The sequence below is a fragment of the Nostoc sp. DedQUE07 genome, assembly GCF_034530975.2.
Classification (GTDB): Bacteria; Cyanobacteriota; Cyanobacteriia; order Cyanobacteriales; family Nostocaceae; genus Nostoc.
This window is the reverse complement of record NZ_JAVRCC020000010.1, coordinates 1-57671: the sequence shown is the minus strand read 5'-3', so window position 1 is coordinate 57671 and position 57671 is coordinate 1. Positions and strand designations below refer to the sequence as shown.

42 protein-coding genes (1 of these 42 running past the window's edge) are annotated in these 57671 nt (G+C 42.0%); 27 read left to right on the top strand and 15 right to left on the bottom strand.

Going from position 1 to position 57671, the window contains the following annotated elements; translation table 11 throughout:
* The 8 genes from RMZ95_RS10865 to RMZ95_RS10830 form a co-directional block, all read left to right on the top strand.
* Positions 1-231, top strand: the end of a protein-coding gene (locus RMZ95_RS10865) for an ABC exporter membrane fusion protein (protein ID WP_322684586.1). The gene continues 978 nt to the left of window position 1, outside the view; the window shows 231 of its 1209 coding nt (coding positions 979-1209); its start codon lies beyond the left edge, outside the window; it ends in the stop codon at positions 229-231.
* 74 nt (positions 232-305) lie between these two features.
* Complete coding sequence (devC, locus tag RMZ95_RS10860; protein ID WP_322684587.1) at positions 306-1484, top strand: ABC transporter permease DevC; 1179 nt, start codon at positions 306-308, stop codon at positions 1482-1484.
* Between the two features lie 203 nt (positions 1485-1687).
* Positions 1688-2692 carry an NAD-dependent epimerase/dehydratase family protein gene (locus RMZ95_RS10855; RefSeq protein ID WP_322670398.1) on the top strand — a complete coding sequence of 335 codons (1005 nt, stop codon included), beginning with the start codon at positions 1688-1690 and terminating at the stop codon, positions 2690-2692.
* 238 nt (positions 2693-2930) lie between these two features.
* On the top strand, positions 2931-3941 hold the full coding sequence (locus tag RMZ95_RS10850) for a glycosyltransferase family 2 protein (RefSeq protein ID WP_322684588.1): 1011 nt from the start codon (positions 2931-2933) through the stop codon (positions 3939-3941).
* A 189-nt stretch (positions 3942-4130) separates the two neighbouring features.
* A complete protein-coding gene (locus tag RMZ95_RS10845; protein WP_322684589.1) occupies positions 4131-4598 on the top strand; it encodes a DUF2141 domain-containing protein in 468 nt (155 codons plus the stop codon).
* Between the two features lie 161 nt (positions 4599-4759).
* Complete coding sequence (locus RMZ95_RS10840; protein ID WP_322670395.1) at positions 4760-6019, top strand: glycosyltransferase family 2 protein; 1260 nt, start codon at positions 4760-4762, stop codon at positions 6017-6019.
* A 751-nt stretch (positions 6020-6770) separates the two neighbouring features.
* Positions 6771-8054: a glycosyltransferase gene (locus tag RMZ95_RS10835; RefSeq protein ID WP_322684590.1), complete on the top strand. Its 1284-nt coding sequence runs from the start codon at positions 6771-6773 to the stop codon at positions 8052-8054.
* A gap of 87 nt (positions 8055-8141) precedes the next feature.
* A complete protein-coding gene (locus tag RMZ95_RS10830; protein WP_322670393.1) occupies positions 8142-8408 on the top strand; it encodes a hypothetical protein in 267 nt (88 codons plus the stop codon).
* 203 nt (positions 8409-8611) lie between these two features.
* Here RMZ95_RS10830 and RMZ95_RS10825 read toward each other — a convergent pair whose 3' ends face one another.
* The 4 genes from RMZ95_RS10825 to RMZ95_RS10810 all read right to left on the bottom strand — a co-directional run bounded on the left by RMZ95_RS10825 (position 8612) and on the right by RMZ95_RS10810 (position 13548).
* Positions 8612-9133 (bottom strand): DUF2085 domain-containing protein, encoded by a 522-nt coding sequence (locus RMZ95_RS10825; RefSeq protein ID WP_322670392.1) that lies wholly within the window; start codon positions 9131-9133, stop codon positions 8612-8614.
* 66 nt (positions 9134-9199) lie between these two features.
* Positions 9200-11311, bottom strand: a complete 2112-nt coding sequence (locus tag RMZ95_RS10820) for a TIGR00300 family protein (protein WP_322684591.1) — start codon at positions 11309-11311, stop codon at positions 9200-9202.
* Between the two features lie 335 nt (positions 11312-11646).
* The gene (locus tag RMZ95_RS10815) at positions 11647-11769 is read right to left on the bottom strand and encodes a hypothetical protein (RefSeq protein ID WP_322670390.1); all 123 of its coding nucleotides are present in this window, start codon (positions 11767-11769) and stop codon (positions 11647-11649) included.
* A 159-nt stretch (positions 11770-11928) separates the two neighbouring features.
* Entirely contained in the window at positions 11929-13548 is a 1620-nt protein-coding gene (locus RMZ95_RS10810) for a DUF1565 domain-containing protein (RefSeq protein WP_322684592.1), read from the bottom strand.
* 399 nt (positions 13549-13947) lie between these two features.
* On the opposite strand from RMZ95_RS10810, the gene RMZ95_RS10805 reads away from it, so the two are divergent.
* A complete protein-coding gene (locus RMZ95_RS10805; protein WP_322684593.1) occupies positions 13948-14484 on the top strand; it encodes a GNAT family N-acetyltransferase in 537 nt (178 codons plus the stop codon).
* A gap of 763 nt (positions 14485-15247) precedes the next feature.
* Here RMZ95_RS10805 and RMZ95_RS10800 read toward each other — a convergent pair.
* The 3 genes from RMZ95_RS10800 to RMZ95_RS10790 all read right to left on the bottom strand — a co-directional run bounded on the left by RMZ95_RS10800 (position 15248) and on the right by RMZ95_RS10790 (position 19774).
* A complete protein-coding gene (locus RMZ95_RS10800) occupies positions 15248-17629 on the bottom strand; it encodes a phosphoketolase family protein (protein WP_322684594.1) in 2382 nt (793 codons plus the stop codon).
* Between the two features lie 152 nt (positions 17630-17781).
* A complete protein-coding gene (gene rimM / locus RMZ95_RS10795) occupies positions 17782-18390 on the bottom strand; it encodes a ribosome maturation factor RimM (protein ID WP_322684595.1) in 609 nt (202 codons plus the stop codon).
* Between the two features lie 100 nt (positions 18391-18490).
* Positions 18491-19774, bottom strand: a complete 1284-nt coding sequence (locus RMZ95_RS10790; RefSeq protein ID WP_322684596.1) for a valine--pyruvate transaminase — start codon at positions 19772-19774, stop codon at positions 18491-18493.
* Positions 19775-20133: 359 nt separating this feature from the next.
* On the opposite strand from RMZ95_RS10790, the gene RMZ95_RS10785 reads away from it, so the two are divergent.
* From RMZ95_RS10785 to RMZ95_RS10750, 8 genes are all read left to right on the top strand, one after another.
* The gene (locus RMZ95_RS10785) at positions 20134-21243 is read left to right on the top strand and encodes an S-(hydroxymethyl)glutathione dehydrogenase/class III alcohol dehydrogenase (RefSeq protein WP_322684597.1); all 1110 of its coding nucleotides are present in this window, start codon (positions 20134-20136) and stop codon (positions 21241-21243) included.
* Positions 21244-21672: 429 nt separating this feature from the next.
* The gene (locus tag RMZ95_RS10780) at positions 21673-23286 is read left to right on the top strand and encodes an NAD(P)H-quinone oxidoreductase subunit 4 (protein WP_322684598.1); all 1614 of its coding nucleotides are present in this window, start codon (positions 21673-21675) and stop codon (positions 23284-23286) included.
* Between the two features lie 121 nt (positions 23287-23407).
* On the top strand, positions 23408-24013 hold the full coding sequence (locus RMZ95_RS10775) for a Uma2 family endonuclease (RefSeq protein ID WP_322670378.1): 606 nt from the start codon (positions 23408-23410) through the stop codon (positions 24011-24013).
* A 26-nt stretch (positions 24014-24039) separates the two neighbouring features.
* Positions 24040-24456, top strand: a complete 417-nt coding sequence (locus RMZ95_RS10770) for a XisH family protein (protein WP_322684599.1) — start codon at positions 24040-24042, stop codon at positions 24454-24456.
* Positions 24444-24779, top strand: coding sequence for a XisI protein (locus RMZ95_RS10765; protein ID WP_322684600.1), 336 nt, complete (start codon positions 24444-24446; stop codon positions 24777-24779). The genes RMZ95_RS10770 and RMZ95_RS10765 overlap by 13 nt, the downstream gene beginning before the upstream one ends.
* Positions 24780-24868: 89 nt before the next feature.
* Positions 24869-25015, top strand: a complete 147-nt coding sequence (locus tag RMZ95_RS10760; RefSeq protein ID WP_322684601.1) for a hypothetical protein — start codon at positions 24869-24871, stop codon at positions 25013-25015.
* Between the two features lie 540 nt (positions 25016-25555).
* Positions 25556-26149 carry a DUF4360 domain-containing protein gene (locus RMZ95_RS10755; RefSeq protein WP_322670374.1) on the top strand — a complete coding sequence of 198 codons (594 nt, stop codon included), beginning with the start codon at positions 25556-25558 and terminating at the stop codon, positions 26147-26149.
* Positions 26150-26261: 112 nt separating this feature from the next.
* Positions 26262-26825 carry a hypothetical protein gene (locus RMZ95_RS10750; RefSeq protein ID WP_322684602.1) on the top strand — a complete coding sequence of 188 codons (564 nt, stop codon included), beginning with the start codon at positions 26262-26264 and terminating at the stop codon, positions 26823-26825.
* 106 nt (positions 26826-26931) lie between these two features.
* Here the strand turns inward: RMZ95_RS10750 and RMZ95_RS10745 are convergent, their stop codons facing one another.
* The 4 genes from RMZ95_RS10745 to RMZ95_RS10730 form a co-directional block, all read right to left on the bottom strand.
* Positions 26932-29979 (bottom strand): COR domain-containing protein, encoded by a 3048-nt coding sequence (locus RMZ95_RS10745; protein WP_409882384.1) that lies wholly within the window; start codon positions 29977-29979, stop codon positions 26932-26934.
* Between the two features lie 648 nt (positions 29980-30627).
* The gene (locus tag RMZ95_RS10740) at positions 30628-31251 is read right to left on the bottom strand and encodes a Uma2 family endonuclease (RefSeq protein ID WP_322684604.1); all 624 of its coding nucleotides are present in this window, start codon (positions 31249-31251) and stop codon (positions 30628-30630) included.
* 85 nt (positions 31252-31336) lie between these two features.
* Complete coding sequence (locus tag RMZ95_RS10735; RefSeq protein WP_322684605.1) at positions 31337-32155, bottom strand: type 1 glutamine amidotransferase; 819 nt, start codon at positions 32153-32155, stop codon at positions 31337-31339.
* A gap of 93 nt (positions 32156-32248) precedes the next feature.
* Positions 32249-33586 carry a Mur ligase family protein gene (locus RMZ95_RS10730; protein ID WP_322684606.1) on the bottom strand — a complete coding sequence of 446 codons (1338 nt, stop codon included), beginning with the start codon at positions 33584-33586 and terminating at the stop codon, positions 32249-32251.
* Between the two features lie 287 nt (positions 33587-33873).
* Between RMZ95_RS10730 and RMZ95_RS10725 the strand changes: the two genes are divergently transcribed.
* From RMZ95_RS10725 to RMZ95_RS10710, 4 genes are all read left to right on the top strand, one after another.
* Positions 33874-34461, top strand: a complete 588-nt coding sequence (locus tag RMZ95_RS10725) for a thylakoid membrane photosystem I accumulation factor (protein WP_322684607.1) — start codon at positions 33874-33876, stop codon at positions 34459-34461.
* Positions 34462-34638: 177 nt separating this feature from the next.
* Positions 34639-35247, top strand: coding sequence for a hypothetical protein (locus RMZ95_RS10720; protein WP_322674968.1), 609 nt, complete (start codon positions 34639-34641; stop codon positions 35245-35247).
* 109 nt (positions 35248-35356) lie between these two features.
* The gene (locus tag RMZ95_RS10715; RefSeq protein WP_409882439.1) at positions 35357-35566 is read left to right on the top strand and encodes a type II toxin-antitoxin system HicA family toxin; all 210 of its coding nucleotides are present in this window, start codon (positions 35357-35359) and stop codon (positions 35564-35566) included.
* A gap of 11 nt (positions 35567-35577) precedes the next feature.
* Positions 35578-35802, top strand: a complete 225-nt coding sequence (locus RMZ95_RS10710; RefSeq protein WP_289796608.1) for a type II toxin-antitoxin system HicB family antitoxin — start codon at positions 35578-35580, stop codon at positions 35800-35802.
* Positions 35803-35941: 139 nt separating this feature from the next.
* Here the strand turns inward: RMZ95_RS10710 and murD are convergent, their stop codons facing one another.
* Positions 35942-37501: a UDP-N-acetylmuramoyl-L-alanine--D-glutamate ligase gene (murD, locus tag RMZ95_RS10705; protein ID WP_322684608.1), complete on the bottom strand. Its 1560-nt coding sequence runs from the start codon at positions 37499-37501 to the stop codon at positions 35942-35944.
* 82 nt (positions 37502-37583) lie between these two features.
* Positions 37584-39734, bottom strand: coding sequence for a glycine--tRNA ligase subunit beta (glyS, locus tag RMZ95_RS10700; RefSeq protein WP_322684609.1), 2151 nt, complete (start codon positions 39732-39734; stop codon positions 37584-37586).
* A gap of 512 nt (positions 39735-40246) precedes the next feature.
* On the opposite strand from glyS, the gene RMZ95_RS10695 reads away from it, so the two are divergent.
* The 5 genes from RMZ95_RS10695 to RMZ95_RS10675 all read left to right on the top strand — a co-directional run bounded on the left by RMZ95_RS10695 (position 40247) and on the right by RMZ95_RS10675 (position 50581).
* Positions 40247-40831 carry a PEP-CTERM sorting domain-containing protein gene (locus tag RMZ95_RS10695; protein WP_409882381.1) on the top strand — a complete coding sequence of 195 codons (585 nt, stop codon included), beginning with the start codon at positions 40247-40249 and terminating at the stop codon, positions 40829-40831.
* A gap of 737 nt (positions 40832-41568) precedes the next feature.
* A complete protein-coding gene (locus tag RMZ95_RS10690; protein ID WP_322674964.1) occupies positions 41569-42858 on the top strand; it encodes a glycosyltransferase family 4 protein in 1290 nt (429 codons plus the stop codon).
* Positions 42859-43858: 1000 nt separating this feature from the next.
* Entirely contained in the window at positions 43859-45481 is a 1623-nt protein-coding gene (locus RMZ95_RS10685) for an efflux RND transporter periplasmic adaptor subunit (RefSeq protein WP_322684611.1), read from the top strand.
* Between the two features lie 236 nt (positions 45482-45717).
* Positions 45718-48909 carry an efflux RND transporter permease subunit gene (locus tag RMZ95_RS10680; RefSeq protein WP_322684612.1) on the top strand — a complete coding sequence of 1064 codons (3192 nt, stop codon included), beginning with the start codon at positions 45718-45720 and terminating at the stop codon, positions 48907-48909.
* Positions 48910-49198: 289 nt separating this feature from the next.
* Positions 49199-50581: a carotenoid oxygenase family protein gene (locus RMZ95_RS10675; protein WP_322684613.1), complete on the top strand. Its 1383-nt coding sequence runs from the start codon at positions 49199-49201 to the stop codon at positions 50579-50581.
* Positions 50582-50798: 217 nt separating this feature from the next.
* On the opposite strand, the gene RMZ95_RS10670 is transcribed toward RMZ95_RS10675, so the two are convergent.
* Complete coding sequence (locus tag RMZ95_RS10670) at positions 50799-51503, bottom strand: CAP domain-containing protein (protein ID WP_322674960.1); 705 nt, start codon at positions 51501-51503, stop codon at positions 50799-50801.
* 263 nt (positions 51504-51766) lie between these two features.
* Entirely contained in the window at positions 51767-52894 is a 1128-nt protein-coding gene (locus RMZ95_RS10665) for an acyltransferase family protein (protein ID WP_322684614.1), read from the bottom strand.
* Between the two features lie 517 nt (positions 52895-53411).
* Between RMZ95_RS10665 and RMZ95_RS10660 the strand changes: the two genes are divergently transcribed.
* The coding region (locus RMZ95_RS10660) for a Calx-beta domain-containing protein (protein ID WP_409882376.1) at positions 53412-57671 on the top strand (4260 nt) is incomplete at its 3' end.

The following is a 57671-nucleotide window of genomic DNA, read 5'->3' as shown; positions in this document are numbered from 1 at the left end:
CGTGTAGGACAAAAAGCCACCATTACCAGCACTGCATTTCCTGGAACAATAAAAGGAACTGTAAAAGAAATTGGTTGGCAAGTTGATAAACAAAGCATCTTTAGCCTCAACCCTGGTTCAGATACAGACCGCAGAATAGTGGAAGTAAAAATCTCCATTGATAATCCCGCCGACAGTGAAAAAGTCGCTCGTTTCACTAACTTACAAGTCGATGTCGCCATTCATATTTAGTCATAAGGCATAGGTCATTCACAAATGACAAATGACCAATGACAAATGACAAATGACAAATAATAAATAAATCCATGATTTTAAAAATTCCTTTAGCATGGCTACAGCTAGCCCAACAAAAAGTTCGTTTATTAGTAGCTGTAGCCGGGATTGGCTTTATTGTGCTGCTAATGTTTGTGCAACTTGGTTTTCAAGATGCCCTCTATTCTAGTGCAACCGCAGTCCATCAGAATCTCAAGGGAGATTTATTTTTAGTTAGTTCGCAATATAAATCTTTGACCTCAAATCAAAGCTTTTCGCGGACTCGTTTATACCAATCTTTGGGGTTTGATGGCGTAGAGTCAGTTAGCCCGATGTATTTGCAATTTGCCAAACTAAAAAATCCGGCTACTAGTGAGAAATATTCAATATATGTTATTGGTTTCGATCCAGGTAGACCGGTGATGAATCTCCCAGAAGTAGAGAAAAATTTAGATAAACTCAAAATTCCCGATGTCGTGCTTTTTGATCGGGGTTCTCGCCCAGAGTTTGGCCCAATAGCTGAAAAATTTAATGCCGGAGATACTACACAAACAGTTGAAATATTTCCCTTCAATTCATTAATTGGCTATAAAGTGAGAATAGGCGGGTTATTCACATTAGGGCCTTCTTTTGGGGTAGATGGAAATTTACTTGTTAGTGACTCCACTTTCTTGAGGATAAATCCTAATACTCGTCCAGCAGATATGATAGATATTGGCTTGATTTCCCTCAAACCTGGTACTAATGCAGAAACAGTACTGAAAAATTTACAAGCAAGTTTGCCTAATGATGTCCAAGTTTTTACCCGCCAAGGCTTCATTGATTTTGAAAAAAACTATTGGGCTGTCAGAACACCCATTGGTTTTATTCTTAACTTGATGTTGACAATGGCTGCGGTGGTTGGTGTGGTTATTGTTTATCAAATTCTTTACAGCAATATTGCTACACAATTCGTTGCTTACGCCACTTTAAAAGCCATAGGTTATGCCAACAGCTATTTATTAAATGTGGTATTTCAGCAAGCCTTGATTTTGGCAATCTTAGGTTATATCCCAGGATTTATTACTTCTGTATTGTTATATAGTTTTGCAGCAGAAGCAACTAAATTACCAATAGTTATGACCACTAATAATGCAGCGATCGTCTTAACTTCAACAGTCTTAATGTGTATAACATCAGGAGCGCTTGCTATCAATAAACTTCGCTCCGCAGATCCGGGAGATATTTTCTAGCTACTTGGTAGCAAAATAATTAAATTATTTTCCCATGATATAAACTGATATCTAAATATTAGTGCAGCCTCTCCACAAAGAAATTCTTATTATACAAAGTTTAGATTTTAGATTAAGAGTATTTACCAATATTTAAGTTTGGTATTACTTAAAGTCTTTTATCTAACAATCAAATTCACCTATTTAACAATAATTTCGATTTTATGAACCTCAAAGACAAAACTCTCCTAATTACTGGAATTAATGAATTTGTCGGTTTGCGTACAGCCGAGTTAGCCATAGTGCAAGGGATGAAGGTTCGTGGACTACAAAGTTCTACAGAACAGAACAAACAATTACAGAATTTAGGTGTAGAGGTAATTATTGGTAGTATCACCGATTCTACTATTGCTCAAAAGGCTTGTCAGGGAGTAGATATCGTTTTACATACAGAGCAAATTGCTGAAGAAGCTGGTGCAATTAAGCATTTTCGTGATGTGAATGTTGGCGGTACTGTCAATATGGCTAAAGCTGCTAAACAAGCTGGTGTCAAAACATTTGTGCATTTATCTAGTGTGATGGTTTACGGTTTTAACTATCCTGATGGTGTTACAGAATCCGGCCCACTCTCTGGCGAAAATAATCCCTACTGTCAAACGAAAATCGAAGCCGAAACAGCACTTCTAGAACTGAATAATCCGTCAGATTTTGGCATCATCATTATTCGAGCCGGAGATGTTTATGGCCCTGGAAGTATTCCCTGGATAGTCAGACCAATTCTGATGATGCGCCAAAAATTATTTGCTTGCGCTAATGATGCTAAAGGAGTAATTAATCATGTATATATAGATAACCTGATTGATGGTATCTTTTTAGCGATGGAAAAAGAAATCTACGGTGAAATATTTAATATCACTGATGGACAAGAAACTTCCTGGAAAGAGTATTTTATGCGTTTAGCAGCAATGGAAGATTTACAAGCACCCCTTTCATTATCGAAAGATGAAATCAAATTGTTTCTAAAGCTACGCGTTCAAGGACAAAAACTGTTTCGTAAAAAAGTTGATATTTTACCAGAGTCTATAGATTTTATGACTCGTCCTTACGCTTGTTCCATTGCTAAAGCCCAAAATCTGTTAAATTACAAACCAACAATTGACCTAGAATTAGGAATGCAGCAAACACATGAATGGCTGCAAAAAACAGATATTCAAAGCTTGGTGAAATAGTTCACAGATTTTTGAGAATTCAGGAGTCAGGAATCAGAATGGGCTAAACGCCCCGCTATCGCTAACAGAGTAATTGCAAAATGAAGAAGCTAGAAGACACTTGATTTACTTGAAATGATTCAGCTTGGTATCAAAGTATCCTTAATCTTGACTCCTGAATTCTGAATTCTTACGTTGCGTCTACCTAACTACGATTAAGCAGAAAATAATCCACAGATTTTCCGAATACTTGTTTTCTATGAGTAGCAATCAGCCACGATTGAGCATCGGATTACCTGTATACAATGGTGAAAAATTTCTCAAAGAAGCCATAGATTCACTCTTGGCTCAGACCTTTGAAGATTTTGAACTTATTATTTCAGATAACGCCTCGACAGATAAAACTGAGGAAATTTGTAGAGCTTATGCCGAGCAAGACCAACGTATTTGTTACTACCGCAATGACACGAATATCGGTTGTGCTGGTAACTTTAATCGCGTCTTGAAACTGTCTTCGGGTGAGTATTTTAAATGGGCAGCTCATGACGATCTACATTCTCCAGATTTTATCAAGAAGTGTGTTGAAGTGCTTGACCAAGATCCTACTATAATTTTGTGTCACTCTCAGGCATATTTCATTGATGAACAGGGGAATTTTATCCAAAATTACGATATCAAAGTCAAGGCAGATGCACTAAAACCACAGGAGCGTTTTCACGAATTGCTGACCAAGCATTTATGCAACCAATGTTACGGAGTAATTCGCGCTAGTGCTTTGAAAAAGATACCACCTATGGGTGGCTATGGTAATGCAGATGGAATTCTTTTGTTAAGACTTGGTATTCTTGGTAGGTTTTATGAAATCCCTGAATACCTGTTTTTCTTCAGAAGTCATCCGCAACAATCAATGAGTATGTTCTTTCCCAATTATTTGTTGTTAACAAATACAAACCAAAAATCATTCTTGAGTATGCTCCCCGATTTTTATGCATATACAGTATGGTTTGATTCAGCAAAGAAAGGACAAATTTTATTCCCACATTGGAGAATAATCTGGGAGTATATACTCTCTATATGGCGTAGTCCCCTGAGTTTGAATGAACGGCTATGTTGTCATAGAAGTTTACACCAGCAGTTAAAAGGAACAGAATATCTTTTACTGAAAGATTTGCTAATAGTGCTGCCAAGACTTTGGAAAGGTTGGCGAAAAGCATCAATAGACCTCTTGCAAAAATCCTTGAATCACCCCTTCCCAACCCTCCCCTTGTAAAGGGAAGGGGGCAAGATTTCAAGTTTCCCCCCAATAGATCGGGGAGCCACTGCGTTGCGGAGGTTCGCTCCGTTGTAGCAAGTGGCGTGAGATAAAGGGAGGTCTATTCGACTTATGCAAGAGGTCTAATAAAAAAACAACAAACCACACTTTTAACGAATCAAAATTACCTATTCTGGTTACAAAATTATGCTGAAACTATCTCAACTATCTCATGTTTTACTTGCTACTTTAGTGAGCATCAGCTTTGCTAAAACAGTGAACGCAGAGCCAACTGCAACACTTAATGTTGTAGTAAATGGAATACATCACAAAAAAGGTGAGATTTGCTTTCGAGTTTATGCAAATGAAAAAGGATTTCCAATGAATAGTACTAGTGAAGCTCAAAGTGGCTGCGCTAAAATTACTGGCACTTCTGTAAAAAAAGAATTCTTCGGTTTGAAGCCTGGAACTTATGCTGTCGCTGTAGTTGACGATCAAAATGGCGATCGCAAACTCAATAAAGACTTTTTCGGAATTCCTAAAGAAGGTTTTGGAATTTCCAAAAATCCAACTGTGTCCATACAAACAGGTACACCAAAGTTTCGTGATGCCAGTTTTGTTGTCAACAAAAATACAACAGTTAACATCATCATGAAATATTCGCTGGATTCGTAAAGGGAATGGGGAGTGGGGAGACAAGGGGACAAGGGGACAAGGGGGACAAGGGGGAATTTTTGAACAACTCTCTCCCTTGTCTTTCCCCTCTTCCTTGTCTACCTTATCTCTTCTCAATGCCCCATGCCCAATCCCTCATTCTGTCGGAGATTAAAAATTTAATGGAAGATTTGGCAATATTTCTGTCTAAGTCTTTGATGGGTTGGCTGGTTATTCAGGTGTGTTTTACGCTTGTCTTTATATGGTATCTGCGCTCGTCTAAAAAAAACTTATTGCCAGACGATCAGCTACCGAAAACAGCAGTAATTCTTTGCTTACGCGGAGCCGATCCGTTTTTGCCGAGATGTTTGCGATCGCTCCTAAATCAAAACTATCCACAGTATGATTTAAAATTAATCGTTGATAGTCACGAAGATCCTGCTTGGAAAATTGCTAGTGAAACCATCACAGAGCAAGAAGCAACCAACGTTCAAATCAGCCCTTTGAGAATAGTACGTAACAGTTGTAGTCTCAAATGCAGTTCTTTAATCCAAGCTGTCCGAGAGTTGGACGACTCCTACAAGGTGGTTGCTTTAGTCGATGCTGATACTATAGTTCATCTCAATTGGCTCAGAGAATTAGTCAGTCCTCTAAGCGATGCGAAAGTAGGCGCAACAACCGGCAATCGGTGGTACGTACCAACAGGCAGGTATTGGGGTTCTTTAGTGCGGTACGTCGGCAATGTCTCTACAGTAGTGCAAATGTTTATCTTCCAGATTCCTTGGGGTGGAACTTTGGCTGTGAAAACAGAAGTGCTTCGCCAAACAGAACTGCTAGATAAGTGGGGACAAGCTTTAGGCGAAGATTTTATGATGCACGACATCCTGAAAAAACATGGTTTTCAGGTAAAGTTTGTGCCTTCGCTGCTAATAGTCAATCGTGAAGAGACTGATTTATTCAACTTAATAGACTATCTTAAGCGCCTTATCCTTTTTTCTCGACTGTATCATCCCCGTTGGTTGGCTCTTGTAAGTGAAGCTGTTTCTAGCATTTTGTTTCCGACTCTATTGTTCGTGTTAGTTCTAGAGTCGTTGTTAGAGGCAAAATGGGAAGCTGCGGCTCTGTTGTTAGTCTGCTATGGAGTTTACACTGTCGGATTACTCTTGATAATGCTGGTGTTGGAATTAGAGATACAGCGAGTAGTTCGCTCTAATGACCAGGCGATCGCCAAATTATCAGCTGCTACAATCATTAAAATGTTGATTGGGATTCCGTTGACACAGTGGGTTTATGGGTTAGCGATGCTATCATCTCTGTGGACATCAACAGTCACCTGGCGCGGTGTCAGCTATCGCGTGCAAGGGCCTTGGAACGTCCGCTTAGTGGAATATCGCCCTTATCAATGGTTGGATCAACCGATTAATAGCAAGGTTTCTCTTTGAATTAAATCGCTAAATATCAACTAGGGCATGAAAGTTATTACACTAAACATTCCCTAGTCTTCAAATTATATTATCTTATATTTAGTAGAACTATATTAGCTATAACCATTGTAAACATATACGTTTTTACTTGTTGATTACCAAAACGTATTTACATTTTTTACAAGGGTTTAGACAAATATATTAAGGGGAATTTTGATTTAGCCTTTTGGATGTTTTGATAGTTTCTAACCCAGGTTTATATACGTGTTTGCAATTGAGTCTACTTAATCTCCAACCTTTTCCATACCTTTCTCTAACTCTCTCCTAAAAAGCTACGGTGTACACATATCTTGGTAATGAAGCCCAAACCCTGAATTTACCCCCCTTAATCCCCCCTTATAAAGGGGGGAGACCGGAAATTTATCTAGTTCCCTCCCCTTTATAAGGGGAGGGTTAGGGTGGGGTAAAACCCGTGTGTATACCGTAGCCTAAGAAAATAGGAAAGCGGAAAACCTTTGTTGCTGTCAGGGGAGTGCCTCAAAGCATCTCTTCTAAAAAGAGAGAGATCGGACTCTATTGCACACAAACGAGAAGCACTATAAACATCCACTTCAAAATCTAAAATTTCAGCTATTTAACAATGCGTAAATCCTTAGTCTAGTTGTATTAGTGGGAATTTCTGAGCCAAATAATCAGGATGTTCATAAAACATTTGCTGCGTAAATCCTAAGTTAAAAACCAGCAATTTTCTGAAATATTCCCTTTTATTATGACTAAGCAAAAACTTCGCATTGCACTGTTTACAGGGTTGTATGCTCCTTTTTTGACTGGTGTTTCCGTTGCAGTACACCAACGAGTTCGTTGGTTGCTAGAGCAGGGACATGAGGTTTTTTTAATCCATCCGCAAATCAACGATCGCTACCCCAAAAATGTTGGCGATCGCCCCATGCTAGGTTTAGAGGAAATTCAATCTTTCCCCAATTTTTCTGCTTACGCATTCCCTACAGAACCGCTGCTATTCTATAAGTCTCTTCCTCAACCGTTGAACTATCGACATTGGAGCGATACCAAGTTACTAGAGAAATTCAAACCCGATATTATCGTGGTTGAAGAAGCAGCCCAAATGAGAGGTTTATACTCATTTTTCTTACAAGGTTATGGTCGCCCAATCGGCACTCAATACGCAAAACGAACAGGCACGCCAATAATATCACTCTTCCATACAGATATTGTTGCGTATATCAAATATTACTTTGGAGACCGATTTTTCAATTTGGTTCGTCCCATCGTTCCCGTTTTAGTTAAGCAGTTTAGTGAGTCTTATGACTTCAATTACTTCTCTTCTAAAGAACAATTGACTAAATACGAAGAACTGAAATGCCAACGCGCTGAATACGTCGCTTATCAAGGTATCGATTGCGAAAAATTTCACCCGCGAAACATTTGTTACGACCCAATTCCTAACGATAACCGACCAACTTTGTTGTTTGTTGGACGCATTACACCCGAAAAGAATGTCAACCAATTGCTTGATATCTTTCCAGTCATAGCTGCGAAAATTCCTGATGTCCATCTGGTAATTGTTGGTAGTGGCCCGCTAGATGAAGAGATCCGCGAGCGTGCTAAAAAGTTTGGATCGGGTGTTACTGTATGGGGTGAGTCCCACGGAACGGAACTTCTAGGTTGGTTTGCTAGAGCAGATATTTTTGTCAACCCCTCTGTCACCGAGAACTTCTGCACGACAAATAACGAAGCATTAGCCTCTGGAACTCCTCTGGTTGCTGTTGTTGCACCTTCAACTTCAGAACAGGTATTTCCTGGTCGGAATGGCTTCCTCGCCCAACCTAACAATCCTACAGATTTCGCCCAAAAGGTAATTGCGATTTTGGAAAATCCCGGTTTGAAAGCAGATATGACTAGACACGCTCGCCCCTCTATACTCGAATTTGATTGGTCAGCGTGTATGCAGAAATTTGAACACAAACTTTACCAAATCGTTGAAGGAGCGCAGAAGGTGGAGGTAGGTACAACCAGTGTAAGACTACAGCAATAAGAAATATGGCGATCGCTAGTACTGTAAATACTAGCGATCGCTAAATAGTTATAGCACATTACTAGCTGATGCTTACAATATCGTGATATGCACCATAAAGAAGACAGTTCGTATTTTTATGTGCGTGTCCCTGCACGAGTTTTAGGATGTCTATGTGCTGGTGAAATTACGATTATTCTATTTCCTGGGCATGGGTTAGTGCTAACAGAACCAATCCAAACCTATCTCATTCCTGAAAACTTGAGAATGCCCAATAGTGAGTTTGATGTGTTGTTCAAACATCCTGGGCGAAAGATGATCCGAATCTTACGACACAACGAATTCTGTCCAGAAATAGATGCAAGTCATGAGTGAAGTTCAACTTATTTCAAGCATTGGAGAATCGACATCTAAAAACCAACTCTCATCAACAAATTCTATATTTTCATCATAAATAAGAACTAATTCCCCAATCTTTTGATTGTTTTAACTCACAATGCGATTGCATCGACTGACAATGCGATTGTCTCGACTTACAAAAAGTAATCCACTTTATCTATTAAGCTGTGCGATAAAACTTACAATTTGGTCAAGCTAGTTTTAGCACCATGCCACCCATGCAAAATTGGCATAGTAAACAATCCCCACGCCAAACCCGTAATCAACCCGAAAGGCGTAACCAGATAGTTATTAAAATTCCACAAACCAAAAATCTGTGCTGCTAATTCCAAAGGATAAGCCATCATTAGCACACTTGCGATCGCCACACCACTCCAGCCATATTGATTTAACCAGTAAAATCCCTTACCACCAGTTATCCCATACAACAGACGAGTAATTAGCAAACCCGTGACAGTGCCGTAGCAGCGCATACACACAGCCATAATAAACGGTGGTGCTAAATCTAACCCCATATCTGGTTGCGGACAGACATGATTACCCATGAAATAAATGATGTCCGCAATCCCAGGAAGCAAAGACACTCCAGACGCAGCCAAAAAGGGAGCAATAGGCGGGCCAAAAACCATTCCTACCAACAAGAAATCAGCTATAAAACTTACCCAATTAACCTGCAATTCACTGAAAGCTACTCTTGTCATTTTCCTTTCTTCTCCTATCGGAGACGCTACGCGAACGCGCCCTTCGCGTCTTCGCGGTTCATTTTCCTAACCTACCTTATTTACATAAGGACTTGTCAACTTATCCAACTGCTGAATCAACAGACTCAAGAATAATCCTACATCTGTCACCACACCCACTGATTCTACAGAACCGCGATCGCTTAACTTAGTCACTACAGCTGGATTAATATCGACACATACCATTTTCACTCCTGCCGGAGTCATATTACCCACACCAATGGAGTGCAGCATCGATGACAGCATTAAAATCATCTCTGCACCTTCTAGGTGTTTGGCATATTGCTCCTGTGCTTGAATCAAATCCATTACGGTATCAGGCAAAGGCCCGTCATCCCGAATCGATCCCGCAAGCACAAAAGGCACATTATTATGGACGCATTCATACATCACGCCACTTTTAATTGCTCCCGCCTCCACAGCTTTGGGAATGCTGCCATAACGACGGATACTATTAATTACCTTGAGGTGATGGCGGTGTCCTCCATGTACGGCGACACCCCGCTTCATGTCTACACCCAAGGAAGTGCCCATGATATTTTGCTCGATGTCGTGAACTGCGATCGCATTCCCACCCAGCAACGCCTGTACATATCCTTCTCGAATCAGTTGCGCCAAGTGTTCGCCGCCACCAGTGTGAATTACCACCGGCCCAGCTGTGACAACTACTTTACCACCAGCATCGCGGATTTTACGCAATTCCCAAGCCACTTGCTCAACGACTAATTCCACGCGCCGTTCGCTAGAAACTCCCGCCGACATAAAGCTGAATTCTTGAGTACTGCGGAGTTCCCGCGATTCAGTTTTGCGGATGGTGCGGATACCTAAAACATCTACAATTACCTGTTCGCCAACTTTTAAATCACGGAGTATTTTACACCGAGCTACAAAGCCATTGGCAGTTTGGGTAATGGCGATCGCACCATCCATCCGTTGATTTTCCACCTTCACCCACTGACCATTAATTCGCACTTCGGTGGGATAAATTGTACTGACGTAAAAATCATCAGGCGCAACGCCATCTTGAATTACTGGTTCTAGTTTGGCATCTCGCTCATCATGGGGTAAATCTACAGCACCCAAATCAATCAATCGGGAAATGATTTCTTCCATCACCTCATGGGATGGTGCTGATACTCTCACCTCGGCGGCTGAAGTACTTTGGCGTTGTTCTCCCAAGTTGAAATTCAGGACTTTGAAACTTCCCCCGGCATCTATAATCAAATCCAAAGCGCGGTTAATTAAGCCAGCATCTAACAAATGTCCTTCCATGCGAATGACGCGGCTTTCTACCGAGACATTGGCATGAATTTCATCTCTAACTGGTTCAGTCACCCGTAAAGTTAAGCATTTAGCCGCACCACCGGCTTTGAGAAATTCCGTAAGTGGCGTTTCCAGCACTTGGAAACCTGCATCCTGAAGGCGAGTTTTCAAAGCATCACTCGTCTTGTTCATGATGACGATGCTATCCACATTCACCGCATTACAAGCGAAGTTGACTGCATCAGCTTCTTCAATTGCGATGCGCTTTTCTGGTGCAACTCGCATTTCAATTAAGCGGTTGGAGTAAGAATCAAAAGCGCCGGGATAGTATAGCAAATAGCCATTTGCTAGAGGACAAAAACAGGTATCTAAGTGATAGAAACGTTCGTCTATTAATCGTAGGGATAGCACCTCAATATCCAGCCATTTAGCTAGATAAGGGTGAGAATCTAATTCCGAGCGGAAACCGTATCCCGCCCATAACCAGCGTCCTTCCCGATCTAGCAGTGCGTCTCCTGCTCCCTCAAAGGGCAAATCTTTGGGAAGTTCATTGACTGTATAACCATTTGCCTCAAACCATTGTTTGAAGAAAGGCTCCTCTCCCTGACGCTCTTTGTGCAAAAAGCGACTGAGGACGACATTATCGCCCAGAACTAAGCCAGCATTGGCAGTAAAAACCAAATCAGGCCAGCCTTTTTCCGGTGGTACTAAATCGACAATGGCGTGTTCTTTGAGGATTTGATGTAGTCCCTGCCACTGTTCCACGGCGCGATCGCGCGATGATTTGTGAATATTCCCTTCCATCCAAGGATTAATCACATAGTCCACGTCATAGTGGTCAGGAGGGCACATTAAAAAGCGAATCCGGGAAGTCATAAAAATCTTACAAGCGTTTTATATGCTACAAGCTTACTTTGAATACAGACTTTTGTTTTTTTTACAGGTAAAATCTGCTACTAAAGCATCTATCTTTTGATAGTTGAAGACTTTATCAAGCCTTCGCTCTCAATTCTATTACTGGAACATGGTAATAATACCAATTCAAAATTCAAAATCAAGAAAGCCTGATTTAATTTAGGTTTCCAAGAAAGTGGGGCCACTGGGGGCGTATTAGAGGGCGAAGCAACTAGATCGAATTCATCGGCATTAGCACCAAAATCTTTATCAAATGCTTTCAAATTCACAGTCTATAATATGCTAGTAACAAGCAACTAACCACTATGTTCGGCAAGTAGAGTTAAGCGAACGTTTGTTTTCCCAGCGTTCGCCTTTAACTTTTCACCAACACCCGTGACTTGAATAGCACGCTTGTTAAACTGAAGGGTAGGTAGCATAAGGATGCTCCAGAGGCAGAGGTATGCAGAGGGCATGGAGAAGAGACAAAGTAGACGAAGAAGAGAGGGGGGAGACAAGGGAGAGAGTTGTTCAATAATTCCCCCTTGTCCCCTTGTCCCCTTGTCTCCCCTGCCCCCTGCCCCCTGCCCCCTGCCCCCTCAAGCAGTCACTATATAAGACGAATCGATCGCTGCTACACGCCCAGCATCTACCAAAGCTTGATACACTATCGCCGCTACCTCACCGCGTGTAGCATCGCGGGTAGGATTGAGTTGTTTCAGGTTTGGGTAATTGACGATAATTTTCTTGTCTATAGCTTTTACTACTTCATCCTTGGCATATTCAGGAATCTTGGCTTGGTCATCGAAAACTTTGATAGTTGCCGTACCATCACTAGATAACCCCAATCCATTCACCAGAGAGACAATCACTTGCACGCGCTGGATATTTTTGTTGGGACTAAAGGTATTGTTGGGAAAACCAGAGAGAAATAAACCCTGATATGCCTGCTGAATTACCTTGGATGCCCAGAAGTCTGCTGGTACATCTTTGAATTTGATCGCCGCACGGTTTGGCGATGGGTTGAAAGCTTTTACTAGTATTGCCGCGAATTGTGCCCGTGTCATTGTCGCATCGGGTTTAAATGTGCGATCGGGAAAACCATTAACTATCCCCAATTTGACTAATTCCCTAATAAACCCACCTGCCCAATGATTCGCAATATCGGTTAATTCAATAGCAGGTGTTGGAGTTGGAGTTGGAGTTGGAGTTGGAGTTGGCGTTGGAGTTGGTGTTGGCGTTGGAGTTGGAGTTGGCGTTGGAGTTGGAGTTGGAGTTGGTGTTGGCGTTGGAGTTGGAGTTGGAGTTGGCGTTGGTGTTGGAGTTGGCGTTGGTGTTGGGGTTGGAACTGAACTATCTGCAAACTCTATGTTTCCGGTAACTTTAGACGCATCTATTTTATTTCCTAAAGAAATCAGCTTGTTGGAACTGACATTTTGCAAATCGAATTTACCGTTATTGCGTAGAGTATTGCCCCCTGGATTATTGTTACTGCCGATATCCGGTAGAGCAGTTCCAATTACTGTGATCCCATCATCAGTGTTATTTTCACAGACATTATTACGTAATACGGGACGAGCGCTACCAGAGATGACAATCCCAGAACGGTTTTCATAAATTCTGTTATCTCGAAGGATGGGTGATGCAGTATCGCTAATGGCAATGCCAAAACCCGTTTTAGAGTAGGTGTTATTTTCGATTTGACCTTTAGAATTTTTAGCGATCGCAATTCCATTAGCTGCATTCTCACTGAACACATTACCTAGAATCACTGGGTTAGCATCGCCTGTAGCAAATACTCCCTCCCGCTTATTGTTGATGAAGGTGCTATTAGCAACAGTAGGGGCAGTTGATTCAATCCAAACACCACTACCACGACTAGCCAAATTTGTTACAGTCACTCCTCGGAGTTCAGCTTTATCCAGCAGTACAAAAGTGACATTCTGACCAGCAAAAGTACGGCTTAGGTAAGTACCACTTCCTTCAATCAAAATACCATTGCCTTTATTGGTTTCATTACCCACCACTGTCACACCAGATGGAACCGTTAACGGAAAGACTTCACCGCTAGCAGCATTGTAATTACCATTTGCTAGTTGAATTTTGGTATCAACAGTAGCTACCTTAAGGGCTTTAGTAATAGTTTTGAAAGGGGCTTGTTGGCTACCTGGGTTGGCATCACTGCCTGTTACTGAATTTACGTAAAAAGTTTGAGCCATATTTATACTTTCATAAAATACATAGCTATCCTAGCGCTAACCATAAAGGTAGGTAGCAGTTGATGCATTAAGTAAGTTTAAGTACTTTTCATTACAAAGTTAAAAAATTATGTAAATGCTTTTGGGTTTCACTAGTACTCGACTAAATGAACTACCTTTAATTGGCTTCTCTACGAGACGCTCCGCGAACGCCTGAACTAGAGGTTTCTACATCCTCTAGAACAATATGAGCAAAATTACTTTGAGATTTTTGACGCGCGAATTCAATCAGTAAGATGTGAAAATTACAACGGAGATTGAGAGTGAACCTTGGGGTGAAAGGTTGTTTCAAGTCACAGACCCCAACGGTGTCGTGATTCAACTGGTCTAGTGAATCGCCGAAAACATAGGAGAAACAGTATGAATTATGCCCCGCCACCTGGGATAAGGATAAACCTCCGCCCTGCTAGCTTTGCTGATTTGGATTTATTGCGCCACTGGGATGAACAACCTCATGTGATTAACTCCGATCCTAACGATGACTGGGGCTGGGAAGTACAACTTGAACGCACTCCCGAATGGAGAGAGCAATTGATTGCTGAAATTGATGGTCGTCCCATTGGATTTATTCAGATTATCGATCCAGCACATGAGGATAGCCATTACTGGGGTGATGTTACGGCGAATCTTCGTGCCATTGATATCTGGATTGGGGAAGAAACTGATTTGGGTAAAGGCTATGGAACACAAATGATGCGGCTTGCACTTGCTCGATGTTTTGCCGATCCGCAAGTGACGGCTATACTTGTCGATCCGCTAGCCAGTAATACTCGCGCTCACCGCTTCTATGAACGCTTTGGCTTCAAATTTATCGAGTATCGACGGTTTGGTGACGATGAGTGCTTTGTTTATTGTCTGAGTCGAGCAGATTGGCATGGTGAAAGTGAAATTAGCTAAATCACCAGATGAGGAACAATTCAATAAACGACTGCCCGAATTCAATAAACGATCGCCCGAATTCAATAAACGATCGCCCGAATTCAATAAACGACCGCCCGAATTCAATAAACGACTGCCCGAATTCAATAAACGACTGCCCGAATTCAATAAACGATCGCCCGAATTCAATCAACGACTGTTTGAATTTAATATAACGTGAGTTCGACAGACCTTTCCCGGACAGCCTCCCTTTCCTAAAAAGCGAACGCGTAGCGTCTGGGTAAGGAGAGCGAGGAGAACGAGAAAAGAAAAGTTTTTGCTCCCCTCTCCTGGTAGGAGAGGGGCTGGGGGAGAGGTCAAAATAGCACTCGTCGAACTCACGTTAAAGAAAGGCTTGTCGCTTCACAAGGGGAGAGGTGATTCAAGGAGAATGGCACGCTTGTTAACGCCAAACCCATTACCTATAAGGCTTTTGGGTGTGGGGTGTGGCTGAGTGGGTGTAGTGAAGAAGGAAAATATTTATGTTCATACTCGATATTTTGTTTTCTTACTCGATATTTTGTTTTCTTAATTTTCCCCTACACCCTACACCCTACCCCCAACACCCTGCCTACACGAGCTTTCAGCTTTACAAGCTTGCCATTCGATTCAAGGATTTTTGCAAGAGGTCTACTTATTTCCTATTTAGAACTTACGCAAAACCGCACATTATAGGGGTAATTCATGAATTGCCCCTACCTGAAAATAAAGATTTCGGTTATTGTTTGCGTAAGTCCTCCGATTAATAGGGCCACTTCCAATCGCGAATTTCCGGCATATCGTCGCCGTACTTATCAATATATTGCTTGTGTTCGATCAATTTGTCTTGCAAATGTTGCTTGACATAAGCTGCCCTATATCCCAATTTTGGTACGCGCTCAATTACGTCCATCACTAAATGGAAGCGATCGAGTTCGTTAAGAACAACCATATCAAAGGGGGTGGTGGTAGTTCCTTCTTCCTTGTAGCCGCGCACATGCATCTGCTCGTGGTTAGTATGACGATAGGTTAAGCGATGAATCAACCAGGGATAGCCATGAAAGGCAAAGATAATGTGTTTATCTGTGGTGAAAATCGTGTCAAAGTCTTTTGCGCTCAAACCGTGGGGATGTTCGCTTTTTGGCTGTAGTGTCATTAAATCGACTACGTTCACCACCCGCACCTTTAAGTCAGGGAAATGCTGGCGCAGAATATCCACAGCCGCCAAGGTTTCTAAGGTAGGAATATCCCCAGCACAAGCCATTACTACATCTGGATCGCCGTCTTGGTCGTTGCTTGCCCATTCCCAAATACCGATGCCTTTGGTGCAGTGCTTGATAGCAGCATCCATATTTAGGTATTGCAATGCTGGTTGCTTTCCAGCAACGATAACGTTGACATAGTTACGGCTTCTCAGGCAGTGATCGGTTACTGATAGCAAAGTGTTGGCATCGGGGGGCAAATACACCCGAACGATCTCTGCTTTTTTGTTGATTACATGGTCAATAAAACCGGGGTCTTGGTGGGAGAAACCGTTATGGTCTTGTCGCCAAACGTGAGAAGTGAGTAGGTAATTGAGGGAAGCAATCGGTCTACGCCAGGGAATATGTCTAGTCGTTTTCAACCATTTGGCGTGCTGGTTGAACATCGAGTCAATGATGTGGATAAATGCCTCGTAGCAAGAGAAAAACCCGTGGCGTCCTGTGAGGAGGTAGCCTTCTAACCATCCTTGACAATTAGTTTCGCTGAGAATTTCCATCACCCGACCATCGGGGGAAAGGTGGTCATCTTCGGGGAGGATCTGGGCTGCCCAATCCCGGTCTGTAACTTCTAGCACAGCGCCCAAGCGATTCGATACCGTTTCATCGGGGCCGACGATGCGGAAGTTGCGGCTTTCTTGGTTAAGTTGCATGATATCCCGGAGAAATTTTCCGGCAACTTGGGTAGCTTCAGCGATCGCTTGCCCTGGTTTGAGAACATCTACGGCATAGTCTCGAAAGTCGGGCATTTTCAAGTCACACAGCAAAAGACCGCCGTTAGCGTGGGGATTGTCACCCATGCGTCGATGCCCCTTGGGAGCCAGTTCTGCTAGTTCGGGAATTAGTGTGCCGTTAGCGTCGAAGAGTTCTTCTGGTTTGTAACTCTTCATCCAATCTTCTAGGAGTTTCAGATGTTCTGGCTGTTTGGCGATGTTGCCAAAGGGGACTTGGTGCGATCGCCAAAAACCTTCAGTTTTTTTGCCATCGACTTCCTTGGGCCCTGTCCATCCTTTAGGGGTTTTCAAGACAATCATCGGCCACTGAGGACGTTCGGTGAAACCATGTACGCGGGCTTCTCTTTGGATACTTTGAATTTCGGCGATCGCTATATCTAGAGTCACCGCCATTTGCTGGTGGACATCTGCGGGATCGTCACCTTCGACAAAGTAGGGCTTGTAACCGTAGCCGACAAACAAGCTTTCTAATTCCTCACGGCTAATCCGTGCCAATACTGTTGGGTTAGCAATTTTATATCCATTCAAGTGCAGGATCGGCAGTACAGCCCCATCATGCACGGGGTTAAGAAACTTGTTGGAATGCCAGCTAGTCGCTAAAGCACCTGTTTCGGCTTCGCCATCTCCGACAACAGCAGCAACAATTAAATCAGGGTTATCAAAGGCAGCACCATAAGCGTGGACGAGGGCATAACCTAATTCCCCGCCTTCGTGGATCGAACCAGGAGTTTCCGGTGCAACGTGGCTGGGAATACCACCAGGGAAAGAGAATTGTTTGAAGAGTTTCTGGATTCCTTCAGCATCCTGGGAGATGTTGTGATAATACTTGGTGTAAGTCCCTTCTAGGTAGGTGTTGGCTACCAGTCCAGGCCCTCCATGACCGGGGCCAGCAATATATATTGTGTTGAGGTCATATTTTTTGATCGCCCGATTCAGGTGAGCATAGATAAAGTTCAACCCTGGCGTTGTTCCCCAGTGACCCAAGAGCCTGGGTTTGACGTGTTCCAGCTTTAGGGGTTCTCTCAGTAGCGGATTGTCCAGTAGATATATTTGCCCAACCGAAAGATAGTTCGCTGCACGCCAGTAGGCGTTTATCTTATGTAATTCTTCATCTGTTAAAGGCTTTGTTTGTGGAGGACTGGCTAATGTCATTTCGACACTCCATTACAAAAGGATTTTGACGGATTCACCAGTATGTAATCTTACTTATTTTCAAGATGATGGCCATCTACCCTTAATAAATTTTTCAGCCTTTATGACTATCCAGTACAGCAGAATTAGCTAGAGATAGATCGAGGAATAACCTAATTATTAATCTCCAATAATCCAGGCGGTGGCGTAATTTCAATACGACCAGATGGCAAGTCTACCACTGGTGCGATCGCTTCCACAAATGGAATCAAAACAGTCTTTTGCCTTTTGTCATTTGTTATTTGTCCTTTGTCATTTGTCATTTGTCCTTTGTCAGTGGTAAAAGATGGGTGTAATTTTACTTCTAGCAAATCATTGCCGGCAGGGATAATGTCTACCACCGTACCTACGAGTTCGCCAGATGCTTGCATAAAGACTTCTAAGCCAATCAAATCGAGGACATGATATTCATCTTCGCCTAATTGGGGGCGATCGCTTGCTGGTACCATTAATTTACAACCGCGCAACGCCTCTGCGCGATCGCAATTTTCCACGCCAGCTAATTTGATTACATACAAGTTTTTATTACTGATATAACGTCCTGTTAATAATTCGATTGGTTGCGGTTCTGTGTCACCTGAACACAACAACCAACGTTTTCCCGGTACTTCAAATCTTTCGGGAAAGTCTGATACAGGATAAACCCGTAATTCTCCAGACAATCCTTGAGGGGCAACAATCTTACCAATTTCTAACCAATTATCTAATTTGTCATTTGTCATTTGTCAGTTGTCATTTGTCATTTGTCATTGGGCATTGGAGAAAAAATTCTTATAACTCCTAACTCCTAACTCTTAACTCCTAACTCCTAACTTTCTCTAATCAGGCAGTCACAGCCGCACGCTGATAAGCTTCTTCGGCCACTTTTGCTAAACGTTGCATAGCAGTGGCTATCTCTTCATCTGTACCTGTAAGGCTGATGCGGAAACATTGGTGCTTGTGCGCCCACTCTTGGTCTAAACCGGGGAAGAAGGTACTTCCAGGGACAATAATCACACCTACTTGCTTAACTAGCTGGTAAAATTCCCAATCACTCATGGGTAAATCCTGTAACCACAACCAAGCAAAAATTGCTCCTTCACCGCGATGGAGATACCAAGGTAAATCCTTGGGCATGGCTTGTTCTAAGCTGGTTTCTAAAACGGTAAATTTATTTTGGTAAAAGGGACGAATGACAGTGTGAGAAATTTCCACTAGAGCACCAGAATTGATTGCATAAGCTGCGATCGCTTGGCCGTAACGTGAAGAATGGAGACTCATATTTGCTTGAAAACACTCCAACACTTCAATCCACTTTTCATCCCCAATAGCTATACCAATTCTTTCTCCTGGTAATCCGGCTTTCGATAAACTCATGCAGTGGAGGATGTTATCACCGAACACTGGTGTCATTTCGGTAAAGTTTAATGCTGGGAAGGGAGGCGCATAAGCTGAGTCAATTAACACGGGTAGATTGTAAGGCGCAGCTAGGGCGGCAATCTTTTTCACCTCATCATCCGTGAGGACGTTACCAGTGGGATTACAGGGGCGAGAGAAGAGAACACAACCCGTATTTTCTGTAATCGTAAGTTGGCTGAAGTCGGGGCGATATTTAAATCGATGGGCGGCTGCATCAATATCGAGAGTTGGTTTGTAGGCAGTTAAGGCTTTTGGAACTAAGCAGATACCGCCGTAACCTGTGTAATCAGGGCTGAGGGGTAAAACGATTTGTTTTAACTCGCCGCTAGGGGTGTAGCCACCGAAGGTATTAGCAGCGTAGAAGTAGAGGGTTTGACTACCGGGGGTGATGAGGATATTGCGATCGGTTAATTTTAACCCGTAGCGTTTGTTAAAGTCGTTGGCGATCGCTTCAACGAATGGTGCATACCCTTGACTTGAACCGTAGCGGCAAACTACCTCACCATATTCTGGACTAGCCAAAAGCTGTGCAGTGCAATCCCGCCATAATTGCTCTACCTCTGGCAAAATCAACGGATTACCAGCACTCAAATTAATAAACTGCTGCCCTGCACCCGCTCGTAATGTCTCGATAATATCCTTCATGATTGCTCTTACGCCAGTCAGGTTTGACATTTGAGCGCCAATTTGAGTTAGGGCAGGGTTCATAAGCTGTGACAAAATAATGTATTAATTAAGGAGTGGACAAATTATTTGGAGGTTGCTGCTGACATCAAGTTTACATCGTTGTCAAAACAGCTGTTGCCGCCTTTAACCAATCTAGCTAGAGAATGATATTTTAACAAAGTAATATTTATCGTTATAGCGGCGATCGTGCTGAGTAAATCCGATGAAGTAATACAAAAGTTTATCATGCGTTCAATGCGTGTGAGGAAACTGGGGAGTAAAGAAGAGAATAGGTTACAGGGTAAAGGGTACAGATTATTCCCTATCACCTGTCACCTCTCCCCTAATCCCAATGACAAATGACAAATGACAAATGACAAAACTATACAGGAGCGCTGACATTGCAAGTTAAAGCAGCAGTAGCTTACAGCGCAGGTAAGCCGTTGACGATTGAAACAGTTCAACTATCGGGGCCAAAAGCCGGCGAAGTGTTAGTTGAAGTGAAAGCAAGCGGGGTTTGTCATACCGACGCTTTTACCTTATCTGGTGACGATCCCGAAGGTTTGTTTCCGGCTATTTTGGGACATGAAGGTGCTGGTGTGGTAGTGGAAGTAGGCGCTGGTGTCACCAGTCTCAAACCAGGCGATCGCGTGATTCCCCTCTACACTCCCGAATGTCGCCAATGCGAATATTGTCTGAGTTTCAAAACTAATCTCTGTCAAGCCATTCGCCTAACTCAAGGACGCGGTGTGATGCCCGATGGCACCAGTCGCTTTAGTATTGATGGGCAGATGATTCATCATTATATGGGTACATCCACTTTTGCTAACTATACGGTGCTGCCAGAAATCGCCTTAGCAAAAATTCGGGAAGATGCTCCCTTTGATAAGGTTTGTTACATTGGCTGCGGTGTGACTACTGGTATTGGTGCAGTCATCAATACTGCCAAGGTGGAACCTGGAGCAAATGTTGTGGTTTTTGGTTTGGGTGGTATTGGCTTAAATGTCATCCAAGGGGCGCGGATGGTGGGGGCAAATATGATTGTCGGGGTAGATATTAATCCCAACAAACGCGCCTTGGCAGAAAAGTTTGGCATGACGCACTTTGTTAATCCCCAGGAAGTAGAAGGTGATTTAGTTCCCTATCTGGTTGATTTAACAAAAGGCGGTGCTGATTATAGTTTTGAATGTATCGGTAATGTCAAAATTATGCGTCAAGCATTAGAATGCTGCCATAAAGGTTGGGGCGTCAGCGTGATTATTGGTGTTGCTGGTGCTGGACAGGAAATCAGTACTCGTCCTTTTCAACTAGTAACTGGGCGCGTTTGGAAAGGTTCAGCATTTGGTGGCGCTAGAGGACGTACAGATGTGCCGAAAATTGTTGATTGGTATATGGAAGGTAAGATAAATATTGATGATTTAATTACTCATGTGATGCCCATTGAGCAAATTAATGATGCTTTTGAATTGATGCACAAAGGTGAATCAATTCGTAGTGTGGTGACTTTTTAGCTGTTAGAGGATGTTTTAAAAGGGTATTTTGCTCTCATAGCTAGCACATTAAAGTATCTCAGTACATAGCTAAACCTTAAATTGGCGTTGCACTTAACCCAATACAGAGGGTTAGGTTTATGACTCAACTTAGAAGCGTAGAGTAAATAGTCCTGACAATTGGGCTGAACCAAAAAATGTAACTGTATTGTAACGGTAGCTAAAGCTACCGTTTTTTGTTGACGTTGCAAAAGTTTACATTTAGAATGGAATCGTCAAAACCCGATAAGTATTTATTCTTATTTTTCCTGAAAATTTGACATTCAATGAGTATATGTTCTTATCTTTGTCAAAAATTTCATCTTCTAGAGTTAAAGAATGTTTACAAAAGTATTGATTACTTAATATAATTAAATCAAAAGTGATAAGGCAAATTGATTGTCAGAAGTAATGAATGCTATTGAATTTCCCTGGCTAACAGCCATAATCCTCTTACCCTTGGTGGCTACCTTAGCCATCCCCCTAATCCCAGACAAGGAAGGTAAAACTGTGCGGTGGTATGGTCTGGGAGTTGCGATCGCCGACTTTGCACTGATGATTTATGCCTTTTGGTATGAGTACGACTTCCAGAGTTCGAGACTCCAACTTCTAGAAAACTATCCTTGGATACCGCAGTTAGGTTTGCATTGGGCTGTGGGGGTTGATGGTTTATCGATGCCCTTACTGCTTCTGACAGGCTTAATAAATACCCTCGCAATATTCGCGGCTTGGAAAGTTAACACCAAGCCGCGATTATTTTATGGTTTGATGTTAGCGATGTACAGCGCCCAGCTTGGCGTATTTGTTGCCCAAGATTTGCTGTTGTTCTTCCTGATGTGGGAAATCGAGTTAGTGCCGGTTTACCTGCTAATTTCCATTTGGGGAGGACAAAACCGCCGTTATGCCGCTACCAAATTTATTCTTTACACCGCTGCTGCATCAATATTTATCTTGATTGCCGGTTTTGCAATGGCATTCTCTGGAGATACCGTCACTTTCGATATGGCGACTCTAGGAATGAAAGAATACCCCAAAACCTTGGAATTGTTGGTTTATGCAGGTTTCTTAATTGCCTTCGGTGTGAAAATGCCGATTTTCCCTTTACACACTTGGCTACCTGATGCCCACGGTGAAGCATCAGCACCCGGTTCAATGATTTTGGCTGGTGTGTTGTTAAAAATGGGTGGTTATGCTCTCATCCGCTTCAATGTGGAGATGTTGCCCAATGCCCATGTGACTTTTGCCCCAGTGTTAGCAGTTTTGGGTGTGGTTAACATTGTCTACGGTGCTTGCTGTGCCTTTGCTCAAACCAATCTCAAACGCCGCTTGGCTTACTCTTCAATTGCCCATATGGGGTTTGTGCTGATTGGGATTGCCTCTTACACAGAACTTGGTATCAGCGGTGCTGTATTACAGATGGTTTCCCACGGCTTGATTGCTGCTAGCTTGTTCTTCCTGTCTGGCGTGACTTACGATCGCACCCACACCTTGATGATGGATAAAATGGGCGGTATGGCTAAAGTAATGCCCAAAACCTTTGCTCTCTTTACCATTGGTTCAATGGCTTCTCTGGCTTTACCCGGAATGAGTGGTTTTGTGGGTGAGTTGATGGTGTTTCTGGGTATCGCCAGCAGTGATGTTTACAGTTCCAGCTTCAAAGTTGTAGTCGTGCTGCTGTCAGCAGTTGGCGTGATTTTGACACCGATTTATTTACTGTCGATGCTGCGTCAAGTGTTCTACGGTGAGCAAAATAAAGAGTTGCACTTGGATGCTGTAATCTCTGATGTCAAACCCCGCGAAATATTTATTACCGCTTGTTTGCTACTGCCAATCATCGGAATCGGGTTTTATCCCAAGTTAGCAACGCAGACTTATGATGTGAAAGCAGTAGAATTAGTCGCCCATGCTCGTCAAGTTCTACCAGTTGTTGCTCATCAACAACCAGCAAGTCTGTACTCGCGGATTTTCTCTGCACCAACATTGGCTACTTCTGAAGTTGAAAGTTCAATTAATATTTCTGAGTAAATTAATTTCCCATTAAGGGGTCTGCAAGTAAATTCTAAATTTGAAGGGGTGGTTTTGTAACCACCCCTAAAATTTTGCCAAGATATATCCTAAATACAGGTGAAGCCCCAAAATATTAATTATGACCATTAACTTACCTATAGCCATAGAAATTATACCAATGGTCTTGCAATTGCAACCTGCGATCGCACTAACTGACGACCAGTTTTATGAATTTTGTCAGTTAAACCCCGACTTTCGTATCGAACGTAATCCTGCTGGAGAATTAGTCATTATGCCCCCAACTGGTTCGGAAACTGATGAACGCAATTTTAACTTAGTTGGGCAGTTGTGGGTATGGACAAAGCAAGATGGTACAGGTGTAGGGTTTGGTTCCAGTGGTGGGTTTACTTTGTCTAATGGTGCAGTCCGATCGCCCGATGCAGCGTGGATAAAACGCGATCGCTGGGAAGCGATACCACCAGAACTGCGAAAAAAATTTGCACCGATTTGTCCTGAGTTTGTAATTGAATTGCGTTCTGAAACTGATAATTTGCGAATTTTGCAAGACAAGATGCAAGAGTATATTGATAATGGCACTCAACTTGGTTGGTTAATTGATAGAAAACAACGCCGAGTTTTTATTTATCGTCCTAATATTGCGGTTGAACAATTAGATAATCCAAAAACGCTTAATGGTGAACCTTTGCTAGCTGGGTTTGTTTTGGATTTAAGTCAGATTTGGTAAGGAATAAATACAAATGTTAGGAATCTATGGCAGCGAAAGACATATTCCATGATGCAGTAAGACGCGCTTTGGAGAAAGAGGGTTGGCTCATCACTAATGACCCGCTTTTCCTCCGTTTTGGTGGTTTGGATATGTACATCGACCTTGGTGCAGAGAAAGTTTTAGCAGCTGAACGAAATCAAGAAAAAATTGCGGTTGAAGTTAAAAGCTTTGTTGCTCCATCTACTACAACTGAATTTAGTACTGCTTTAGGACAGTATCTCAAATATCAATTAGCACTTGAAGAAGAACAACTTGAGAGACTTTTATATTTAGCAGTTCCTTTAGACACCTATCGTTCTTTTTTTACCTTAGAACTGCCACGCTTATTAATCCAACGTTACCAAGTTCGGCTGATTGTTTTCGATCCAGAAGAGGAGGCGATCGTGAAATGGCAAAAGTAGAAGAGTACCGTCAACTTATTCAAGAACTGTTGCTAGCTTACAGTGAAATCAAAGCCAGCAACGAAGAAGTCGAAGCAGAAGTTATTTTTGATAGAGAACGCGATCGATATCAACTTGTTCATGCGGGGTGGTCAAATAAGCGCCGTGTATATGGCTGTGTTTTGCATCTAGATATTAAAAACGAAAAAATTTGGATTCAACACGATGGTACTGAAGGAGGTATCGCCAATGAACTTATTAGTCGAGGTATACCTAAAAAAGACATAGTTTTGGCTTTTCATTCCCCCTTTAAACGACAATTTACCGAGTTTGCTGTTGGTTAATAATTCCAATCTTCATGAGTTAACCCTCATTTCACCGTAGATTGTGAAAAGATTATAGTTAAAGCAGGTGAAGTAGCCACAAAGCCATTATGACCACCAACTTACCTGTAGTCACAGAAATTATACCAATGGTTTTGCAATTGCAACCTGCGATCGCCATGACCGACGATCAATTTTACGAGTTTTGTCAGTATTTCCTCACAAGTTCCTCACATTCTCTTTCATCAGATATCTAATATAAGGAGAAACGACATATACATCTTTGTAGTTTTAATATTATTTTTATTGATATTCCAGTAAATTCCAGTCTGAATACTGGCAAAATTTAAGTTTTAATAAGCACCGTATTCCCTCACAAGTTCCTCATATTCTTTTTGTAACTTCAGGATAGAGACACTTAACTATTGCATGAATTAGCTTGAGAGTTTACACCTTCTTGTGTTGGGGTATTTCGGCAAAAGCTAGACTGCCTCTTTTCTTAGCGAAGGTATTAAAGCTTAATTCTACTTTTGCATCTATAGGAGAGTTCTCTCATGGATCTTACAGAGAAAGTGCCATTTTTTAATCTCAAGACTTTAGGCTATTACAGGTGAGTCCTATGTAGGTGATGCTATACCTACACTAAGTTAATTCTTGCCACAGTTAAAAACGATTTAGTTTCTAAATAAAGTAAACCTTCTAGAGATTTATCCTGCACTAGTTAAATAGTTGGGGGAGATGCATTTTGACTGCATTTTCCATGAAAAAACAACTTTAACAACATAGGTAGAATCAATATGAATTTTAAACAATTTGGTCTATTACTGTCTCTAACTACAATTCTTGGAATCAACGCGATCGCGACCAAGGCTTTGGCTGATGAGCCTAGTATTACTTTTGGAGATGCAATCGGGTCTGGTGGATGTAGTGTTGCCGATCAGCTTCCTGGAGATGATGGTAGAAGCTTATCGATCGTCTTGGATAACTTTAGTGCATTCAATGGTCAACGTCAAAAGTGTATTTTACGCGTTCAAACTTTTATTCCAAGTGGTTTCATCGTCCAAGATGTACAAGTACTGTACCAAGGAACTACTGATATTGATAGCAAGAGTAAAGGTACCAGCTTAAACAGAACTTATAGCTTTAGTGGTGGTGCTCTCGGTCAAGCCGTAGCTCCTCCTAAAACTAGCAAGTTTACATCTAGTAAGGCATTTGCGGAGCAAGATGAGATTACTGTTCTAGCTGCTACAGGTTTATGTAGTGGTGGTGGGCAAGGACTATTAGGTATTAATATGATTGCACAATCCTCACGAGGAAGTTCTATTTTCGTTGATACAGCCGATCTCAATGCTGGGGATGTAAGGCTTTATTTTGACCTAAGACGTTGCTAGTCCTCGCTTTTAGCGATTCTGCGCATAGATAGTGATACACCGCAGCAAATTCCAAGTTTAGTGGTCTTCAATGAGTGGTGAATCTAAATCCCCCACTCATTGAATCTACCGAATGTATTCTTCTTTAAAATTACAAATTTCTGTTGATGGAGAGGAAGTTATGTTGAGATTAAGTGATGCACGTAATTTTTTCATATTAATGTGCTTGTTTTTTTTCTGTTATAATGCCAATTCATCTAGCACCGCTGTTGCAATAGATAACCAGCCAAACTTTTTGGTTAATAAGAGATGTAATATAACTTTCAATCCGCAAATAAATCAGTTTACACTTGGCTCTAATATAACTGTAAACGCACAATCACCAAGGGCTAGATGTATCGTTAGAATTGATACCTCTAATACTCAAAAGCAATTTAGGCTCGTGCCTTTAGCTGTAAAAGGTGTAGTAAAGAAAGCACCAGCACAAGTAGCTATCACATCATTTTTACTTGGCGATAAACCAACTCCATATCAAATGATCTATGGAAGTGCTATGAATTTTGATTTGACTAATCAAATACCTCTAACTAACTATACAACTACAGGAAAAAGTGTTTTAGGCATTAATTTAGTATTAATGACGAACGGAGGAGAATTAGAGTTGACAGAGCTAAAGTTTGCACTTCAACAACAATAAAATGTGGTTTGAGTGCTAGCTCCTTCAGGAAAAAGGTGAAGAAAATTAAGATGTTGGGGTGGTGCGATCGCTTTTAATTAGTAAATCTTTCAGTGCGATCGCTATGTTAATTTATACTAGCGATCGCCGTTATGGTTGTGTTCGCATCTGAAATAGGCTTGGGTTTATCTGAATTTTCGGATGCTGGGACTCCATAAAAGAATAGAAGTAATACAAGGACAAACGCTGCAAATGCCCCTGTAGCTTTAATATTCGTTTTACTCAAAGGTATGTGTGCTTCTAAACCAAGACTACCCGTCAATAAATAACCTGATATCCCAGCAAATGTGGCTGCTAAAAATCTAATTATTGCTAGAGTGCTACCTTGCATTGCTCGTGGGTAGAGTACAAGAACAATAAAGACTATTAAGACCGCCAGAGCCATAGCAAGTGCTATTCCACGTTCAGCAGGTGAAATTTGCGAGGATGGTTTATGCACTTCTGGTTGAGAATTTGCTTCTGATTTAGATGGTTCTGTCATAAAATTATTCTCTTGCTTTGATGGCTGAATCACATTATTAATTGTTACAACGACATTTTCCCTTCTTGTTTCAGAGGGATTAGGCAGAAAATCATCACTCTTCTGCTGTTCTGCTTTCAGTAACTCCCTTCTATCCATCACATCATCAATTAAGCCCAAGACATCAACCATTTGATAGCTTTTTTGACATTGAATGCCTTGTTGCTTATCGGCTACAAACTGTCGCAATATCTCAAAAGAGTAAAAGTGTGGCTCTTGGCTATCTTTACAAGTGACACAATTACAGGGAATTAACTTGTTGTACTTCAGTCGCTTATACGAATCATGAATTTTATCGAGTTCATGTGTAACTATGGTCATAAAATCTCTTTTGTGACGACCTGAGACTCGAATTTTAATCTCTCGCTTGCCGTAATATTCAATCACCTCTGCCTTTGTCTGGTCTTTGCTAAGAACAACACCGCTTTTCCAAACACATTGTTGTTCATTTATCAACTCATGGATGGCGACGATGAACTGGCTGATGATCCCCTTGGGCATGAACTCGTAGGTGTAACGCAGAATCAGGTTGTTGGTTTTATCCCAGTTATATGAGAGTTGATTTGCAGATAGCAGTTGTGGAGCAATATACTTTCCTTGGCTTCTAGGAATTTCGTAGCACAGGTTGAAGTTGATCATCAGGCGCAAGAGTTCATCATGCATCGTGGTGTATTCGTCTTCGTACCAGATGTTTGCCAAGTCAGATCGGGTAAAACTGCCCAGGTTGCGAATCACTTTTTCATTATCCAGCACTTTGTAGACTGCATCAGTTCCCCACTTGGGTTTGAGGATAACAGTCTTGTTCAAAAGTGCGTCTTCCTGGAAGTGCAAGCATACTCCCAAATCGTGTAGATAGCCACTTAGTTGCAACTTGTCATTTCTTTGGGTGAACCCATTTTGTTGGCAGATTTTCAGGTAATCATCCAAGCTGATGTAATTGCGTGCGTCACTCTCCAAAGCTTCCCGGACTTTAACCCAGGTTTTTGGGAGGGGACTGCCAATATGGGGTAGGTTTTTAATATAATGCTTGATTTTATCTAAAACTTGTTCTAAATCTCTGTTGGTAGCAAGGTTTGTTGCTAAAGTCTCTTTTAAATTAGTAAACTGTCCCCGTAACTGGAGTTCATTAATCTCTCTGTAGCGGTTTTGCTTCTCATTTTTGATGATTAGCAGCGGACTGTTATCGCTCAAGAGTTCTACAACATTCAGCCAGTAATAAAAATCCGTGTCTTCCTTGCGGGTATCTGCCACCAAAGTATAGAGAGAACGCTTGGTGAGGAAAAATTGGTGAGTAGCATGGTAAATCTCTTGCCCCCCAAAGTCCCAAATATTGACTTGAAATTCTCGCCCATTTTCCATTGGGAAACCCCACAGGATCACCTCAATTCCCTTCGTAGAGTCTTCCTCTCGAAGTTGATAATTTTGGTCTTTAATCTTTTTCGCCAGTGTTGTCTTCCCTGCTCCTCCTTCACCAACAATTAGTAACTTTGCCTCGTACAGATAATCTGTACCTTCTACTTGTATTTGTCGAAGATAATCCTTAATGGCCTTAATACCTTTTTCAACAACTTCTGGCGGTGGCTTTTCGATAGGATTGTCCCATAAATTCAGGGTGGTGAGTTGTTGCAGACTGGCGATCGCTTCTGGCAGTGTCGTTAATTTGTTGTAGCTTAAATTCAGGGTGGTGAGTTGTTGGTGACTGACGATCGCTTCTGGCAGTGTCGTTAATTGGTTATAGCTTAAATCCAGGGTAGTGAGTTGTTGGAGACTGGCGATCGCTTCTGGCAGTGTCATTAATGGGTTGTGGCTTAAATTCAGGGTGGTGAGTTGTTGGAGACTGGCGATCGCTTCTGGTAGCGTCGTTAATTGGTTGAAGCTTAAATTCAGGGAAGTGAGTTGTTGCAGGCGGGCGATCGCTTCTGGCAGTGTCCTTAATCGGTTGTGGATTAAATATAGGGAAGTGAGTTGTTGCAGGCGGGTGAGCGCTTCTGGCAGTGTCCTTAATTCGTTGACGCTTAAATTCAGAGAAGTGAGTTGTTGCAGGCGGGTGATCGCTTCTGGCAGTGTCCTTAATCGGTTGCCGTTTAAATCCAGGGAAGTGAGTTGTTGCAGGCGGGCGATCACTTCTGGCAATGTCGTTAATTGGTTGCCCCTTAAATTCAGGGAAGTGAGTTGTTGCAGGCGGGCGATCGCTTCTGGCAGTGTCCTTAATTCGTTGACGCTTAAATCCAGGGAAGTGAGTTGTTGCAGGCGGGCGATCACTTCTGGCAGTGTCCTTAATTGGTTGCCCTTTAAATCCAGGGAAGTGAGTTGTTGCAGGCGTGCGATCGCTTCTGGCAGTGTCCTTAATTGGTTGCCGCTTAAATCCAGGGAAGTGAGTTGTTGCAGGCGGGCGATCGCTTCTGGCAGTGTCCTTAATTGGTTGCCGCTTAAATTCAAAACCTCCAACCATTCCAGTTGAAACACCTCAGCAGGAATCTCTGTTAATTTTTCCTTGTTATCAGTATGCCAATCATTGCTTAAATCTAATTCTTTAAGCTGTTTCTCTTTCGCTTCTCGGATTTTTTCAAGGTAACGTTGAGGCGTATTTTCCATACTGAGGTTCACCTGTCAACGAAAATTATATGTAATACCCCTGATTCGCTGGACAATCTCGCAACCACTAATATTTTGCACTAATCCTAACAAACGCCACAGGTTAGAAACCTATAGCTGATAGCGAAAGTCCTCTTAAGAGGACTAAATTCTTTCCAGACTTAGGTTTTAGTCCATTTGAGTGGCTTTGGCTATTGGTTCTTAGAAGTTCGAGTTTCAGGCGATCGCGGGTGCTAATTGAGAATGCTGCAAGATATCAAAGCAACCTACTATCCTGTGTAGCACTACATGAGCGCTAATGATTTTTACGGAATCTAAAAAGAATTTATCATTACCAATGGCTCAGATTTGCTTGTAAACGAGTCTTTAATACTCATTAATGGGGCTATGAATTTCGTTAATGAGTCTTTAATACTCGCCGATGAGTCTTTGATACTCGCCGATGAGTCTTTGATACTCGCGGACGAGTCTTTTATACTCGCCGATGAGTCTTTGGTACTTGTGAATGAGTCTTTGATACTCGCCGATGAGTCTTTGATACTCGCGGACGAGTCTTTTATACTCGCCGATGAGTCTTTGATACTCGCAGACGAGTCTTTTATACTCGCCGATGAGTCTTTGATACTCTTTTACTTTTTTAGCCCTTGTTTACGCGACTTCTCCAGCCCGAAAAATCTGTTCAGCAGTTAAATTCAACTCTGGGAACGCTGGCGACTGAATATGGTCATTTCCCCTAAATTGTCTAACCTGATACTCACCTTCAATTAGTTGGTAAATCGAGATAGTTGGTTGTTTAGGATTGCCAATAAACCGCCTACCACCTAAACCTAGATAATCTACAATCCAATATTCAGGAATACCCAAAGACTCGTAATCTTCTAGCTTCAAAGCATAATCATCGCTCCAGTTGGTTGAAACAACTTCTACAACTAATTTGACTGAACTACCCCGCGTAATAATAGATTCTTTTTTCCAGCGTGGTTCATTGCTGAGAGCTTGTCTATCAAGAACAATGACATCTGGTTCATAACCGGAATCAGTATTAAGTGACTTGATGACACATTCTTTAGGGATAAACCAAGGGATTGACAAACGGGCGATTTCAATAAACAAAGAACCATTTATAAACCCAGCTATCTCTGAGTGCTTCCCTCTTGGCTTAGGCATTTCAACAATTATCCCATCATGTAGTTCATAACGCCTGTCTGAAGATTCGGGATACCAGGCGATAAATTCATCAAATGTTACTTGTTTGGTTAAGGCTTGAGTCATACTTTGCCCTTTTGCTTGATGTCAAATTTGACCCCTCTCCAAACCTCTCCCCGACACGGAGAGAGGCTTAATCAGCGAACTGAAGTTAAACTTTCGCCGCCGCAGCACTTGGTAAACTCACTTTCAATCGCTTAAACATTGCTTCTCGTGCTTGTATAGCGAGACTATCGTCAAAAGGTTCTAAGGTAATTTCCTGCTGATACTTTAGCCGCAGCGCTGTTTGAATTAACCAATCTGCAACAAAAGGATTTTTCGGTAACAAAGGGCCGTGAGAATAAGTAGCGATCGCATTCTGATAAAATGCTCCTTCTGTCCCATCTTCACCATTATTTCCCAAACCGTACACCACGCGCCCCAATGCTTCCACTTTCCCCAGTTTGGTGCGTCCGCCGTGATTTTCAAAGCCTACCAAATATGGTGTGCTACCTGTCATCTCTTTTAAATCTCGCGCTAGACGTGAGGCTGTCACTTCAATTACCAAGTTACCAATACAGCGCTTAGTATTTTCACCAGGATGCACAGAAACTAAATCGAGTATTCCCAAACCATCAATTCGTTGTCCCAAGCCTGGTTCATAATAATGTCCCAGTAATTGGGGTGAACCACAAGTAAATACTCCTGGTGTACCATTTTCAATTTTTTCGCGCATTGCATCAGCTTTCGCACCCTGCAAATCACGCATGACTATTTCTTGCTGACGATCTTGTGCGCCACCACCCACGATTACATCTACAGTTTTAATATCTGCGGCTGTGGAATTTTGATCCAGGGGTAACACTTTAACATCGTATCCCCGCCACTCGGCGCGACGTTCTATAGTAATTACATTACCGCGATCGCCATAAGTACTCATCAGCGTCGGATAAAGCCAACCAATTGTTAATTCCAAATTTTGAGAACTCATAAATTTTGGGAATGGGGCATGGGGCACTTGTACTGAGCGAAGTCGAAGTATTGGGCATTGGGCATAGGAAAAAACTCTTATCCAATGACCAATTTAAAGAATTTTACGACCAGTCAAAACTTCTCGCACTTCTAGCATGGCTGAATAGGTGGGCAGAATATGCAGAGTTTCATTCTCTGCTGTATGCTCTAATGCAGTAGCGATCGCTTGTCGCAAATCTTCTTCCACTATTAAATTTAAGTTACTCTCAGGGGACTTTTGGCTGTAACGTAGACGTAGTGCCATATCGTAGACGCGATCGCCACTCACTACTAAAGTCCCGCCGCGTTCGACTAGTTTCTCGGTATCCACGTCCCAAATCCAGGATACATCAGTGCCATCGGGCGTGCGATCGTTCAATACCAGCAGTGTGGTTTTATCTGTGCTTTGAGTAACTACGCGAATGGTTTCATTCGTTCCCACAGGATTTTTTGATAACAATATTCGCACTCGTTTACCGTTAATTACTAAATCTTCAGCCCGACCAAAAGCAGCTTGGAAGTTGTTAATAGTATCTCTGATTGTTGCTTCATCAACTCCCAACTCAATAGCCGCAGTTGCAGCCGCCAAAGTATTATATTTATTGTATAAACCAACTAGAATTTGCGACCATTCACTACTTTCGAGAGTCGGTTTACTTTTACTAAAACCACACTTAGGACAAGTAAAATCTCCCAAATGAGACAAATAAACACCCTTGTAATCTAGGGAATGTCCACATTTTGGACAATAAATAGAATCAACAGCGTGAGGAATAGCTTCTAGATAATGTTCTGGTTCATTCAAGCCAAAGAATAACACCTTTTGAGGTAGCTGTTGACCGAGATTAGATAAAGTTGGGTCATCAGCATTGGGAATTACCACTGTTTCTGGTGGTAGGGTAGAAATAACTTTTGTCCAACGCTTACTAATTGTATCTACTTCGCCGTACCGATCGAGTTGGTCGCGGAACAAGTTTAAACAGAGAATGATTCGCGGCTGGAGTGGCGCTAATACCTTCGGTACAATATTTTCGTCAACTTCTAAAATGGCGTAATCAGTATTTAGCGTACCTAGTAAGTTGGTGCTTTCTAACAGCGCCGTCATCAGGCCATTTTCTAGATTTGCACCTGTAGAATTATGAGTGACACGAAAACCTTTGCGTTCTAGGATTGTGCATAAAAGCAACGCTGTAGTGGTTTTGCCGTTAGTACCAGCAATTAAAATCACTCCGTTTTTAACTTGCTGACTCAATAATTGTAAGAGTCGGGGTTCAATGCGACGAGCAATCGAGCCTGGTAATACACTAGCAGCACCCACACGAAGCGATCGCACTATAAAGGTCACACTCTTTGCCACTGACACCGCGAAACCCAATCGCAGTCTATCTATGAATTGTATTTTGTTTCCCACATCTGTACCCTAGTCTTCTGGCGGTTGTTAATTAAAAGTGCAAATTTAATCTTGTGAGTTTAGCGAATCCTGGCTAAAAAAGCCAGTATTCGCAATTTTAGATTTTGGATTGTTGCGCTACTTTACCTCTGTTTTGATTTCTGCGTAGCGATACCAGCCACTTGCGAGAGATAATCTCAGTAGGCGTTATCTTAAAAAATAGTGCGTGGGCGTAATTACATATCCAGCCCAGTTGGTCAAATTCAGCACAAACTCACAACAAGTAGTAGCTTGCAAGGTTCCTTTTGATGAATAGCACAAAGTTTCTTTTTTTACATAAACAAATTACTGGCTGGCAAAGGTGGTTGTCCAAATGCCTGTTGTTGCTTGTAAGTCTTTTCATTATAAGTATGCAACCTGCATCTGCTGGTCTGAATAATGATTTATATGATGGCAACATCTTTGTCGTTTATGCTGGCAATGGTTCATTGGTTCCTCCCAGACAGACACTAGCACAGACTTTAGCGGAACATAAACCCGTATTTTTGGCTTTTTATCTGGATGATAGTAGCGATTCCAAAAGATATGCCATTTCCATTTCACGGGTACAGGAATTCTACGGTCGGGTAGCAGAGATTATGCCGATTAATGTAGATACTATCCCGCAGAAAGAGACCTACGACCCAACTGAACCAGGATATTACTATGCTGGAAGCGTTCCTCAAGTAGTGGTGTTAAATAAGTCAGGTGAAGTAGTTTTGAATAAAAAGGGTCAAGTACCTTTTGAAGATATAGACGATGAATTTCGTAAAATCTTTGATTTATTACCACGCACTGAAACAGCACAGCTAAAGCGGCGAGCTTTTAACGAGTTTAGTAGTGAGTTAGCTAAGTAACCTATGGGGTAGACCAAATTGGTCTGCCCTAATTTTTAGTTATATCTGTTACTACATTGCCGCCGATGTCAAAGCATAATGATTAGAAAGTTAATCTATAGTCTATAAGTCCGTAACAACTGACTAATGACTAATGACTAATGACCAATGACCAATGACTAAATAGAGTGTATTCTGATGTCAAAGGTTTACACCACTCAGGAACTAATTCAAATTTTGGCAGCCGAACGCCAAGCTTGCCTGAAAGGAAAACGCTTAAAGTTAGAAATAAAAGTCTCTGGCAATCCTGTAATTGACCAGTTTATCAGAACTGATGGGTTGCAACAGTTTACTGCCTATCAAGATTTCAAAACTGCAATTCACGACTATCAGAGAGAAAATCGAGTTTCTGGTATTATTTGGCGGGAAATGACAGTTAAAGGAAAAAACTTGCATTATCCCGAAATAGATAGTGAGTTAATTGCCCTCAATGGTGACTTAGAGATATTAAAAGCCGCTAAAAATTCCATCGTAGAATTTTGGTATGAAGTCTCTATGGGGATGGATTTATATTTGAGTTTCAATAATAGTAAACAATACCAACAAATTGTCACCTCTGATGTAGAGAGAATTGTTCAGAGAACAGAGTGGGCAAGTTTATGTAAGTGGGAAAATTCTAGCTTTTTGGAAATGATTTTGCAGCTAGGATGGGGTAAACCAGAAGAAGCTTATTATAAACGAGGAAGACCGCGATCGGGTAGTGAATATATTCATGCAGTCAATCCCGGAAATCGCCCTATTGGTTGATTGATGTGTTGGGTAGGAATACTAAAACCCATGACAAAATGACGGACAGAATTGCGACATAATTGTGTTTACTTTGCTTTCTCAATAAGGCACTCTATCTGTAACAGAAATTTTACCTGTACAGATAAGTAGTAACAAGAAAGTACGTAATGTAATCAAGCGACTGGAAGCTGATGGTTGGTATCTTGATAGAACTAAAGGTAGTCATCGACAGTTCAAACATCCTGATAAACCCGGTGTGGTTACAGTTCCAGGTAAATTGTCTGACGACTTAGCCCCTGGTACTCTCAGTAGTATTTGGAGGCAAGCACAGTTATAAGGAGAACCGCAATGCAGTATGTAGTGGTGATTGAAAAGGCTGAAGGTAATTACTCTGCTTATGTCCCTGATTTACCAGGTTGTGTCGCTGTGGGTGAAACTTTAGAAGAAGTCAAGCAGATGATTGCAGAAGCTATTGAATTTCATATTGAAGGGATGCTAGAAGATGGTTTACCTATTCCTAAACCTACAAGCATCGCTCATGAGGTTGAAGTTGCAAACTATAGCAAAATCTAATTATAGAAAACTACTAAATTAGTACCAAATAATCTTTCTAATATTTTGTCAAATTAGTTTTGAGAGTTTGTAGTAAGGACTTTAGTGCTTAGAAAACAAGGACTAAAGTCCTTACTACGAACTTGTAAACAAACAATGCTTATCGACCTTGAACTATGGACTCTTGACTAGAGTTTTCAAGTTCTGGAAGTTCTACTCTAGCGGGTTTCCAACCACCTGCCCAAGCAAGGCATAGATGACGGAAGCGATCGCCCCGCACCTCAAAATTCGGGTACTGGTCGAAACTCGCACAAGCCGGAGATAGCAACACCACAGGCGCTTGATACTGCTTGGCTAATTCTGCCGACTTGGGAATTGCCCTTTCCATAGTTTCTACAATATGGTAGTTATGATACCCCACCTCTCGGAGACGTTTGGCAAATGCGGGTGCAGCCGAACCAATCAATAACACAGCAGCAGCTTTGGTTTGAATTTGTGCTAACCAAGCAGTATCATCACCTGCTTTAGCTTCTCCACCAGCAATTAAAATCGCTGGACTGTTAACAGATGCTAAACCTACTTCAGCCGCATCGTAATTAGTAGCTTTGCTGTCGTTAATGAAATCAATACCTTCCCATGTGCAGATATGCTCCAAACGATGGGCAACACCAGGAAATTCCCGAACTGCACGCGCGATCGCATCACGATTAATTCCCGCTAATCTTGCTGTTGCTACTGCCATCAACAGATTTTGCTGGTTATGTTCTCCCACCATTCGCAAACTAGATACTTTCACAATCGGTTCTGGTGCAGAGGTTGCAGTCAATTTTTCCACAACCCAGCCGTCTTCGATGTAAAAGCCTTTTTCGCTAATCAGAAAATCTTTTCCTCTGACACTTGTCCAATAGGCATCAGGCCAAGCACTTAAACCTAACTGGCTCAAGTACGCATCATCGCCATTGAACACTTGCAACTCGGACTGACGCAATAGCTTGGCTTTGATGTTGTAATAGTTCTCTAAAGTCTTATGGCGACTAAGATGATCCGGTGTAAAAGTCGTCCAAACACCGATCCGGGGAGCAAGAGAACTCGAAGATTCTATTTGATAGCTGCTAACTTCCGCAATCACCCAATCGAGTGAAGAGTGAGGAGTTAGGAGTGAGGAGTTAGGAGTGAAGAGTGAGGAATTATCAAATGCCTCCGCTGCTTCCCCTGCTCCCTGCTCCCGTTCGGCTACGCTCACGGCAAGCCTGCTCCCTGCTCCCTGAGATAGGGCAACTTCACAAGCGGCGTAGCCAATATTACCGCAGGCGGGTGCATTTAATTCTGCTGCTTGGAAAATGGCAGCAATTAAAGCTGTGGTAGTAGTTTTGCCATTAGTGCCAGTAATTCCTACCCAAGGTAGCGATTGTAAATTTCGCCATGCGAGTTCCATTTCGCCAATGGTTTCAATACCTAATTGGCGTGCCTCAACTAATACGGGAATATCCCAAGGCACGCCAGGACTAACGACTATTAATTGCGGTAAATTAGCACCATTCAATTCTAGGGATTGTCCTAGTTTAACGGTTATTTGCTCGGCAGCGAGTTCTTGTTGTTGTTCTAGGAGGGTTTCGGAGGTGTTGCGATCGCTCAGCTCTACCTCCCAACCTTCCCGTTTCAACAATCTCGCCGCAGCAACACCGGACTTTCCCAATCCAATAACATGAGCTTTGGACATAGATTGCAGCAGAGTCCCTGGTTAAGCACTCCCTATAGTAGCCTTTCTTGGCAAAAATTACACAAGTTTTTGTTGACCTACGCTACAGATTTTTGACGATCGCACCGAAGTCAGCTAAAACACGGGCATGATTGCGAACTAATCCGAGCAGATGTAACCGATTACGCTTGATTTCTGGATCGGAGTCCATAACTAAAACGCTATCTGGCCCATCAAAGAAGTTACTAACTGCCGGAGCAATTTTTGTGAGTGCTGCTACTAATAGTTGATAATTTCGTGTCTGCTGTGCTGCTTGAGTTTGTGGTACTGATTCGATTAGTGCATTATACAAAGCGTCTTCAGAGGGCTTTTGGAATAATTCTTGACGAACTACGGTTGTCGGTTCTAGCTGTTTTGTATCCAAATCACCTTGAGCGGCTAATCGTGTGGAACGGTTAACGGTTTCGTAGATGTTATCTAAGGTACTGTCGTTGCGGATTTGTTGTAAGTACAAGGCGCGATCGCGGACATCCAATAAATCTTTTAACGTCCGTTCTGTGTATTCTGGGTCATTTTCTCCCAAAACTGCATTTACTAAGTCGTAATCAATCTGTTTTTTTTCTTGTAATAAAGTGCGGATGCGTTGCAAGAAAAACTCTTGTAATGCTGTGGTTAATAATGCCTGGTCTTTATGATATTTTGCTGCAAAGTCCGTGGCTATTTGTGCCAATAAATTATCTAAATTTATCGGTAAATTATCAAACCAAGCAATTTTCACTACAGCATTAGCCGCACGGCGTAAGGCAAAGGGATCGGATGAACCGGAAGGAATTAAACCTAATCCAAAGATACTCACTAAAGTATCTAATCTATCTGCCAAACCAACAATTTTACCCGTGAGTGTTTCTGGTAAGACATCACCTGCTCCCTTTGGCAAATAATGTTGATAAATTGCCTTTGCTACTTCGGCATCTTCATCACTGGCTAAGGCATATTTTTCTCCCATAATGCCTTGCAATTCGGGGAATTCATACACCATTTGAGTGACTAAATCTGCTTTACATAATAAAGCAGCACGTTGGATTCTTTGGCTTTGACTTTCCGCTAATTCTAATTGGTTGCTAATTTGCTCGGCGATTTTAACTATTCTATCTACCTTGGCACGCACCGAACCCAATTCTTCTTGGAAGGTGACTTTTTCCAATTGCGGTAAAAAGCTATCTAATGGTTTAGTTAAATCAGCTTCGTAGAAAAATCTCCCATCAGCTAATCTGGCACGAATTACCCTTTGATTTCCGACGGCAACAATATCTGATTTTTTGGGATCGGCGTTAGAAATGGTGATGAAGTTGGGCAATAATTCTTGCTCAAAACTCCCTGGTTTGAATACAGGAAAATAACGTTGATGAGTAACCATGACTTCAGTAATTACCTCAGTTGGTAATTCCAAAAATTCTGGTTCAAATTTACCAACAACTGCGGAAGGATATTCTACAAGGTTGGTTACTTCCGCTAACAAATCGGGGTAAATTACTGTATACCCGCCTAAATTCTCTGCGACTGCATTTACTTGCTCTTTAATCAGATTTACCCGTTCTTCTGGGTCAACGGTGACAAATGCAGACTTGAGGGCGGTAACATAATCAGTAGCCTGGGCAATTGTCACAGGTTCGGGATGCAAAACCCGATGACCTTGAGAAATGCGATCGCTCTGGATCGTTTTAGAACCATTCACTAATTCTAAAGGCAATACCGTCTCATTTAACAAAGCTACCAACCAACGAATCGGTCGGGAAAACCTGGCATCCCCATTTCCCCAACGCATCAACCGCTTACCTTCCAAACCCCAAATCCACTGGGGAACAAGTTCTGTCAAAATTTCCGCCACAGGACGACCGGGAATTCTTTTTTGCACAAATACAAATTCCCCTTTGTCAGTGGGGCGAACTGACAGCGCATCCAGTTCCACACCTTGCTTTTTGGCAAAGCCTGCTGCTGCTGCTGTCGGCTGACCATCTTTAAAGGCGGCTTGGGCGGGGGGCCCTTTAATTTCTTCTTCTCGGTCTGGTTGCTGCGATGGTAGACCTGTAATCAATACCGCCAGCCGCCGGGGAGTACCGTACACCTGGACATCGCCCTTGAGGCTGTTTGCTTCCAGGCTTTGGGGAATGCGTTCCTGCCATTGCACTAAAGCATCACTGAGAAAACTTGCAGGTAGTTCTTCTGTACCAACTTCTAATAGAAACCCAGGCATATAACACTGTTTTCAACTTTGCGTAGCTCAACTTTATCAGTTATTCTCAGGCGATCGCTCGTGATTTTTAGCTGAATCGGTCCTCGAAGAGAATAAAGGGAAAACCCCATAGTTAACAATTCTAAATTCAACCAACATTAAAGATATTTTGTCTGCGGCACGCTATGCAAATAGACGAGGATTTTAACCCTTACTGTTAGAAGATCCCCCAGACTAAGTGGGCTACGTAAAAACGCAGGGATTTCAAACCCTTTAATTTCGATAAATGAGGAATGGAAGTTAAGCCAGGGTAGATTGCATACAAAGGAGCGTAGACGCAGAAGAGTTTGTTGTCAGACATCACTACAGACTTAACATTTTATGCAAAACTTTATAAAACAAGTGCTTCTCTTCATAGATTCATTACATTACATACCGTATTTTATGCGGTATTTACGGATATATATTTCTATCGTAAGCTTAGTCTTGATTGATGCATTGATATATGCATCATGAGAATCAATTTTGGAGTTATGACCATGAAAAATATTCTCGCCCAAATTACTGCGATCGCAGCAACCAGTGTTGCGATCGCTACTAGTGCTAACAACCCAGTCCAAGCTATTGAATTAAACTTTAATTGGCAAGGTAATGCTGGTTACTCAGCAACAGGTTCATTTAGCTACGACGAAACTACAGCACCAACAATCATTTCAGAACTTGGTAGTGGAGCCACCAACTTTTTACAATCCTTGAATGTCTCCTTCTTAGACCCATCTAAAAATCTTCTGGGAACCTATAATACCGTTAGTGGTGGAGTATCAGAATCTAATTTCTTCGCTTTCAATTTTAATACTTCCACTCAGACATTATTTGGCCCCTTTGATGTCGCCGGAGGAACGGGTGTAATTGGAGAATATTTCTTTCAAGGAACGGTTGGCGACTCTTTGCAATTACGTCAGGATGTCGATCAACAAGGAACGTCAACAATACTAGATCAAAATTCTGGCTTTATTCAAGTATCCAAAGTTCCAGAGCCTGCTTCTTTGTTGGGTTTGCTAGCATTTGCTGGTTTGGGTATAGCTTCAACTCTAAAGAAAAAGCAAGCCTTTTACTAGAAATTAGGGCTTTCTAGTCAGAGCTTGCCAAATTTACTGAATCTCTATTCTAGCCCTACTAGTTCAGTTAACTAGTAGGGTTATCATATAACCTCATTAGAAATATGCGTGAAATTAATTTTACTTTTACCTTAGCATTTATTACTCAGCACTCAACACTGTTTTAATCAGCGCCTTTGAACTACTCAAAAAGTGGGATTCTCCTCAATTAATACAATACTGGTGACTTGGTTAAAAATACTTCATGTGCCAGTTGAAAAGGCGGAATGAGGGTTATATGCATAACAGTGGATATAATGTTACAATTCCTCCAGTGTAAATTTAGGCATTGATTCGTAAATAAAGAGACAAACTCTTGTCATAATCATCAGAAAATAAAGTCTATATTTATCAATAATATCACCTGTTTATACAAAGTCATATTTTGATTTTTAAGTGTTTTATGCCTGACACAAATTATCTTTTGAAAACTATAAAAAAATTATAAGCAATGTTTAACACCTTTTTTTTAATTAAACAATTTAACCAGTCAAAATACAGCATTTGTAAATAAATGAGGTAAGAAAAAACAGAGAGAAAAACCAGATATAAACAGTTTCTACCTCTGCTTCCTGCCTCTAAACCTATAGCTTTATGCAAAAGAAAACGTTGTAAGCAATAAAAATAGCAGCCCCTACTGGCTATTAATAAGTAATTTGCTCGTCTCATGCTGTATTCACAAAATTCACAAATAGTTCATGCATATTCTGATTTATTCCTACAACTATCATCCAGAGCCAATTGGAATTGCTCCGTTAATGACTGAATTGGCAGAAGGGTTAGTAAAGCGAGGTCATAAAGTGCGAGTAATTACGGGAATGCCCAACTATCCTCAGCGCGAAATTTACGATGGGTATCAAAATAAATGGTATCTTACGGAACAAAAAAATGGCGTCACAATTGCGCGAAGTTACGTGCGAATTAAATCTAAACCTAACCTCGTAGATCGCCTGTTACTGGAGTTGAGCTTTGTTTTCACAAGCTTACCCCAAGCCTTTAAAGGTGGGCGACCAGATGTGATTATCTTAACAGTCCCACCGCTACTAGGTACGTTGCCAGCAACAACATTGGGCTGGTTATACAACTGCCCAGTAGTTCTAAATGTGCAAGATATTTTACCAGAAGCTGCTGTGCGTATCGGGCTATTAAAAAACAAGTGGATGATCCGAACTCTTGCAGCTTTAGAGAAATTTGCATATCGGACTGCACACACTATTAGTGTAATCGCTGATGGGTTTCGTGAGAATTTAGTAAATAAGGGAGTACCTGTTAATAAAATCGTTTGTATTCCCAATTGGGTAAATGTAAATTTCATTCGCCCATTACCGAAACAGAGCAACTCTTGGATATCTAACCACCAATTAGATGGGAAATTTGTAGTACTTTATTCAGGCAACATTGCTCTAACGCAAGGTTTAGAGACAGTAATCGAAGCAGCCGTTTGTTTACGTCATATCAAAGATATTGTCTTTGTCATTGTTGGCGAATCAAGAGCATTGCAAAGATTGCAGGAATATTGTTTATCAAAGGGAGCAGATAATGTTTTGCTACTACCATTACAGCCGCGAGAAAAACTACCTGAAATGCTAGCGGCTTCTGATGTTGGGCTAATTGTGCAAAAGCACAATGTGATTTCGTTCAATATGCCTTCAAAAATACCGCTTTTGTTGGCGAGTGGTCGCCCAATTGTGGGTTCAGTTCCCGCCACTGGTACTGCTGCTAAAGCCATCGAACTCAGTGGTGGTGGGATAGTTGTTGAACCAGAATCGCCCCAAGCAATGGCTGCTGCGGTGCGTAATTTATATGCTAATCCGGCTCTAATGACGAAGCTAGGTAACACAGGAAGACAATTTGCCGAAGAAAACTATTCTTTAGAGCAAGCGCTCGATCGGTATGAGTGGCTTTTTTCTCATATTGTTACCAACCGAAAATCAACTGTGGGGATTTTACCAAAATTCGATTCTAAGAAATCAGTTGTGGATGGTTGAAGGGGATTGAGGATTTCTCACTCGTTAGCTACACAAATAAAACCCCGATTGGAATAAATTAAATCACCCATTCGGGTGATTTAAAGATCAACCGGTCAGGCGAACTAACTGTAGGAAGTTGAGACTGCTCAAAAATAGGAATCTAGAGAACACTAATTGATTGCACGTCGTTCTCGGTGAGGATAACTTGATGATTAATAAAGCTGAATTAATCAGCGTAGGCGTAGCCCGCTGTACCTATAGGGGGAAGCAAGCTAGGCGTTGGCAAAGCCTCTCGTAAAGAAGTGTCTTCTAGAGAAGGCATCGCCCCAGACTTTTTTCTTCCCTAAGATCAGTATTCAGTACTACTCAAGAGGGATAAACTCATCTATAAATAATACTAATCTCGTTTGCTATGTGGTTATAATGCAAGCAAGCGCTTGCAAACACTCATAGAAAACATTACCATCAAGTACGGCACAAACTTATGCACCCTTGATCTAATCAGCAACTAAGGTATTTGCAACGACAGGTTTAATCACAGCGGCAAGGCGAGAAATTACTCGTGTTGCTGCGGTCAATGAGGTAACTTTATTTCGTCATTTCCATAACTACAAAAGCAACTACTAACTTGCTTTAATTACCAAAACGATGCCTTCTCTACGAGACGCACTCGCGTTCGGCGGGCTACGCCTACGCTTTACAGGCAGAAGCTTTAGCTGCAACAACATCAACCGTGCTTTAGCTTAGAGAGAAAGCACTGTGTTTATACTGAGTAACAAAATAACTATAAATTACACTTTAAGAAATTGAACGGAGTTAAGTAATGTACAAATCAACCATAATGTGCTGAACAAAATTCCTTGATTTTAGGTGCTAGACATCGTGAGCGATCGCCCAAATACCAAAACATATTTTTCACCAACCTAGAGAAAAAAGGGCTAAAAAACTATTCAAAATAATGCTTTTTTAGTGAAAAGTAGATTGCCCAAGTCTAAATCCACAAGACGAGAAAACGAAGATGTCCCATTCTGAGTTCCCTGACTCTCCCTTACCCATTGAAATAGAACAGCCTGCTGTTACTGATTCTAGTCAAGAGTCGCAACAATTGCCAGAGCGATCGCCTAAACCACCTCAAAAACGTCGTTGGCCCCTACTATTAGGAATCGTTTTATTAATTGCAGGTGTAGGTTTTGGTTGGCGCTGGTGGCAAACTAGTAATGCTAGCAATGCACCTGCGGCTGGGGCAAATGCCGGTCAACCTAGAGCAGTTCCAGTCAAGCTAGCGACAGTGAAAACTGAAACCGTTCAAGACAGTTCGGAGTTTATTGGCTCCTTAGAAGCTCCACGTTCAGTAATCATCAAGCCACAGGTTGAAGGGCGAATTACCGAGATTTTCATCCAAGAGGGCAACCGCGTTCAACAAGGACAAGTCATTATCAGTCTGCAAAGTGATAATGTCCAAGCTCAATTATTACAAGCTAGAGGCACACTGCAAGAAGCCCAAGCAAAGCTTGCTGAACTTCAAGCGGGTACGCGACAAGAAGAAATTGCCCAAGCCAGAGCGCAGTTAGCTCAAGCCCAAGCTCGCTTTAGAGATGCTCAATCGGGATCGCAACCAGAAGAAATTGCTCAGGCTGAGGCTCAAATTCAGTCAGCTAAATCTGATGTGGAACTAGCACAGTCACGCGCCAAACGATATGCACAATTGAGAAAAGAGGGCGCAGTTTCCCAAGATACCTTAGAAGGATATGTCAAAGAACAGCAAAGTGCTGAAGCTGCTCTAGTCGTAGCCCAGAAACGCCTAGACCAACTCCGCCAAAGCAGAAGATCGAGTATCAACGAGCTAGGTGGTGCTTTGGAACAACAAAAACAAAACTTAAGGCAACTAGAAAATGGTTCCCGCCCAGAAGAAATTGCCCAAGCGCGATCGCAAGTAACTCAAGCAGCTGCCCAAGTTCAAGCGGCCCAAGTCCAATTGCAATACACAAAAGTTCTAGCACCTTTCACTGGGATTGTTGGTGATATTCCAGCAAAAGTGGGAGATTATGTGCAAAAAGCCGATCAACTCACTACACTAACTAGAAACGACTCTTTAGAACTGAATATTTCCGTTCCCGTAGCTGAAGCCAGAAAGTTGCGCTTGGGTTTACCTGTGCAAATGCTGGATGTCCAAGACAAACCCATAGCAAGGGGTAAGATCAGTTTTATCTCCCCAAATGCTAGTTCCGATTCGCAGACAGTTTTGGTAAAAGCCAACTTTGGCAATTCGAGAAATCGACTGCTTAATCTTCAATCAGTGCAAACCAAAGTGATCTGGAACGAACGTCCGGGAATCTTAATTCCAGTTACAGCAGTATCTCGCTTGGGTGGAGAGACTTTTGTATTTGTAGCTGAAGCGCCAACAGAAAAGAACGCTGAACCAACAGAAAAAAAAGCTGAAGCACCAGCAGAAAAGAAAGCTGGAGCGCCATCTTTAGTTGCTCAACAAAAACCTGTGAAATTGGGAGTTATTGAGGGGAATAATTATCAAGTTATTGAAGGACTAAAAGCTGGAGACAAAATTGTTGTTTCCGGTATTCTCAACCTAACTAATGGCGCTCCCATTACTCCTGAAAAAGAAGTTGGTAGCCAGAAGCCTTAGCTGAAGAGGGACAGGGGACAGGGGGCAGGAGAGCAGGGGAGCAGGGGAGCAGGGAAGCAGGGGGCAGAGGAGCGGGGAGATGAGGGAGATGAGGGGACAAGGAGATAAACAAAACTCTTAACTCCTAACTCTTAACTCTTAACTCTTAACTCCTAACTCAGCACTCCTAACGCCCAATGCCCAATTCCCAATGTCCCATGCCAAATACCAAATACCCAAAGCCCAATTTTTAAACTATGTTTGTTGACTTCTTTATTAAGCGGCCAATTTTTGCGTCGGTATGTGCGATCGTCATCCTTTTAACAGGATTAATCAGTATTCCCTCACTACCGATCGCTAGATTCCCAGAAATTAGTCCCACCCAAATCACTGTAACTTCCAACTATAGCGGAGCTAGTGCAGAAGTCGTAGAAAGCGGAGTGACAAATATCTTAGAAAGGCAAATCAACGGGGTTGAGGGACTAAGATATCTCACTTCTAGCAGCAGTAACGATGGTACTAGTACCATTACAGCCACCTTCGATTCATCGCGTGATAAAGATATTGCAGCTGTGGATGTGCAAAATCGTGTATCTGTTGCCCAGCCACAACTACCAGACTCTGTGCAACGCACGGGAGTACGAGTATCAAAAGAATCTAGTAACATCCTCTTAGCGATTGGTTTATTTGCTGAAAATAAAGAGTACGACAATACATTCTTAAGTAACTATGCCGACCTTTACTTAGCAGATGCCTTAAAAAGAGTCAAAGGTGTGAGCAACGTTCAAATTTTTGGCGAACGCCGCTATGCAATGCGCCTGTGGTTAGATCCAACTCGCCTTGCCAATCGGGGGCTAACAACTCAGGATGTAGCCAATGCTTTATCTGAACAAAACTTGCAAGTTGGTGCAGGGAGAATTGGACAAGAACCTGCTCCTGAAGGACAAAGGTATCAACTTGATGTGCGTGCTGCTAGCCGATTAGCAGAACCATCAGAATTTGAAGAAATTGTCCTCAAAACTGGAGATGATAACACATTAGTCAAGCTCAAAGATGTCGGTAGAGCAGAACTGGGTGCAGAAAACTACAGTTCATTTCTAAGATTTCGTGGTAACGATGCTGTCGGTTTAGGGATTTATCAGATTCCTGGTAGTAATGCCTTGGATGTAGCCAAGGGAGTCAAAGCCGAAATTGCGCGATTGGCTCCAAGTTTTCCCCCAGGCATGAAATATCAGGTAGCTTTTGACACAACCATGTTTGTCGAAGAGTCGATGGCAGAAGTGCTTAAGAGCCTGATTGAATCGGTGGTGCTAGTTGTAATTGTAATTTTTGTGTTTTTGCAGGACTGGCGAACTACCTTAATTCCGGCAATTACTATTCCGCTTTCCTTCATTGGGATATTTGGCTTCGTCAAAGTTTTTAACTTTTCAATTAATAGTTTGACTTTGTTTGGTCTGACTTTAGCATCAGGGATGGTGGTAGATGATGCGATCATTGTAGTAGAGCAAATCAGCCGCTTTATTCAGGATAGAGGTATAAATCCTCGCCGAGCCGCTAGTGAATCAATGGCGGAATTATTTGGCGCGGTGATTGCCACTTCACTAGTGTTGATGGCGGTATTTGTACCAGTGGCGTTCTTTCCGGGAACCACAGGCGCACTTTATCGGCAATTTGCGCTGACGATCGCTTTCTCCATTGCGATTTCGACTTTTTTGGCTTTGACTCTGATACCTTCTTTGTGTGGGGTGTTGTTGCGTCAAGGACAAAGACCTTCAGGCTGGCTGGGTTGGATTTTTGGCCAGATAAATCGCTTTCTTGACTGGGTACAGCATAGTTATAAGCGATCGCTTACTTTTCTAGCACGCATTAAAGGTATCGTCATTGGGTTGTTTATTGTTTCCTTGGGAATGACTGCTTGGCTGTACATGACAGTACCGACAGCTTTTCTACCCGATGAAGACGAAGGCTACTTCATCACAATTATCCAAGGGCCGCAAGGGGTTTCGCTGCAATATACCAGCGATGTGATTGCACGGGTAGAAAAAGAAATTCTGCAAATTCCAGAAGTACTGGGGACTTTTGCGATCGGAGGATTTGGTTTTAGTGGTAGCACCGCCAATAGCGGCATCATCTTTACCACTTTAAAATCATGGGATGAGCGCTCAAAACCCGATCAATCGGTAAAGGCGATTATTGGCAGTTTGCAAGGGAAGTTGATGGCAATCCCAGAAGCCAGAGTGTTTCCTGTGAATCCGCCAGCAATTCAGGGTTTAGGCAACTTTGGCGGCTTCGTCTTTCAACTGCAAGACCGCAGAGGTAACAGTGGCTTAGAAAATTTGGTGCAATCGATGGGTAAGTTGCTGGGTAAAGCTAATCAAACACCAGGATTACAAGCTGTATTTAGCACCTTTGCCGCAGATACACCACAATTGCTTGTGGAAGTAGACCGCAATAAAGCCAAATCATTGCAAGTTTCCATAGATGATGTCTTCAGTACTTTACAAACTGCTTTGGGATCGCAATATGTCAATGATTTTAATCTCCAGCAGCGCAATTATCGGGTGTATCTCCAGGCAGATCAACAGTATCGTTCCAATCCAAAAGATATTGGTAAACTATACGTTCGTTCTCAAAAGAATCAAATGATTCCTTTAAGTAACTTAGTCACAGTTACTCCGACTGTGGGAGCGCAAACGATAAATCACTACAATCTGTTCCGCTCAATTGAAATTAATGGTGCTGCCGCCCCTGGCTCTAGTTCTGGAGACGCAATTAAAGCAATGGAACAAGTTGCTAAAGAAGTTTTACCAGCAGGTTATGGCTATGAATGGTCAGGGACTGCATTAGAAGAAATAGATTCTGGCGGTTTAGCACCCCTGATCTTTGGATTAGGATTGGTATTTGTATTTTTGGTACTAGCTGCTCAATACGAAAACTACATTGACCCCTTTATCATTCTGTTATCAGTTCCCTTAGCTATCTTTGGAGCGCTTGTAGCTCAATCGTTACGGGGTTTTTCTAATGATGTTTACTGTCAAATTGGTCTAGTAATGTTGATTGGTTTAGCTAGTAAAAACGCTATTTTAATTGTGGAGTTTGCTAACCAATTGCGAGATCAAGGTCTTTCAATGACTAAAGCAGTAATTGAAGCTTCACAAGAACGGTTACGTCCAATTTTGATGACTGCTTTTGCTACTCTTTTAGGAATTTTTCCCTTGGCTAATTCCACAGGTGCCGGCGCAGGAAGTCGCCAATCTTTGGGAACGGCAGTATTTGGTGGGATGTTAATCGCTACTTTATTGAGTTTGTTTGTAGTGCCAATTTTGTATATCGTCATTAAGACGATAACAGAGCGATTTATCAAACCAAATCGGCATCAAGAAATAACAGTTGAAGCTGCGTCATTGAATGGTAACACTGCTATATATTCAACAAAATCTGAGGATTGAGTATTTCTCGTTATCGATTGAAGCAAATCAATTTAGAGTTAAATTAGCGGCTGATGTCCTTGTATTAAGTTTATATACAACTAGCGATCGCTAAATAAATCTAGATATCTGCTATAGCACACCTTATTCTGAAGATGAATGGAACCTCCTACAAATCAAACGAATTAAACAGCTAGAGAAAAAATTGAATTTGTAGACCGATTGCAAAAATTCCACAACGCCCTCAAAACCATGTGGGCATAATGACAAACCAGAATGTACAGTACAAATGTACGCTGAAATCAAGACAATGGTAACAATAGCAGTCAATCCCTATCTCGATGGCAATTTTGCTCCAGTTCATGAAGAAATCACCACCGACAAATTGCCAGTTATCGGTGAATTACCCCTTGATTTATCAGGGATGTTTGTGCGGAATGGCCCTAACCCTCAATGGACGCCTATCGGTCAATATCATTGGTTTGATGGGGATGGGATGTTACATGGCGTGCAAATCAGCAACGGCATAGCCACTTATCGTAACCGCTACGTCCAGACTTTTGGATGGAAAAAAGAACGAGAAGCGGGTAAAGCTATCTGGACTGGGTTGTTAGAACCACCACAAATGGATAACCCCCACGGTCGCTACAAAAATACTGCCAATACTGCCTTAGTGTGGCACGCTGGTCAGATGTTAGCGCTAAACGAGGGGGGTAAACCTCACGCCATCAAGCTGCCTGAATTAGAAACCATTGGCGAATATAGCTACAATGGCAAGCTGGTTTCTGCCTTCACAGCCCATCCCAAAGTAGACCCCGTTACAGGCGAAATGATCTTCTTTGGCTATTCTGTGTTTGCACCACCGTATGTGCAATATAGTGTGGTCTCAGCACAAGGCGAACTGTTACGGACGGTGCCAATTGAACTGCCAATAGGCGTGATGATGCACGATTTTGCCATCACTGAAAACTACACAATTTTCATGGATTTGCCGCTGACTTTTAACCTAGAGCGATCGCAACGGGGAGAACCTGTAATGATGTTTGAGCGCGATCGCCCCAGTCGCTTTGGCATTGTACCACGTCACGGTGACAACAGTAATATCCGCTGGTTTGAAAGTCCTGCTTGCTACGTCTTCCATACCCTCAACGCTTACGAAGAAGGAGACGAAGTAGTGCTAATTGCCTGTCGTATGAGTTCTACAACTGTTTTAAGTTCTGATGATTCGCAACCCGATCCAAGCGCAAATATTCCCCGTTTGCATCGCTGGCGATTTAACCTCAATACTGGTTCAGTACGTGAAGAAATGTTGGATGATGTAGCTTCCGAATTTCCCCGCGTCAACGAAAACCGATTAGGGCGACAAAACCGATATGGCTACACTAACAAAGCGGCAAACAGTCCCGTACCTTTATTTGATGGTATCATTAAATACGACTTCAGCAATGGAAAATCCCAAATACATGAATTTGGACAGGGGCGTTATGGCGGTGAAACTGTGTTTGCGCCGCGTCCTGGTGCAACTGCTGAGGATGATGGTTGGCTGATGACTTTCGTCCATGATGAGGGTTCAGATACTTCAGAATTAGTAGTAGTGAATGCCCAAGATATAACAGCTGAACCTGTAGCGCGGGTGATAATTCCTCAGCGAGTGCCTTATGGCTTTCATGGCGCTTGGTTTGCTGCAAAATAGCTAAATGGGCGGTTAGAAACCTTGTTTACACAGACAAAACCCGCTTAGGCGGGTTTCAAATTCTTTGAGTCAGCGCACGCGGACTTGGCTTGTGTAACCACGATTTCTAATCGCCAGGTTATCCCTAATACCTTGGATTAAGAGTTATTGGTGAAAATAATTGGTCTTTCAAGACGCGATAAATCGGGTTCTGGGCTTATATAAACTCCCCCGCAAATTATTTTTCCCTATATCCGCCAGCGTAGTCAATCACGCAGATTGTTCTGTATGATTTGTGAGTTCCATAAGCAACACCAGAGACTTTAAAAGCACCATTAAAAATGTTTTTTCGATGGCCGCGATCGCTCACACCATCATCAATAATTAACTGCATGACGATATCTTGAGCGCTGTTTGGCCCATAACTGATATTTTCACCTGCGGTTGTTTGCCATTTACCATAGCGGTTGATGCGAGTAAAAGGGTTGCTACCATCACTACCATCATGACCTATAGCACCTTTTGGGCCTTGGTCTTTTACGTGATCTTTTGCTCCTAAAGACATACCCTTAGATGCACTCAAGGCTCCTACAGGACGTGCTGATTTGAGAAATGCGATCGCTTCATCAACTGCTTTGACTCCTTCTTGAGTTCGTAGATAAGTATTATTAGAAATTTTGACTCGGTTCCCCTCAAAGCGCTTCCTATAGTTTTCCAGAACCGGGAGGTATGCTTTAGGATTTGTTCTTACCTTATTTGTTTCAACAATTACCTGTTGTTCCAATGGTGAAAGGTAACTCGCCTTTGCTAATAAAGTTGGACTAGTTTGTTTAACTACTGCTGGGTTAGAGTTGGCTACAGACGGGTTAGATTGAAGTAGTTGATTTGAGCACCCCAATATCAAGGTAATTGGCAAAAATACCCAAAAATTCATGCGACGCATCGATTACCTCACAATTTTTCTATGGATTAATTTAGTGAATTAGAAGAAATAACAATTTTCAACGCACAGATAAGTCTGTATACGCTTCTGCCGTTAGAAACGATATCAGGGCTTAAGTAAATTTGCTAAAGAAAGCGCAGATTAACGCGCTAATAATATTGATAAAGTTGCGATTGCCTTTGTTCCTAAAGTGTTACAATCCATCACTTAACACCTGTTGTAACATTGAAAACACTAAAACGTAAATAATAACAAAAATTTTTTTACACTTTCAAAAACCAGCGTTGCCGATACATCAGAAAACCAACAGCCCACCACAAGAACACGGTGACTAAGGCAAATAACAGGGAACCATTCAGCACACCCGCCCAAGATGCGAAAAAATTCTGGTAAATCCAATTGTAGGTACTGGGAGCGTCTTTGCCAGTGCCAATAGTGGTTTTGACTAAAATTTTAATTAACAAAACCGAGGCAACGAAAAGAGCGATCGCATTTAAGCCCATAATTTCAAAAGGTTTACTCCAGCGACGCATCAGCCGTACTTCGATAAGTTCATAACAAGCTGCTAGTAATAATAACGCCCAACCTGTTGTAAATACTACATAAGAACTTGTCCACAGCTTTTTGTTAATTGGGAATGTCCACCCCCATGTCCAACCGATAATTAAGCAACCGACTCCAAATAATCCTAAACCGATACTTGTACGTGACTGTACAGGTTGACTGCGTATCCATTGACCTGTGAAGTAGCCAGCAAGGACGCTTACTATCGCGGGAATAGTGCTGAAAAGTCCTTCTGGATCTCCCATAAAGTTGAAACCATCACCTTTGTATAAATGTGCTTTGGGAATAATCAGGCGATCGACATAAGCACCGAAATTACCTTCTCGCGTCAAAACTCCCGCACCATGCTCCGGTACTGCTACATACATCATCGTTAGCCAGTAGCCAACGAGTAGCACTGCTGCTAGTATCCATTGGCCTTTGCGCGGAAGGTTGAGAACAGCTAGGGAAGCCAGCAGATAGGTAAGGCTGATGCGCTGCAACACTCCCATAATGCGGATACTACTCAAATCAAAAGTCCAAATACCTTGATTCCAAAAGCCATTTAGTAGTAATCCCAAGGCAAAGAGAATAGCGGCGCGCCGCAATATCCGCCAGTAAACAGCTGAGGTTGGTTTATTGCCTTCGCTGTATTTTGACAGCGAGAAAGTCATCGCTACACCGACAATGAAGAGAAAGAAGGGAAATACCAAGTCCGTTGGTGTGCAGCCGTGCCAATCGGCGTGAGCTAAGGGAGGATATACATCATCTGCGACACCCGCCATATTAACGAGAATCATTCCAGCGATGGTAATGCCGCGAAAAACATCCAGTGAAGTCAGGCGCATAAGCGGAATTTTATGTTAGATGAGTATCTAAAGTACTCCGCTTGATGCGGGTAAGCAAGCAAAATTTATAGGTCTACTTACCAAATATAGTTTTTGATCAAGGTTCCTGCCCATACTATTTTGTATGAAAGAAGTACGCGATCGCACCCAGACCACAGTTTTAGTTTAGCTATTCAAAAAGGATTGGTAGTACTAGAACTGTTAATAAAGCTAGATATACTCAAATTTCAATCAATCTATCTATCGTTATTTAAGTGAAAATGCAGTTGTATTGTCAATAGACTTAGTATAAATTGCTATAAACAAAAGCTGTGACTAAAAAACAGCTAACTTTATTCAAGGCGTACTTGCTTATATAACAACTAAAAATATTGCAGTTTTGTCTCATTAGATAAAAGGTTTAATTACCGATTTCATTTGGGAATGAAAGCGAATGCAGAGTCATTCACTTTCTATTTTGTTATGCACGCTAACTATTACTAAGCTAAAACTATTAAATTATATTTAAGGAATAATTATGATAAAAGTACCAGAAAATCATCACCCTAAAAGCAGAAATAAGTCTACTATCAAATTAATAGATGGAAGCACAAATATTGTTTTTATAGATCCAAAAGTTATAGATTACCAAAGCTTAATGGCTGGTATCACACTCGGCAGTGAAGTTGTTATTCTTGATGCCAATAGAGACGGTTTAGCACAAATTACCGAGTTTCTAGCAAAACGTGAATCCAATTCAGTTCAATCAATTCACATTGTTTCCCACGGAAGTGTGGGGAGTTTACAACTAGGGTCAATCAACTTCAACCTTAGCAATCTGGATAGCTACAAAAATCAGTTACAAAAGTGGACAAGTGCTTTAACTGATAAAGCTGACATTCTACTTTATGGCTGTGATGTAGCCAGTGGTGAAGGCACAAAATTTGTACAGCAGATTAGCCAAATTACTGGAGCAGATGTTGCCGCTTCTACTGACAAAACCGGAAGTACAGCTTTAGGTGGCGACTGGGATTTAGAAGTGAAGACAGGGAAAATCGAGGCTTCCCTAGCATTTCAACCTGAAGTAATACAGGCTTACCAATCTATTTTGCCGGCTAGTTTTACTGGCACATACTCTCAAAACTTCAACACATTAGCTAGTTCTGGAACATCTATTACTTGGACTAATGATTCAACCATTTTGGGCTGGTATGCCACAAGAACAAATTACATCACTGGTACTGGCAGTAATAACACAGGTGGATTGTACAGTTTTGGTAGTGCTAATAATGCAGAACGGGCACTTGGTTCTGTAGCTTCTGGTACTACAGGGACTATTTATTATGGGTTGCGCCTCCAAAACAACACAGGTTCAACAATTACTAACTTGCAAGTAGGTTACACGGGTGAGCAATGGCGTAATAGTGGTAATACATCGCCGCAACAGCTGAAATTTAGTTATCAAACTGGGTCAACTCTCACAAGTTTGACAACAGGAACATGGACATCTGTCACATCGCTAGATTTCACTGGGCCAATTGCAACTGCAACCGCAGGTGCCATAGATGGCAATCAAAGTGTCAATCGAATTGTCATAGCACCTGTAATATTTAACCTACCTACCCCAATCGCTAACGGTGAAGAGATTATATTACGTTGGGAAGACATAGATGATGGAAGCAACGATCATGGTTTAGCGATTGACGATGTATCTGTCAAACTAAATAACACTACTTATGTAGTAACTAACACCAATGATAGCGGTGCTGGCTCGTTGAGGCAAGCTATTATCAATGCCAATAACGATCCAGGGATTGAGACAATCCTCTTTGATACGACTGGGATATTTGGTGATGTTACCCCCGACACTATTACCCTCACTTCTGGGGAATTAAATGTTACCGAAGGAGTTATAATTCAAGGAACTGGAGCTAATAAACTCGTCATTAGTGGTAACAATGCCTCCCGTATTTTTAATGCCAGTGCATCCCTCTTAATTGATGGGTTACATATAACTGGGGGAAATGCAGGCAATAACAACGGTGGCGGCATTTACAGTACTAATAGTGTCACAGTAAGCAATAGCATCATTTCTGGCAACACCGCCAACAGTAGCGGCGGTGGCATTTACAGTAGCAATACCACTATTAGCAATAGTATCATTTCTGGCAACACCGCCAACAGTAACGGTGGTGGTATCTACAGTACCACTAGTGCGACAGTCAGCAATAGTACTCTTTCTGGCAACACCGCCAGCAACAGGGGTGGCGGCATCTACAGTAGCAATACCACTATTAGCAATAGTACTTTTTCCGGCAACACTGCCAACGATAACGGCGGTGGTATTTTCAGCAGTACTCTTCTCACCATAAGCAATAGCACTATTTCTAGCAATACAGCAAAAAATTCTGGTGGTGGCATCTACACCAGCAATGCCACGGTGAGTAATAGCACTATTTTTGAGAACACTGCTGATAGTGATAACAATGGCACAGGTAATGGTGGCGGCATTTTTAGGTCTGGCGGTACGGTAAGCATCAGCAATAGCATCATTGCTGGCAATATTGACCGAGGTAATCAAGGGCCAGATATCTCTGGGATCAACTTCAATGGTAATGCTTACAACCTGATTGGCAATCTTGCTGGTAAATCATCCGGGACTCTAGGCACGGGTACAGATATTATTAATCCCAATCCCGGACTCAAACCGCTAGGAGATTACGGTGGTTCTACACAAACTCATGCTCTATACTTTAGCAGCCCTGCCAGGAATGGTGGCGATCCCGCTTACAGTGGTGGCTTAACTACGGATCAGCGCGGCACGGATTTTAACCGAATTGAAAGCGGGAGAATTGACATTGGAGCATTTGAATATGTGCTTCCAAAAGTCAACTTTGGTGCTGCTACGTACAATACAACAGAAGATAGTACCGCCACTACAGTAACTATTTCTGTTACCTTAGATGCCTCTCCTGAAACCGCTGTCACAGTTCCTATTGTCGTCAAAAACAATAGCACAGCTACTAATGGCAACGATTACACTTTTTCCCCCGCTATCATCTCCTTTACTGCTGGGGCAACAGGCGCAAATTTAACACAGCTAATCACTTTTACTATAAACCCAGACGATTTACCTGAAAATGCAGAAACAGTTGTACTCAACTTCGGCACGCTAACAGGTGCTGATTTAGGGACAATAACTGAAACTACTCTAAATATTGCTGCTAATGATGCAATTCAATATGCAATTTCCACTCCTACCTCAACTTTAACTGAAGGTAATAGCGGTACTCAAGCTGTTACCTTCACAGTTACTCGTAGTGGTGGTATTGGCGTGGCTAGTACTGTAAATTATGCTTTTAACGGTGCAGCAACTTTTGGCAGTGACTATAACAATATTCAAGTTACGGGTGGAGGAACTGCTACATCTGGAACTTTAAGCTTCGCTGTTGGGGAAACCACAAAGACAATTACAGCTAATGTTTTGGGTGACAACACATTTGAACTCAATGAAGACATTACTGTTATTCTGAGTAACCCCAGCCTCATAACTGGAGCGCCAAATTCTACAATTACTAACAGTTCGGCTACAGTAAACATCATCAACGATGATAGCCAACCAACTATCAGCATCTCAGATGTCTCTGTTACTGAAGGCAACACAGGTGCAACAACTAACGCTAACTTTACGATCGGTCTTTCTAACCCTAGTTCTCAACAGATTACTGTAAATTACAACACCAGTGATGGCACTGCTCAAGTTTCTGACTCTGATTACAATTCAGCTTCTGGAACTATTACTTTCAATCCTGGCGAAACCAGTAAAACCCTTAACATTGGTGTTGTAGGCGATAACAAATTTGAAACCGACGAGGCATTTTCTGTCAATCTTTTAGGTGCGACAAATGCCGCGATCGCAGATAATTTAGCAGTTGCTACCATCATCAATGATGATAACCAACCAACTATCAGCATCTCGGATGTTTCAGTCTCTGAAGGCAATACAGGCACAACAACTAATGCCAACTTTATTGTCACTCTCTCCAATGCCAGTTATCAACAGATTACTGTAAATTACAACACCACTGATGGCACTGCCCAAATTGCTGACTCTGATTACAACTCTGCTTCTGGAACTATTACTTTCAATCCTGGCGAAACTAGCAAAGTTATTAGCATTGGTGTCATCGGTGATAACAAAGCTGAAACCAACGAAACATTTTCTGTCAATCTTTCAGGCGCAACAAATGCCGCGATCGCAGATAGTTTAGCAGTTGGTAGCATCATTGATGATGACAACCAACCAACTATCAGTATCTCAGATGTCTCAGTTACCGAAGGCAATACAGGCACAACAACTAATGCCAACTTTACTATCAGTCTTTCTAATCCTAGTTCTCAGCAGATTACTGTAAATTACAATACGAGTGATGGCACTGCTCAAATTGGTGACTCTGATTACAATTCGGCTTTAGGGACGATTACTTTCAATCCTGGTGAAACGAGCAAAGTTATTAGTATTGGCGTCGTCGGCGACAACCAAACTGAAACTGATGAGACATTCTCTGTCAATCTTTCGGCTGCAACAAATGCCGCGATCGCAGATGGCTTAGGAGTTGGTACTATTATCAACGATGATAACCAACCAACTATCAGCATCTCGGATATCTCTGTTACTGAAGACAACATAGGTGCAACAACTAACGCTAACTTCACTATCAGTCTTTCTAACCCTAGTTCTCAACAGATTACTGTAAATTACAACACCAGTGATGGCACTGCTCAAGTTTCTGACTCT

Bases quoted from the DNA above. Each gene is read 5' to 3' on its own strand.
- devC (WP_322684587.1), top strand. From the start codon at position 306: ATGATTTTAAAAATTCCTTTAGCATGGCTACAGCTAGCCCAACAAAAA.
- RMZ95_RS10855 (WP_322670398.1), top strand. From the start codon at position 1,688: ATGAACCTCAAAGACAAAACTCTCCTAATTACTGGAATTAATGAATTT.
- RMZ95_RS10850 (WP_322684588.1), top strand. From the start codon at position 2,931: ATGAGTAGCAATCAGCCACGATTGAGCATCGGATTACCTGTATACAAT.
- RMZ95_RS10845 (WP_322684589.1), top strand. From the start codon at position 4,131: ATGCTGAAACTATCTCAACTATCTCATGTTTTACTTGCTACTTTAGTG.
- RMZ95_RS10840 (WP_322670395.1), top strand. From the start codon at position 4,760: ATGGAAGATTTGGCAATATTTCTGTCTAAGTCTTTGATGGGTTGGCTG.
- RMZ95_RS10835 (WP_322684590.1), top strand. From the start codon at position 6,771: ATGACTAAGCAAAAACTTCGCATTGCACTGTTTACAGGGTTGTATGCT.
- RMZ95_RS10830 (WP_322670393.1), top strand. From the start codon at position 8,142: ATGCACCATAAAGAAGACAGTTCGTATTTTTATGTGCGTGTCCCTGCA.
- RMZ95_RS10825 (WP_322670392.1), bottom strand. From the start codon at position 9,133: ATGACAAGAGTAGCTTTCAGTGAATTGCAGGTTAATTGGGTAAGTTTT.
- RMZ95_RS10820 (WP_322684591.1), bottom strand. From the start codon at position 11,311: ATGACTTCCCGGATTCGCTTTTTAATGTGCCCTCCTGACCACTATGAC.
- RMZ95_RS10815 (WP_322670390.1), bottom strand. From the start codon at position 11,769: ATGCTACCTACCCTTCAGTTTAACAAGCGTGCTATTCAAGTCACGGGT.
- RMZ95_RS10810 (WP_322684592.1), bottom strand. From the start codon at position 13,548: ATGGCTCAAACTTTTTACGTAAATTCAGTAACAGGCAGTGATGCCAAC.
- RMZ95_RS10805 (WP_322684593.1), top strand. From the start codon at position 13,948: ATGAATTATGCCCCGCCACCTGGGATAAGGATAAACCTCCGCCCTGCT.
- RMZ95_RS10800 (WP_322684594.1), bottom strand. From the start codon at position 17,629: ATGACATTAGCCAGTCCTCCACAAACAAAGCCTTTAACAGATGAAGAA.
- rimM (WP_322684595.1), bottom strand. From the start codon at position 18,390: ATGACAAATGACAAATTAGATAATTGGTTAGAAATTGGTAAGATTGTT.
- RMZ95_RS10790 (WP_322684596.1), bottom strand. From the start codon at position 19,774: ATGAACCCTGCCCTAACTCAAATTGGCGCTCAAATGTCAAACCTGACT.
- RMZ95_RS10780 (WP_322684598.1), top strand. From the start codon at position 21,673: ATGAATGCTATTGAATTTCCCTGGCTAACAGCCATAATCCTCTTACCC.
- RMZ95_RS10775 (WP_322670378.1), top strand. From the start codon at position 23,408: ATGACCATTAACTTACCTATAGCCATAGAAATTATACCAATGGTCTTG.
- RMZ95_RS10770 (WP_322684599.1), top strand. From the start codon at position 24,040: ATGGCAGCGAAAGACATATTCCATGATGCAGTAAGACGCGCTTTGGAG.
- RMZ95_RS10765 (WP_322684600.1), top strand. From the start codon at position 24,444: ATGGCAAAAGTAGAAGAGTACCGTCAACTTATTCAAGAACTGTTGCTA.
- RMZ95_RS10760 (WP_322684601.1), top strand. From the start codon at position 24,869: ATGACCACCAACTTACCTGTAGTCACAGAAATTATACCAATGGTTTTG.
- RMZ95_RS10755 (WP_322670374.1), top strand. From the start codon at position 25,556: ATGAATTTTAAACAATTTGGTCTATTACTGTCTCTAACTACAATTCTT.
- RMZ95_RS10750 (WP_322684602.1), top strand. From the start codon at position 26,262: ATGTATTCTTCTTTAAAATTACAAATTTCTGTTGATGGAGAGGAAGTT.
- RMZ95_RS10745 (WP_409882384.1), bottom strand. From the start codon at position 29,979: ATGGAAAATACGCCTCAACGTTACCTTGAAAAAATCCGAGAAGCGAAA.
- RMZ95_RS10740 (WP_322684604.1), bottom strand. From the start codon at position 31,251: ATGACTCAAGCCTTAACCAAACAAGTAACATTTGATGAATTTATCGCC.
- RMZ95_RS10735 (WP_322684605.1), bottom strand. From the start codon at position 32,155: ATGAGTTCTCAAAATTTGGAATTAACAATTGGTTGGCTTTATCCGACG.
- RMZ95_RS10725 (WP_322684607.1), top strand. From the start codon at position 33,874: ATGAATAGCACAAAGTTTCTTTTTTTACATAAACAAATTACTGGCTGG.
- RMZ95_RS10720 (WP_322674968.1), top strand. From the start codon at position 34,639: ATGTCAAAGGTTTACACCACTCAGGAACTAATTCAAATTTTGGCAGCC.
- RMZ95_RS10710 (WP_289796608.1), top strand. From the start codon at position 35,578: ATGCAGTATGTAGTGGTGATTGAAAAGGCTGAAGGTAATTACTCTGCT.
- murD (WP_322684608.1), bottom strand. From the start codon at position 37,501: ATGTCCAAAGCTCATGTTATTGGATTGGGAAAGTCCGGTGTTGCTGCG.
- glyS (WP_322684609.1), bottom strand. From the start codon at position 39,734: ATGCCTGGGTTTCTATTAGAAGTTGGTACAGAAGAACTACCTGCAAGT.
- RMZ95_RS10695 (WP_409882381.1), top strand. From the start codon at position 40,247: ATGACCATGAAAAATATTCTCGCCCAAATTACTGCGATCGCAGCAACC.
- RMZ95_RS10690 (WP_322674964.1), top strand. From the start codon at position 41,569: ATGCATATTCTGATTTATTCCTACAACTATCATCCAGAGCCAATTGGA.
- RMZ95_RS10685 (WP_322684611.1), top strand. From the start codon at position 43,859: ATGTCCCATTCTGAGTTCCCTGACTCTCCCTTACCCATTGAAATAGAA.
- RMZ95_RS10680 (WP_322684612.1), top strand. From the start codon at position 45,718: ATGTTTGTTGACTTCTTTATTAAGCGGCCAATTTTTGCGTCGGTATGT.
- RMZ95_RS10675 (WP_322684613.1), top strand. From the start codon at position 49,199: ATGGTAACAATAGCAGTCAATCCCTATCTCGATGGCAATTTTGCTCCA.
- RMZ95_RS10670 (WP_322674960.1), bottom strand. From the start codon at position 51,503: ATGCGTCGCATGAATTTTTGGGTATTTTTGCCAATTACCTTGATATTG.
- RMZ95_RS10665 (WP_322684614.1), bottom strand. From the start codon at position 52,894: ATGCGCCTGACTTCACTGGATGTTTTTCGCGGCATTACCATCGCTGGA.